Genomic DNA, 54,977 nt, shown 5'->3' with positions numbered 1-54,977 from the left:
CATCGACAACAGCTTTAACAAGCGGTACATATTATGCAGCAATCAGTGATCCGGCTACAGGCTGTGAAAGTAACACAAGATTATCAGTATCAGTTAACGTAACAGATCCGGTTACGCCAACAACTAGTAATGCTTCTCAAACTTTCTGTTCTGGAACTACAACAACTGTTGCTAGTATTCAGGTAAACGAAGCCAATGTAATTTGGTTCAGCACTCCAACAGGAGGAACACCAATTGCTTCTACAACAGCATTAGCAAGCGGTACTTATTATGGCGCAATATTAGATCCAGCAACAGGATGTTCAAGCAGCGTGAGATTACCAATCGCAGTTGCAATTGGAAATACAATTAATCCAACAACAAACAATGCTTCTCAAACTTTCTGTTCAACAGCAGTACCAACAGTTGCTAATATTCAGGTAAATGAAAGCGGCGTAACTTGGTTCAGCAGTGCTGCAGGCGGAACTGCAATTCCAGCAAACACACCTTTAGTATCAGGTCTTTATTACGGAAATATTGTAGATCCGATAACGGGATGCGAAAGCTCAACTCGTCTGGTAGTAACAGTTACAGTATCAAATCCAAGTCCAACACCGACAACAACTGATACAACACAAGATTTCTGTACTTTGAATACACCAACAATTGCCAGTATTCAGGTAAATGAAGCAAATGTAATCTGGTACAGCACAGCAACAGGCGGAACAGCGATTCCATCAACAACAGCTTTAGCAACAGGAACTTATTACGGTGCAGTTGCAAGCACAATAAATTGTGAGAATCCAGTGAGATTAGCCGTTGCCGTTACTGTAAATACTCCGGGTACTGTTACAACGCCTAAAACAACACAAACATTCTGTTTATCAGCACTTCCAACAATTGCAAGTATTTTGGTAAACGAACCAAATGTAGTTTTCTACGCAACAGCGACAGGAGGAACACCATTGGCACCAAATACAGCACTTACAGCAGCTACATATTATGCAGCTTTATTAAGTAATACAACTAATGGCTGCGAAAGTGCCGGAAGATTAGGTATTACAGTAAACTTTGAAAATGATGCTTTAGTGCAGCTTACAACTAATGATGATACTCCATGTGTTTTCAAAGGTGTAACGTATTCAATTGCAAATGGAAAATCAGATTATGTGTGGACAATTACAAACGGAACTATTCTTTCAGGTGGAGGAAATGCAGACGGAACTGTAACAGTTTCATGGTCAGATATTGGTCCGGGAAGAGTTGAGGTTTCTTACATCAACAACTGTAACGAAAACACAACGAAATTCCTAAATGTAAATGTGGCAACTTGTTCTGATATCACAATTACCAATGTAGTAGATAACCCAACTCCTAATTTTGGAGAACATGTAACATTTACTATAACAGTAAATAATGTAGGCGAGGGAAGTTTCATAAACACAATAGTTAGTGAAATACTGCCAAGCGGATACGATTTAGTAAGCTTTAATACAACAGGCGGTACATACGATCCTGCAACACAGCTTTGGACAATACCTGCTTTAGCCTCAGGTCAGAGTCTGGTTCTTACAATAGTTGCAGAAGTATTGCCAAGCGGAAATTATCTAAATGTTGCTGCTATAGAAATTTCAACTCCTTTAGATGTTGATGCGGCAAACAATTCAGCTTCAGCTTCAGTAGAGCCAATCTGTTTAACAGTTTACAACGAGTTTACACCAAACAATGACGGCGCAAATGATCTGTTTAGAATTGATTGTATCGAATCATATCCAAACAATGAATTGAAAGTATTTAATAGATATGGTGCATTAGTTTACAGCAAACAACATTATGAAAACGACTGGGACGGAACAGCAAATGTATCCGGAGTTGTTAATAGAGGAGATATGCTGCCAACAGGTACTTATTTTTATGTGATTACCATTGGAGATGGAACGGTTAAAAAAGGATGGTTATCAATTATGAGATAAGCATTTCAATTAATCATCTAATTAATTAAACTAAATAAGTATCGTTATGAAACTATATATAAAACCATTAGAAACGTATTTCATTTTAATATGTTCTTTTATTACAATATGTGCCAGTGCACAGCAAGATCCCGAGTATACACAATATATGTATAACACAATGGCGGTAAATCCGGCTTATGCCGGGTCTACCGGTACATTAGAAGCAACACTTTTGCACCGTTCACAATGGGTGGGAATTTCAGGAGCTCCAGAAACACAGTCATTCTCTATTCATGGCCCGCTTCGAAACGAAAAAGTGGGTTTAGGATTAAGTATTGTCAATGACAAAATTGGTCCTTCAAACGAATTATACCTTGACGGAAACTTCTCTTATTCATTGCCTCTGGGTTATGAAAAAAGATTAGCATTTGGTCTTAAAGCAGGTATGAGAATGCTGAACATCGATTGGTCTAAAGGAAGATATTATGATAATACAGACGTTCTTTTGAATCAAAATATCGACAATCAGATGAAATTAGCAGTTGGAGCAGGGATTTACTATTATACAGAAAAATGGTATTTAGGATTCTCAATTCCAAGCTTTATAGAAAACAACTATTATGATGATGTTCAGGAATCTATAGATTATGATCGTTTACATTATTATTTAATGGGAGGTTATGTTTTTGATTTGAACCCAAATTTAAAGTTCAAACCAGCATTTTTAGTAAAAGCAGTTAACGGGGCACCGCTTACTGCTGACGTATCGGCGAACTTCATGATTAATGAAAAGTTTGTTATTGGAGGATCATACAGAACAGATGATTCGATCAGTATTTTGGCAGGTTTTCAAATATCACCAAGTTTTTATCTCGGATATGCTTTTGATTACACAGTAGGCGGATTGAATAAATACAACGATGGAACACATGAGTTCATCCTGCGTTATTCGCTTAACAAAAATCAAAGCAAAATCAAGTCTCCTCGATTCTTCTAAAAACAAAACATATGAAAAAATTATATATCCTGAGTTTAGTCTTGAGCATTACGTTTAGTTTTGCTCAAAAGACTAATTTAAAACAAGCCGATGCCTTGTTTAGAAATTATTCATATGCCGATGCTTCAAAAGCCTATGAAGAAATTTTGCAGAACATCAAAAATCCTACGGCTCAAACCTTAAAAAATGCTGCCGATTCGTATTACTTTATTTCAGATGCACGAAATGCACTTAAATGGTATAAAAAACTATATGAAGTTCAGGGAAATAATTTAACCGATATTTACTATCTGCGTTACATTCAATCTATGAAAGCAGTTATGGATTATGATGAAGCTGATAGAGTTACAAAAGAATATCTCGATAAAAAAGGCGATAAAAAAGAGATCAATCGTTATGTTGTCCAAAAGAAACAGCTGGACAGTTTAGCAAAATCAAAATCGCTTTATCAGATTAAAAATCTGGATATTAATACCAGTAAATCTGATTTTGGAGCAACATTTTTTGGAGATAAAATCGTTTTTACATCAGCAAGAGATACTACTAAGTTTAGTGAAAAACTCTATACATGGAACAATCAGCCTTTTTTGAATTTATATGTTTCAGAAAGAAATCCGGCTGATGGAAGTTTGTTTAATGAAAAACTTTTTCTTCCAAATGTCATGAGCAAATATCACGAAGCTACGGCAAGTTTCGATCCAAGCGGGAAAACCATTTATTATTCGACAAACATTGTAAAGAAAAATAAATTGGTAGTCGATGGAGATAAAGTCAACAATTTTCAAATTGTAAAAGGCACAATTGTAGATAATAAGTTAGAAAATCCTCAAAATGTTTTCTTTGACAATGACGATTATTCAGTTGGACATCCTTGTTTAAGCGAAGACGGACAATGGCTTTTCTTTGCATCAGATATGCCGGGAGGTTTTGGTGAAACTGATTTATATGTAGTAAAAATTGCTGCCGATGGAACAATGAGTTCTCCATTAAATTTAGGACCAAATATCAATACAATGGGAAATGAGGTTTTTCCTTATTACAGAAATGGAATGCTTTATTTTTCTTCAGACGGACATTATGGTTTAGGTGATTTAGATGTTTACGAAAGCAAATTTTTATCCGATGGAAATTTTACAACGCCTAGAAATCTTGGCGCACCAATAAACAGTAACAAAGACGATTTTACTTATGTTGTTGATAAAGCAGATACTTATGGTTATGTTTCATCAAATAGAGCAGGAGGAAAAGGTGATGATGATATTTATTCATTTGTAAAAGGTAAACCCGTTTGCAACCAGAGTATTTCAGGGATTGCAGTTGACAGAAAAACGAAACTTCCGTTAACAGATGTTACCATTATGGCTTACAACTCGTTTAAAGAAGTACTTGGAGAAACAAAAACCAATTACGAAGGAAAGTATGCAATTGTTGTTCCATGTAATAAAGTTGTAAATATGATTGCGGCAAAGCCAAATTATAGCAGCGACGAAAAAACAGTAGAAACAACAAAAGAAAACGAAGGTGAAATAAAAGATGTCAACTTCGAACTTAGCAACTACGACGATTTGGTAGTTAAAAAGAGAGGCGTAGAAATGGTAGATGTTCAGCCTATTTATTTTGATTACGACAAATACGATATTACGCCAAAAGCTATTGAAGAATTGACCAAAGTCGTTTTCATCATGCAGAAATTTCCAAACATTAAAATTAAAATAGAATCACATACAGATTCTCGTGGAAAAGATTCCTATAACTTAAAACTTTCAGACAACAGAGCCAAGTCAACAAGAGATTATATTCTCTCACAAGGCATTGATGCTTCAAGAATTGAAAGTGCCATTGGTTACGGTGAAAGCCGATTAATCAATAAATGTAAAAACGGAGTGAAATGTACTGAAGAAGAACATTTATTAAACAGACGCTCTGACTTTATCATTATTCAAAAATAGTACTATATTTGCACTCTAATAATTTGATTATCAGTATAAAAGTATAGAACGTAGAAACCATTTGGAAGTTGGTTTTTTTTAAATTCTTTTTTAAGAATAATGGACAAGGAGAAAATCAGGCCGCATATTTTGCAGCCTGATTTTTGATTTTATAAAACTTTCAAATTTTAATGTTTTTGAATTAAAATAATCCTAATTTTGATATTCAAATTACTTTCAAATCAAATCAGCATTATTTTAATATTATATGAATATTCAGGAAACCATTCAAACATTAAGAGAAGAACTTAATCAGCACAATTACAATTACTATGTGCTGGATAACGCCACAATTTCTGATTACGATTTTGATATCAAATTAAAAGAACTGCAGGATTTAGAAAACAAGCATCCTGAATTTTTTGACGAAGATTCACCAACACAAAGAGTCGGCGGATCAGTAACAAAAAACTTCAAAACAATAGCGCACCAATACAGAATGTATTCGCTTGATAATTCCTATTCTAAAGAAGATCTAATAGATTGGGAAAACAGAATTCAGCGTGTATTAGGAAACGTTAATCTGCAATATACCTGCGAATTAAAATACGACGGAGCCTCAATCAGCATTTCATACCAAAACGGAAAATTAGTTCAGGCACTTACACGCGGCGATGGTTTTCAAGGAGATGAGGTTACCAATAATATCAAAACCATCAAATCTATTCCGTTAAAATTAAAAGGAGATTATCCAGAAAGATTTGATATACGAGGAGAAATAATCCTTCCTTTTGCCGGTTTCGAAAAAATGAATCAGGAACTAATCGAAATTGGAGAAACCCCATATTCAAACCCAAGAAATACAGCTTCCGGAAGTTTAAAATTACAAGACAGTGCAGAAGTGGCAAAACGCCCTTTAGAATGTCTGTTATACTTTGTTACCGGAAACAATCTGCCATTCAAAACCCAGTTTGAAGGATTAGAATCGGCCAGAAAATGGGGATTCAAAGTGCCAAATGAAGCCAAACTGGTAAACAGTATGCAGGAAGTTTTTGATTTTATTGATTATTGGGATGTTCATCGCCATAAATTACCTTATGAGACAGATGGTGTTGTTATAAAAGTAAACAGCATCCATTCGCAGGAAGAACTTGGATATACGGCAAAATCACCACGCTGGGCCATTGCCTACAAATTCAAATCAGAACAGGCTTCAACAAAATTAAAATCAATATCGTATCAGGTTGGGCGTACAGGAGCTATTACTCCAGTTGCGAATCTAGAACCTGTGCAGCTGGCAGGAACTATTGTAAAAAGAGCTTCCCTTCATAACGCAGACCAAATTGAAAAATTAGATATTAGAATAAACGATACCGTTTTTGTTGAAAAAGGAGGAGAGATCATCCCTAAAATTATTGCCGTAGATCTGGAAAAACGTCCAGAAAATTCAGAAGTTACACAATACATAACACATTGTCCTGAGTGCGAGACTGAATTAGTTCGAAACGCAGGAGAAGCCAACCATTACTGCCCGAATTTTTATGGATGTCCGCCGCAGATTATAGGAAGAATCCAACATTATATTTCAAGAAAAGCAATGGATATTGAAGGACTTGGAGGAGAAACAGTTGCTTTATTATTCAAAAACGGCTTAGTTCATAACTATGCAGATTTATATGAATTAAAAGTAGAAGATATTCTTCATTTAGAAAGAATGGCACAAAAATCTGCCGAAAATTTGGTGAACGGTGTAGAAAAATCAAAAGAAATTCCATTTGAAAGCGTTCTTTTTGCGCTTGGAATTCGTTTTGTTGGAGAAACCGTAGCCAAAAAGTTAGCCAAACACTATAAAAACATAGACGCTTTAAGCCAGGCTTCATTAATGGATTTAATTCTGGTTGATGAAATTGGAGAAAGAATTGCCAGAAGCGTTATCGAATTTTTCGAAAACGAAGAAAATAAAATCATAATCGATCGATTAAAAAAATACGGTATTCAGTTTGAAATCGTAGAGAAAGTCAACCCAAATGCTACCGAGAAATTTATTGGAAAAACTTTTGTAGTTTCAGGAGTTTTCAGCCAATTTTCAAGAGATGAATTAAAGAAAGCCATCGAAGACAACGGAGGAAAAGTAGGAAGTTCAATTTCTGCAAAAACCGACTTTGTGGTAGCAGGAGATAATATGGGACCAGCTAAATTAGAAAAAGCAACAAAATTAAATATTCCTATACTATCTGAAGACGAATTTATAACCAAACTTAATGAAAGCGAATAAACCCTCGTTGATTTTATTTTTCTTGTCATTACTGTTTACAATCATATTTGATTGTACTAAACAGGACTTCATGGCTATCTATGCCAAAGCAATAGTATTGCCCGCTATTTTTATTTATTTTTTAATCAGTAATGAATTTAAAATAAAAAAAACAGAAGGTTTAATATTCCTGTTTTGTTTTGTTGGGCAGGTTTTTGATTTGATGGATGTTGAGGTTTCAGAGATTGGCGGTGTAATAAGCTTTCTTGTAGTATATTCATTAATCCTGCTCCTTTTTATCAGAGAACACGAAAGAATAAAACTCGTAAAAAAAGACATACTGCCAATTTCGATAGTAGTCGTATTTATTGTCTATCTGCTTATTTCTGTACTCAGTATGAAATTTGATAATATGCAGAAATTCAATATAATTTATGTATTGTACGGAATTGTGTTAAGCTTAATAAGCTATTTTTCATTTGTAAGCTATATTACCAAAGGGACATTTATTACCTTATTAATGTCCCTAATGGCAGTAAGTTATATATTTTCGGATATATTTTACATCTTCAATGAATACTTTTCCTATTCAGTTGTGCTGGTTTTAATTCGCGATGTAACACAAATTCTCGCCTACTATTTTATGGTAGAATATTTTCTCGAAAAAACTAAAATGAAGCGAAGATCCTTATACAACAATTGATCTCGCCTGGTTGCTGTGCGCTTTATCTTTGTCAAAATAAAAATCGATACGGCCTAGATTAATTCCGTAACAACCAACCTGATTAACCAGTACCTCTTGTCCTGCTTTGTTTTTTACAATTGTAGGTTTGTCAAGAAAAGTATGCGTGTGGCCGCCAATAATCAAATCAATATCCTGTGTAAGTTCAGCAAATTTTAAATCTGAAATCTTATTTTCGTCATCTTTATATTTATATCCAAGGTGCGAAAGGCAGATAACCAAATCACATTTTTCTTCTTTCTTTAATAATTTCGTCATATCCTGAGCAATTTCAACAGGATCATTATAAACAGTTTCCTTGTATAATTGTTTGTCAACTAAACCCTGAAGTTCAATTCCTACACCAAAAACACCAACCTTAATTCCGTTTTTATTAAAGATTTTATACGGTTTAACAAGGCCGTTCATAACCGTATTTTTAAAATCGTAATTAGAATTTATAAATTCAAAAGTCGCATGAGGCATTTGAGCATACAAACCATCAAGACCATTATCAAAATCATGATTTCCAATTGTCGAAGCATCATATTTCATCATACTCATCAGTTTGAACTCAAGTTCACCGCCGTAATAATTAAAATACGGAGTTCCCTGAAAAATATCTCCAGCATCTAATAAAAGCACATTTGGATTTTCCTGACGAATAGTTTCAATAAGTGCAGCACGACGAGAAACACCGCCTTTGTTTGGATTACGAGGATCATCAGCCGGAAAAGGATCAATATGACTGTGAACATCATTAGTATGAAGAACAGTTAAGTGTTTAATATCGTTAGTTTCAAAACTGCTCAAAGACAATCCCAAGCTTAATAAGGCAGTACTTGCAGCTGTTTTTTCGATAAATTCTCTTCTTTTCATCTTGTATATTTTTTGCGTAACGCTTTTTGTTTTTTCTTAATTTGATTTGTTTATTCTTCTGTAATTCTAATATCTTTTGATACCGGGATTGTCTTAACTTGTTTAAAATAATCAATCAGCACATTTCGAAGTTTATAATTCAAATCAAATTTCTGTGTGTTTTTTGCGAAAAAACTCATATTGTCACCACCATTTGCTAAATAATCATTCGTAGCAACATAATATGTTTTGTTTACATCAAAAGGTTTGCCTTGTATCAAAATATTTTTAACAGTTTTATCTTTTGCAATAGTAAAAGTCATACCAGATAAAGGCTGTGCTTTTTGTGTTTTAATAAAATAAGAAGTTATTTCAAGAACTTGCTCTCCTTTTAATGCCAGTACAACTAAATTGTTTTCAAACGGCATAATTTCAAAAGCACTTCTGCTGGTAACATTTCCTTTTGGAAGACCGGCTCTAATACCCCCAAAATTTAAAAGGCAGAAGTCAATGGTTTTATTTTCTCTGGATTTAAAAATAATATCACCGCGCTGTACACAAGCATCAGCAAGCATATTGCCAATAGTAGTCTGCCATTTCCCGGAGTTTTTATCCAAATTTTCAGGGCAGTAGGCAAGAACGCTGTCCAGATCTTTATTAATATGATCACGATAAGGCTTAATAAATTTTTCAATTTCAGGAGTTTCGGTGCCTTTTTCTGTAACCGGAATCTGTTTTCCTTCTATTTTTGTTAAATTATAATTCTTGTTGCTGCAAGAGATTATTGAAAATAGTGTTAAGAATATAACAAAAAGTTTTAAAAATCGGTTATACTTTTTTAGTTTTACCATCTTAAATGCGGCTTAAATAATTAATTTTGTAATTTGTAAAAGTACTATGTTTTTAAATTATATAAAGGAATTTTTTGTAAAAAAATCATTAAAAAATAACTTGAATATTGTCAAAAACGAAGTCTTTACCAGCAATATTCAAACGGTTGGTTTACTAGTAGATGAAACACAATTTCGTTATTCAAAAGAGCTGATAAAAGAACTGGTATTGAATGGAATTGCTGAAGAAAATATAAAAATTGTCGCGTACAGACGTAAGTTCAAAAAGAAAAAAATATATTCGAAACCCACTTTTGGCAGAAAACATATAGACTGGAGAGGGCAGGTAACCGAAGCGTTTTTAAGTGAATTTATAGATACAGAATTTGATCTTTTGATTAGTTATTATGAAGTTGAAACACCTATTTTGATGATGCTCACAAGCAAATCAAAAGCAAAATTTAAAGTAGGATTTTCATCAGTCGATAAAAAACTAAACCGATGGATGATAGAAACGACAACAGCAGAGTATAAACTTTTCATTTCAGAATTGTTTAGATATTTAAAAAGTTTAAAATAAAATTATAAATCAAAATATGCAATCATTAATAGGAACGGGTGTTGCGCTTGTAACTCCATTTAAAAAAGACTTTTCAGTAGATATCGAAGCATTGCAGCGCGTTGTTAATTTTTCGATTGATGGAGGAGTTGAGTATCTTGTTGTTATGGGAACAACTGCAGAAAATGCAACCCTTACAGCAGAAGAGAAAGAGTTGGTTATTAACACCGTAATTGATGTTAATAAAGGAAGACTGCCTTTAGTTCTTGGAGTTGGAGGTAATAATACCATGCAGATTGTAGAGGAATTAAAAACAAGAGATTTTTCTGCTTTTGAAGCTATACTTTCAGTTTCACCATACTATAATAAACCTACACAAGAAGGAATCTATCAGCATTTTAAAGCTATCGCCGAGGCATCTCCGGTTCCTGTAATCTTATATAATGTTCCGGGAAGAACTGCCAGCAATATGCTGCCTTCAACCGTAATTCGTTTAGCTAATGATTTTGATAATGTTGTAGCTATAAAAGAAGCAGCAGGAGATATGGCTCAGGCTTTAAAAATTATTAAAGATGCGCCAAAAGATTTTCTTGTAATTTCTGGAGACGATATGATCGCTCTGCCTATCGTTTTAGCCGGTGGTGCAGGAGTAATTTCTGTAATTGGACAAGGTTATCCTAAAGAATTTTCAGAAATGATTCGTTTAGGATTGAATAAAAAAGCAGTTGAAGCTTTTAAAACGCAATATTTTTTATCAGACTGTATCGACATGATTTTCGAGCAGGGAAATCCAGCCGGAATCAAACAAGTGTTTCAGGCACTTGGTATTACAGAGAACACAGTTCGTCTTCCATTAGTTTCTGTAGATGAATCTTTAGCAGAAAGAATAAATGACTTTGTAAAAAACAGCATTAAATAATTGTTAAAGTGTTAGTATTTTAATATACTAAAAAATTATTTTGCAGTCGCTAAATTAATACCTAAATTTGCCACCGAAACTTCGGTGTGGTTTTGCTTTGGCATAATGTCTAAAGAAATCATAATAAAAGTAAAAAAATGAAAAAAATAGTATCTCTATTAATTGTTGCTGCCCTTTTTTGTTCTTGTAGTGAGTATCAAAAAGCTCTAAAAAATGAAGATGTCGCAGCAAAATTCGAAGTAGCGACAAAAATGTATGATGCTGGTAAATACAATAAGGCGATCCGCCTTTTTGAACAACTGGCACCTACTTATAGAGGTAAGCCTCAGGCGGAAAAGCTTTTTTATATGTTTTCTCAGTCTTATTACAAGACAAAACAATATTATTTAGCAGGTTATCAGTTTGAAAGTTTTGTTTCTGGATATCCGCGAAGCGAAAAAGTACAGGAAGCAGCATTTTTAGGAGCTTACAGCTACTCTAAATTAGCACCTGTTTACAGTTTAGATCAGGCTGATACTGTAAAAGCCTTAGATAAATTACAGGCTTTTATTGATAATTACCCAAACTCAGAATATTTAGCTCAGGCAAATGAGTCTGTTAAGATTTTGAACGGAAAATTAGAGAAAAAAGCATACGAGAATGCTAAAGGATATAACACAATTTCAGATTACAAATCAGCTTTAGTTGCATTTGATAATTTTATTGCTGATTTTCCCGGAACACCTCTAAAAGAAGACGCTTTATTTTATAAATATGATTCAGCATACCAATTAGCCATAAACAGTGTACCATCAAAAATGGAAGAGCGTTTACATGTAGCGCAGACAGCTTATGCTAATTTGATGAAATATAAAAGCGATACTAAGTACAAAGAAAAGGCAGATCAAATGAATGCCAGAGTTGAAACAGATTTACAAAAATTTACTAAATAAATAAAGTCATGGATTTAAAAAAGACGAATGCTCCTGTTAACACAATAACTTACAATAAAACAGTTATTGAAGAGCCAACAGGAAATGTGTATGAGGCAATTACCATTATGGCTAAAAGAGCAAACCAGATTAATTCTGAAATTAAAAAAGAATTAACTGAGAAATTAGAAGAGTTTGCTACTTATAATGACAGTCTTGAAGAAGTTTTTGAAAATAAAGAGCAGATTGAAGTTTCTAAATTTTACGAAAAATTACCAAAACCTCACGCTTTAGCAGTTCAGGAATGGTTAGACGGTAAAACTTACCACAGAAACTCAAACAAATAATATATAGTAATAATGTCAGTTTTAAACGGTAAAAAGATTTTACTGGGAGTTTCTGGTGGAATTGCAGCGTATAAAACAGCCTCATTAGTACGACTTTTTATAAAAGCAGGTGCACATGTCCAAGTGATAATGACACCTGCTTCTAAGGATTTTGTAACCCCGCTTACATTATCTACCCTGTCAAAAAATCCAGTACATTCCAATTTCTTTAATCAGGATGATGAAGATGCTGTATGGAATAATCACGTCGAATTAGGTCTTTGGGCCGATTTGATGCTCATAGCGCCTGCAACAGCAAATACATTATCTAAAATGGCGACAGGCAACAGTGATAATCTTTTAATTGCTGCATACTTATCAGCAAAATGTCCAGTTTATTTTGCTCCGGCAATGGATCTGGATATGTACAAACATCCCTCTACAATTTCTAGTTTTAATACCCTGAAACAGTTTGGTAATATTATGATTCCGGCTGAAAGCGGTGAACTGGCCAGCGGTTTATCAGGAGAAGGCCGTATGGCAGAACCAGAAAATATTATTGCTTTTTTAGAAGCTGATTTAGAGAGTAAATTGCCTTTAAAAGGAAAAAAAATACTAATTACTGCAGGTCCGACATACGAAGCGATAGACCCCGTACGTTTTATAGGAAATCATTCTTCAGGAAAAATGGGATTTGATATCGCTAATGAAGCGGCTAATCTTGGAGCAGATGTTGTTTTGGTTTCAGGACCAACACATTACAAAGCTAAGAATGCATCAATTAAAGTTGTAAATGTAATTTCTGCGCAAGATATGTATGAAGCTTGTCATGAATATTTTAATGACGTTGATGCAGCAATCGCCGCCGCCGCAGTTGCAGATTACAGGCCGAAAGAAGTCGCTTTGCAGAAAATTAAAAAAAATGCAGCCGAATTTTCTATTGAGCTGGAAAAGACAAAAGATATTTTATCTTCATTAGGAGCGATCAAAAAAAATCAATTTTTAGTTGGTTTTGCTTTAGAAACTGAAAATGAAATTGAAAATGCTAAGTTGAAAATTCAGAAAAAAAACTTAGATTTGATAGTTCTAAATTCTTTGCAGGATGAAGGCGCAGGTTTTAAAAAAGAAACCAATAAAGTTACTTTTATTGATAAAGATTTTAAAATTGAGCCAATGGAGTTAAAGGCAAAAGAATTTGTAGCTCAAGATATTTTGAATAAAGTAATTTTACATTTTTCAAAATTGTAATGTTTAAAATGTAGTCTAAAAGCAAAAAATAGGAACACTATTTATGCTATTAAAAATAATATTTTATTTGTATGAACAGGATACTTACTTTCTTAGTTTTTTTGACTTTTGGCTTAACTCAGGCACAGCAGCTAAATTGTACTGTTACTGTAAACACAGAAAGACTTCCTAATGCAAATCAGCAGGTGTTTAAAACCCTGCAGACTTCTTTATCTGAGTTTGTTAATAAAACGGACTGGACGGGAACTGTATTGAAGCAAAACGAAAGAATTAACTGTTCAATGTATATTACATTGTCGTCTTACAGCTCAGATCAATTTTCGGGAACAATACAAATACAATCCTCACGATTAATTTTTAATTCGACATATTCATCTCCGGTTTTTAATTTTAACGATAAAGATTTTAATTTTAAATATACAGAGTACGAACCTTTATTGTTTAATCCTTCTGTTTACGAATCAAATTTAGTATCTGTAATTTCATTTTACAGCTATGTAATTTTAGGAATGGATGTTGATACTTTTCAATCAGGAGCAGGAAATCAATACTTTGAAACCGCTCAAAACATTGCAAACGTAGCGCAGCAGGGAGGTTTTAAAGGATGGACTCAAACTGATGGACTTCAGAATCGTTATTATTTAATAAACGATATGCTTTCTCCAATGTTTGCAGATTTGCGTCAAACAAGTTTCTTATACCATACAGGTTTAGATACCATGAGCGATGATTTAAAAGGAGCAAAAGAAAAAATAAAATCTTCTGTGGTGCTTATTGGTAAATTAAATTCAGTTAGACCAAATGCCTTTTTGACAAGAGTATTTTTTGATGCCAAATCAGATGAAATAGTTTCTATATTTTCAGGAGGCCCAAGTATTCCGGTTACAGATCTTACCGATGTTTTAAATAGAGTTTCTCCATTAAATTCAACCAAATGGTCTCAAATTAAGTTTTAAAAACTTAATTTTTTTTACTTTCTTCGTATCACTTTTATTTTATATTTTTTCCTCTATGATTACTTCACTGTCAATTAAAAATTATGCGCTGATTGAAAAACTTTCTATCGATTTTTCAAAAGGATTTTCTATAATTACAGGTGAAACAGGAGCGGGGAAATCTATTATTTTAGGTGCAATCGGGCTTGTTTTAGGAAAAAGAGCCGATCTGACTTCGTTAAAAAATAAAGAAGAAAAATGCGTTATCGAAGCGCAGTTTGAAATCTCAAAATACAATTTAAAAGAGTTTTTTGAAGCAAATGACCTCGATTATGAAGACGAAACCATAATCAGACGTGAAATTCTGCCTTCAGGAAAATCTCGTGCCTTTATAAACGACAGCCCTGTTAATCTTCAGGAGCTGCAGGATTTAAGCTTGTTTTTAATCGATATTCATTCGCAGCAGCAAACACAGGAATTATCAGACGAAACAGTTCAGTTTAAGATAATTGATGCTATTGCAAATAATAACGATATCATCTTGTCTTATCAGGATTTATTAAAAAGCTATAAATCAGAAAAATCAAAACTGAATGCTTTGTTGAAAAAACAAAGTGATTCAGGGAAAGAGCAGGAGTACAATACATTTTTATTAAATGAATTGGTTTCGGCTAAATTAAAATCTGGAGAACAGGCAGAATTAGAAGCTGATTTTGAAAAACTAAATAATGTCGAAATCATTAAAGAATCAATTGATAAATCGCTTGTAATTGCAAACGAAGAGCAGTTTGGAGTATTTCATAATTTAAATGAAATTAAAACGGCTTTGCAAAAGATTGCGCCATTTTCTACTGAATATCAAAGTTTATTTGATAGAATAACCAGTATATCAATAGAATTTGATGATGTTTCAAAAGAACTGCAAAATGCTTCAGAAAAGCTGCTAAACGATCCAGAGCAATTGCAATTAGTAAGTCAAAAACTGCAGTTGATTTTCAATTTACAGAAAAAACACCACGCTGGATCTGTAGAAGAACTGCTTCAAATTCAGGCAGATTTAGGAAACACACTTCTTGAATTAGATAATATCGAGGAAGAAATTGAAACATTATCAAAAGCAATCGAAGAAAAAGCGAGTGAATTAGATGCTTTTGCGGCTAAAATTCATCAAAATAGAATAAATGCCATTCCGGTTTTATCAAATCAGTTAATTTCGATTTTAGAAACCTTAGGAATGCCAAACGTTCGTTTTAATATCGAACTTATACCATCTGAAACCTATTTCCAAAATGGAAAAGATGAATTACAATTCTTGTTTTCGGCTAATAAAGGAACTGATTTTGGTCTGCTGAAAAAAGTAGCATCAGGAGGAGAGATGTCTCGTATTATGCTGGCTGTAAAAGCGATTTTAGCTCAATATTCAAAACTGCCTACTTTAATTTTTGATGAAATTGATACAGGAGTTTCTGGAGAAATTGCCATAAGAATGGGAGAGATTATGAAAGAGATGAGTGCTAAAATGCAGATTTTTGCCATCACACACTTACCGCAAATTGCAGCAAAAGGCGATTCGCATTTCAAAGTTTCAAAAGCAACCATAGATGATGATACACAGTCAGAATTGAAGCTGTTGTCTCAGGATGAAAGAGTTATAGAAATTGCTCAAATGTTATCCGGAGCAGTCGTTTCTGATTCGGCTTTAAATCACGCTAAAGCCTTGTTGAACTAAAGAAATACTTTATATTTGTCATCGAAAAATAAGTAAACAAACGGTAATAAGCCCTCATTTATCTAATAAATAGCTTATTAACGAATAAATAAAACAAGTATGATCATAGAACCTAGAATGAGAGGATTTATTTGTTTGACAGCCCACCCAGCGGGATGCGAACAAAATGTTAAAAATCAAATTGAATATATCAAATCAAAAGGTGCGATTGCAGGAGCAAAAAAAGTATTAGTTATTGGTGCTTCTACTGGTTTCGGATTAGCTTCAAGAATTACAAGTGCTTTCGGGTCAGATGCTGCTACAATTGGAGTGTTTTTTGAAAAACCGCCGGTTGAAGGAAAAACAGCTTCACCAGGTTGGTATAATTCTGCTGCATTTGAAAAAGAAGCTCATAAAGCAGGTTTATATGCAAAAAGTATCAATGGAGATGCTTTTTCAAACGAAATTAAAAGAGAGACTTTAGATTTAATCAAAGCTGATTTAGGTCAGGTAGATTTAGTTATTTACAGTTTAGCTTCTCCGGTACGTACAAATCCTAATACAGGAGTTACGCATCGTTCAGTTCTAAAACCAATTGGACAGACTTTTACAAATAAAACAGTTGATTTCCATACAGGAAACGTATCTGAGGTTTCTATTGCTCCGGCAAACGAAGAAGATATTGAAAATACAGTGGCTGTAATGGGCGGTGAAGACTGGGCAATGTGGATTGATGCTTTAAAAAATGAAAATTTATTAGCAGAAGGCGCAACAACAATCGCTTATTCATACATTGGGCCAGAATTAACTGAAGCGGTTTATCGTAAAGGTACAATTGGCCGTGCAAAAGATCACTTAGAAGCTACGGCTTTTACAATTACAGATGCTTTAAAATCTCTTGGAGGAAAAGCCTATGTTTCTGTAAATAAAGCTTTGGTTACACAGGCAAGTTCTGCGATTCCGGTTATTCCGTTATACATTTCTCTTTTATACAAAATCATGAAAGAAGAAGGTATTCATGAAGGATGTATCGAGCAGATTCAGCGTTTATTCCAGGACAGATTATACAATGGTTCTGAAGTTCCTGTTGATGAAAAAGGAAGAATTAGAATTGACGACTGGGAAATGCGCGAAGATGTTCAGGCAAAAGTTGCTGCGCTTTGGAAAGAAGCTACTACAGAAACACTTCCATCTATTGGAGACTTAGCAGGTTACAGAAACGATTTCTTGAATTTATTCGGATTTGAATTCGCTGGAGTAGACTACAAAGCAGATACTAATGAAGTAGTTAATATCGAAAGTATCAAATAAAAAATACATATAAAACAAGAAGAAACCATCAACCAAAAGTTGGTGGTTTTTTTATGAATATAACTTATCTTTGTTAAAATTTTATAAAGTTTAAAACAGACCACTTAAAACCGCATTCCCGCTATGATTTTTTCTTTAATTATACCAGTGTATAATCGTCCAGATGAAGTTGATGAACTTTTAGAGAGCCTTACAAAATCTGATTACAACGAACCTTTTGAAATCGTTCTTGTTGAAGATGGTTCTTCTATTCCTTGTAAAGATGTAGTGATGACGTATCAAGGGAAATTGAATATTTCGTATTACTTTAAACCAAATTCAGGTCCGGGTGATTCAAGAAATTTTGGAATGCAGAAAGCTAGAGGTGATTATTTTATCATTTTTGATTCAGATTGTATTATTCCTCCAAATTATTTAACTGAAGTCCGTAAAGCTTTAGATGAAAAATATGTTGATTGTTTTGGGGGTCCTGATAAAGCTCTTAAAAGCTTTTCAAACATTCAAAAAGCAATCAATTTTGCTATGACCTCATTCTTGACAACAGGTGGAATTCGAGGCGGTTCTGAGAAGATAAATAAATTTCAGCCCCGAAGCTTTAATATGGGAATTTCTAAAAAAGCTTTTGAAGCGTCAAAAGGTTTTGGAAACATACATCCAGGTGAAGATCCGGATTTATCTATCCGTTTATGGAACTTAGGATTCGAAACAAGGCTGTTTTCTGAGGCTTTTGTGTATCATAAACGCAGAATTGACTGGGAAAAATTCTCTATTCAGGTTAAGAAATTTGGTATTGCAAGGCCTATTTTAAACAGCTGGTATCCAGAACATAATAAACTCACTTTTTTCTTTCCTACGGTTTTTATTCTGGGGTTATTATTAGCTTTTTTATTGTTAATTTTCAATATTGATATTTTATTACAATTATATTTTGTATATTTCGTTATAATTTTTCTTACAGCGAGTGTTCAGAATAAAAGTATCAAAATTGGATATTTATCAGTAATTGCTGTCTGGAAACAATTTTATGGTTACGGAACAGGATTTTTGGAATCTTTTGTAAAAGTCATTTTATTAAAGAAAAAACCACAAGAAGCTTTTCCACGTATGTTTTTTAAAATATAATATGACAAAAATAATTGGCCTGACTGGTGGAATAGGAAGCGGTAAAACAACAATTGCCAGTTTTTTTAAAGAAGAAGGTGTTCCTGTTTATATTGCTGATGATGAAGCTAAAAAGGTAATGCAGTCATCAGAAATTATAAATCAAATAAAAACTTCTTTTGGAGAGTCGCTCTTTGATAATAATGTTTTAAACCGGTCAAAATTAGCCGAAATAGTATTTAACAATAAAGAAGAATTAGAAAAGTTAAATGCAATTGTTCATCCTGCTGTAAAAAAAGATTTTCAATCCTGGCTTTTACAAAATAAAGGAATGGATTTTGTGGTGTATGAAGCAGCTATTTTGTTTGAAAGCGGCAAGTATAAAGAATTTGATTATATAGTTACCGTTACAGCACCTGAAGACGTAAGAATTGAAAGAGTAATGAAACGCGACAATTCTACAAGAGAACAGGTTTTAAGCAGAATGAAAATGCAGTGGAATGACGAAAAACGAATTTCTTTAAGCAATTTTGTAATTAATAACAGTAATCTTAAAATTGCGCGAGAAGAAGTTGGTCAAATTCTTAAAATTTTGAAAATAAAACAAAAACAGTCTTAAATGTTAATATTTGGTTAATGTATTATTTAGTATATTGTTAAAATATTAATTTTGTTTCGATGAATAAATTATTTTTTAGAATACTTGTTTTATTGATGAGTTTGTCCTTAATAGGGATAATTCTGGTACAGGTATTTTGGTTCAATTCTTCATTTAAAAATAATGAAGAGCAGTTTAAATACCACGTTACACAAGTAATTGGAAATGTTGCAGATAAACTTGAGCAGCAAGAAGAATACAGTTTTTACGACAAATACAACCGTATAAAAGACAGTACCGGTAAAATTCCACAAAAGGAAGACTTACTTGAAGTATTGTATGTACAAAGAAACACAAAAACAAATAAAACAATTGTTTATTCTAATACTCTAAGCTCTGAAGATTACGATATAGACGGATCTCTTTTTAATAAAAAATTCAGCAGCGAAAGATTTAAAAATTTCAGCTCTAAAAGAGTAACAGAAGTTTATAATAATAACAACGGAATTGATAATAATAGTTTAGGTCAAAGTATTATTCCGGATCTTAAAATTGAAAAATCCGGAAGTTTAGATATTTTAAATAAAGTTCAGCAGCAGATTCAGTATAAAGACATTGCTTCATTAACCCCCATTGAAGGTCGAATTACAAAAGATAAACTGCATAAACTATTAAAAAAGGAATTAGAAGAATACGGTGTTAAAACCAAATTCGAATACGGAATTTACAGCAGCGGTGTTCCAACCAAAATTAAATCGGATGGATTTCACTATGACAAAGAAGCAACATATAATATTCCGATATATACTGATAACGAAGGAAACAGCCGATATGAATTATCAGTTACCTTCCCAAATAAAAAGAAATTTTTATTATCTGAGTTATTAAGTATTACTATTTTATCGATAGTATTTACATTAATTATAATAGTTGCTTACACAAGTGCATTAAATCAATTACTGCGTCAAAAACATATTTCTGAAATCAAAACCGATTTTATTAATAATATGACGCACGAGTTTAAAACACCAATTGCAACGATTAACTTAGCGTTAGATGCTATTAGGAGCCCTAAAGTAATTGAAGATAAAGAAAAGGTCTATCGATATCTTCAAATGATAAGGGATGAAAATAAAAGAATGCATGCCCAGGTTGAAAATGTACTCCGTATTTCTAAATTAGAAAAAAGAGAACTTGATATTACAAAAGAACCAACTGTAGTAACTGATATTATTGACGATGCAATCGAGCATGTAAATCTAATATTAGAAGACAGAGAAGGTACGGTTGTAAAACACTATAATGCTGCAAGAACAACGTGTTTGATTAATGAAGTGCATTTTACAAACGTATTAGTTAATATTTTAGAGAATGCTATAAAGTATTCGCCGGGAACTCCCGAAATTGAAATATTTACAGAAAATGTAAAAGATATGATCCTGATAAAAGTAAGAGATCATGGATTAGGAATGAGTAAGATAGCTCAAAAACGAGTATTTGAGAAATTTTATAGAGAACATACAGGAGACCTTCATAATGTAAAAGGACACGGTTTAGGTCTTGCTTATGTAAAAAGAATTGTCGAGGATCACAATGGACAAGTATATGTTGAAAGCGAAAAAGGAAAAGGTAGCACCTTTATAATAAAAATACCATTAATAAATTAAAATATGGAAAATACTAACAAAAGAATACTTTTAGTAGAAGATGACCTAAATTTTGGGGCGGTTCTTAAAGATTATCTAATGTTAAATGACTTTGAAGTTACTTTAGCTAAAAACGGTATGGAAGGTTTCGAGAAATTCAAGAAAGATGTGTATGATTTATGTATTCTTGATGTAATGATGCCTTATAAAGATGGTTATACTTTGGCTAAAGAAATTAGAGAAAAAAATAGTGAAGTGCCTATTATATTTTTAACAGCAAAATCTATGAAAGAAGATGTGTTAAAAGGATACAAAGCAGGTGCTGATGATTATTTAAATAAACCTTTTGACTCAGAGGTTTTATTAATGAAAATTAAAGCAATCATTCAAAGAAAATCTGCTGATACAAAAGCAGAACAAGTACAATTTGAATTTAACATTGGTAAATTTCACTTAAATTCAAAATTAAGATTCTTGACTTTCCAGGATGAAGAGCCAATAAAATTATCTCCAAAAGAAAATGAATTGCTTAAAATGCTTATTCTTCATGAAAATGATTTAATGCCAAGAGAATTAGCTTTAACCAAAATTTGGAGAGATGACAACTACTTTACTTCAAGAAGTATGGACGTTTACATCGCTAAACTTAGAAAATATCTAAAATCTGACGAAGATGTTGAAATCTTAAACATTCATGGAGAAGGTTTCAGATTAGTTGTAAAGAGCAAAGTTTCTGAATAATTAATTCACCTAAAAAATATAAGCCCTGAGAAATCAGGGCTTTTTTTTATGCCTAAAAAGTAAAAAGAAATTCAGCATAATCTTGTTTCGACTAAAAAGTATACACCCTGAGAAAACAAATTAAATTTGAATTTTTCATTTCAATTTTAATTAGGAGCAATTTCCTGCTATCCGCTTGTATCTTTTTCTTGCTAAAGAAGCAAGAAAAAGGATACCGCTTCTATCAGGGCTAGAGTTTTGGTTTTTAAGTAGATACTGTGTTTTTAATGAGTTGTAAAAAAGCATTAATTTATTTTTTGAAGAATTTTCTTTAAAATAAATTTGGAAAATCAAAAAACAATTCTGAATATTTGCACACGAAAAAAATAATAACCCTTTTAAAAACGAAGAAAATGTTTGTACTTACATCGACATCACAAAGCTTTACACCAAACAGATTTGGTGCAGCTATTCTTCGTGGCTTATTTCAATCTTAGAAATACATTTTTAGATATATAAAAAAGCCCGAAGACATTTAGTTTCGGGCTTTTTTTATTCTAGACACTTCAAATTTTCCCGAAAACCGATTTTATTATTTATCCGAAAGGATAAAATGTTAAGCCTTTATGGCTTGTAATTTAATGAACTGTAATTTTTTTAATGGAAAATTATACGGTAGATGAGTATGCTTTATGTACTCGTTTTAAAAGTAAAAGAAGGAAAGAAAGATTAGCAAAGGAAGATTTTGAAAAACATTTAATTCAGTTAAGAAAACGGGAAAAAGAACTTTGGAAAAAAAGAAAAGACTTACCATTGATTCCGCTAGAAAATCCTTATCAAAAAGGATGGCAGCGCAGTTTTGTACTGAGAGAAGATGTAGCAAGATCTAGTGAAGCTGAATTTTACAGAACATTATTGGAAAAAATAAATACATGGCAGTTTTCTTCTGAAAAATCTTTTAAAAGAAAGAAAAAGAGAAAAAGAAGGAACGTATATGTTGAAAAGATTCAAACTGTAAAAGAATTCTCTGAATGGGAATGGAAAAGTCAAAAATTAGAATTGACAGAAAAAGAAAAAGCACATTTTTATAAGCGGGAACGCTGGTGCAGCAATTTCAAGCGATATAAAATTCATTATGTGTTTAATGAGCCTTGGCGTTATGTACTTCGCGTTAGCCCATACATGATAACGCATACAAAAATGGTCGATTCAGATTTGGAAAGTGAAATTCAGCTTCTTGACAATTACATAGTTAATCTTAATTTAAGAAATAAAATAAACAGATTAATACACGGCAGTTCTCTGAAATGGAGTTATTATGAAAAAGAAAACCCAAAAGAGACAAGCCCAATTAAAAATAAAAGTCTAAACACTTTGTATCAGCAATATTTAGACGAAATGATATAAATAATGGGAAATAAACTAACTGGAAAAGACCTGATTAAATTAGGTTTTCCAAAGAACAATTCAATAAATATCGCTTTAGGGCAGATAAACAGATATAGAAAAAGAGAAAAAAAGGAATCTATTCTAACAGAAGCAAAAGATGTTTTGCTAAATCCTGAAAAGTACGAAGGAAATGGAACCTGGGGAAAAGTAGCTGAAGGTTTAATTAAACCCGTTCAGGTAAGAATGCATCAGCTTAATAATACAAGAGCCCCTTTTACCATTTTTGGTGAAAATGAAATTGATCAGCAAGCAAAATTCCAATTGTATGATTCATTGAAACTGCCAGTTTCGGTAGCTGGAGCTTTAATGCCAGATGCACATTCAGGCTATGGACTGCCAATTGGCGGCGTTTTAGCAACAGATAATGCTGTAATTCCATACGGAGTTGGTGTTGATATTGGATGCCGAATGAGCCTTTCAATTTTTGATTTGCCAGCTTCTCATTTTAAAGGAAAAGAACATCAGTTAGAGGCAATTTTAAAAGACAATACAAAATTTGGAATGTATGAAACGCATGTGTCAAGAGTCGATCATGAAGTTTTTCATAAAAGCGAGTTTCAGGACATTCCATTGCTGAAAAATCTTTTACCAAAGGCCTACAAACAATTAGGGACTTCTGGAGGAGGAAACCATTTTGTGGAATTTGGAATTGCTAAAATTGAGAATCCAGAGAACGAATGGAAATTGGAAAAAGGTGAATATTTTGCTGTTCTTTCGCATAGCGGTTCGCGTGGTTTGGGTGCAAACATTGCAAAGCATTACACGTATTTGGCCACAAAACAATGTCCGTTACCAAAAAACGTACAGCATTTGGCTTGGTTAGATTTGAATACGCATGACGGTCAGGAATATTGGCTGGCAATGAATTTAGCCGGAGAATATGCAAAAGCCTGCCATGACGATATTCACAGACGAATTGCCAAAGCAATTGGAAAAAGGGTAGTGGTAACAATTGAAAACCATCACAATTTTGCCTGGAAAGAAATGGTAAATGGTCAGGAATGTATTGTACACAGAAAAGGTGCAACGCCTGCAGGTGAAGGACAATTGGGAATTATTCCCGGTTCTATGACAGCACCAGGTTACATTGTAAAAGGTAAAGGAAATGCTGATAGTTTAAATTCAGCTTCGCATGGTGCGGGACGTTTGTTTTCGCGCGCAAAATGTAAAAGCACTTTTACGCAAAGCGAAATTAAAAAGGTTTTAAAAGCCAATGATGTAACCTTGATTGGCGGCAATATTGATGAAGCGCCAATGGCATACAAAGACATTGAGAAAGTAATGGCGAATCAAACGGATTTAGTTGAAGTTTTGGGAATATTTACACCGAAGATTGTTAGAATGGACCGCTAAAAATTAAAAATTATGGAAAGATTTCAAGATGAAAATAAATGGCTGGGAAGTTTTTATAATGAGATTTTGGTTAAATGTCCAAAATGCGAATCAAAAGCAGTTGTAAAAGAAGAATTAAAGGAAAAATGTGAATGTGGAAGATGTCACAATATGGTTTTTGAATGCAAAAATTGTTTCTATAAAATGAAGGAACCAGTGTATCGATACATTGCTTTTGGAAAAGAATTTTGCAATAATTGCTTTGAAAAATTTGAATATCAATCTCAGCCGCTTAAACAGAAACCTTTAATGTATAAAACGGAATGTCCTCATTGCAATTTTCAGGAGGAATGGAAAACAAAATCGTATAGGGTTAAAGAAGAATCGAAAGTAGATAACGGTTTAGCAAAAGAAATGTGGTATGATTTGCCTCTTTGGTTTCAAAAAGAAGTTAATGGAAATCTTTTCTGGGCTTATAATCTTAATCATATCGATTATCTCGAAAGATACATAAAAGCAGATTTACGAGAAAGAAACAATGATGGGAGTGGTAATGGAACTATGGTTTCGAGACTCCCACAATTTGTAAAAGCAGCCAAAAACAGAGAAAAGCTGCTCAAAATTTTAAAGAAATGGAAAGAATAATTCAGATAACAGCGGGTCGCGGACCTGCAGAATGCACTTGGGTTGTCGCTCAAGTGCTTAAAAAAGTTTTGGAAGAAGCACAAGATCAGAATTTAGATGTGGTTTTACTGCAAAGAGAGAAAGGAGAAGAGAACGGAACAATTGAAACCGCATCAATTTCTGTAAAGGGAAAAAATGCAGATCAATTTGTGAAATCTTGGATAGGAACGATTCAATGGATTGGGCAGAGTCAGTTTAGGAAAATGCATAAACGCAAAAACTGGTTTATTGGGATTTTTGAAATCGAACCGCAAAAAAATGCATCAGTTTCAGAAAACGACATTCAATATCAGGCGATGCGAAGTTCCGGCGCCGGCGGTCAGCATGTAAACAAAGTGAGTTCAGCAATTCGTGCGACACATATTCCAACAGGAATTGCTGTTGTGGCAATGGACAGCCGTTTGCAGCACCAAAACAAAAAACTGGCAACAGAGAGATTATTAAAAAAATTAGAAGACGAGAAACTAGTTCAGCTTAAAAATCACGTAGGAAAGCAATGGGAAAATCAGCTTAATGTAGAGCGTGGAAATCCAATTAGAGTTTTTACCGGAAGTGATTTTAAAAAGAATAAAGTTGAGAAAAGCTACAAAGGAACTCGTCAGAAATTAAAAAACGATTTACGAAATGAAAACAACTGATAAATACCTTTTTCAAGCTTTGGATAATTATCCGTTTTGGCTTGAAGGAACAATAGAATCTTTAGATTATGCTTTTTCTTATGACGATAAAAACACAATGGTTTTGTGTTTGTACGGAAGGATACAGGCAGAACAATTAATGAATTATGAAGAAGCGAAATCGTATTTTCAACAGGCTTTATCGATTAATATTCATGCACTTGAAGTATATCCGTATTATTTAAAAACATTGATCTTAAATGAAGATTACGAAGAAGCACAGAAATTAATAGATTTTGCTTTAAAGGTTAAAGGAATCAATAAATCAGAGATTTACATCAAAAAAGCAATTCTGTTAGAAGTACAGCATAAATTCAAAGATGCCTTAAAAGAAATTAAGCAGGCAAAATTATATTCTATTCTACATGACTATGATTCAGGAATTAGTGAAGTTGAAAAAAGAATTAAAGGTAAAATGGATTTGTTTAAAAAGAAGAAAGAGAAGAAATTTAAGAAAGGTTCTAAAAAGAAATCGAAATGATTTTTATGTAAAGAAAAACGATGCAATTTTGCATCGTTTTTTGTTTGCCACGAATTTCACAAATTGTCACGAATTTTAAATTGAAAATCAGTGTTAATCAATTTAATCCGTTAAATCTGTGGTCTATTTTATTTCCAATGCAGCTCCAAAGCAAAACACGTTTTTTCGTCTTTTGTAATGCTGAATGTAGCTGTTGTATGATCGTCGTCTTCGCTTTCGTGAATTACCACATTATCTTGTAACGAAAGCTCTTTCATGAAATTCATTTCAAAGCTTTTTACTTCTTGTTTTATAATTCTTTTTGGATCGACATGATCCAGACACCATTCTAAGTATTTTACGTTATTGACGTGGTTTACAATATCTAAATCGGATAAATAAACTGTTTTTTCGAATACAGCTTCTTTTTCGTGGTTGATATTTATTTTAGAAAAACCTTCTGTTGTTGCTCTTTTTTCCGGGAACAATTCAAAATGTTCAAAAGGTAATGCCAATGCTTCTGGACGACGTGCTTTGGTGTTAAAAACAGCCCAATAGGTTTCGCTTCCAACAATCTTTTTTCCGTTTATGTACATTTCCAATGCACGAACAGAACGTGAATTTTCTAAACTGTTAATCCATGTTTTTACAGTTACAACATCCTGCCATTTTGGTAATGCTGTAATTTCGACACGCATTCGGCTTAAAACCCATGCCTGATCAAATTCCTGCATATCGGTAAAGCTGATTCCGCCAACTTCAGAATGTGCTGCGGCGGTTAATTGTAAAAGATTGCACAAATCAGTATATTTTAAGTAGCCGTTTGGTGTGCACTGTGTGAAATTAATTTCCCAGTCTTTGCTTAAAACTGATGTAAAATTGGGAGATATTGGCATTGTTAATTTTAGATTTTTAGATTGTTTTTAGAGTATAGAAAAAAGACTTTTGATTTTACTTTAGAAGATTTTCTATGTAATCTATAATCTGTTTTCTATCTGTTGCGTAATCAAACCATTTGGTGTTCTCGTTTCGTTTGAACCACGTTAATTGTCTTTTGGAGAATCTTCTTGTGTTTTTTTTGATTTCTTCTATTGCAAAAGGCAAGGTGAATTCTCCATCAAAATAACTAAATAATTCTCTATAACCGACAGTTTGGAGTGCATTTAACGCTTTGTTGGGATAAAGCGTTTCGGCTTCTTTTAATAATCCTTCATTCATCATGATATCAACACGCTGGTTGATTCGGCTGTAAATTATTTCTCTGCCGGCATCTAAACCAATTAGAATAGGAGTGAAGTTTCGGTTATTTTTCTTTAGGTTTAAAAACGAAGAATATGGTTTTTGAGATCCAATGCAGACTTCTACAAAGCGCATCATTCGCTGTGGATTTTGTAAAGTCTGCGGATTTTCTACAGTTATTTTTTGATAATATTCTGGATCTAGGTTTTTTAATTGTTCTTGAAGATATTCGATTCCAAGTTTTTCATAATTTGTATTTACTTCGGCGCGAACATTTGGATCTATTTCTGGAAATTCATCAAAACCTTTTAGAATGGCATCAACATACAATCCTGAACCGCCAATAAGAATAACAAAATCATTGGTTTGAAATAATTCTTCAATTTTGGCTAAAGCTTCTTTTTCGTAATCGCCAACGGTATAATTTTCGAAAATAGATTTATTTTGAATGAAATGATGCTTGGCAGAATTGAGTTCTTCCTGACTTGGAACTGCGGTTCCAATGGTCATTTCTTTGAAAAACTGACGACTGTCGCAAGAAACAATTTCGCATTTAAAATGCTGTGCCAAAGCAATACTTAAGGCTGTTTTGCCTATAGCTGTTGGTCCGACAATGGTGATTAGGTATTTCATATTTTTTAGCCCAGATGGAAATGGAAACCCCGGACTTATATTTGTTGAATTTTTTTGGTGTAAAAGAGCGACCAGCGGAAGCTCCTTTTGTGCCTTAAAAAATTACAAATATAAGGAGGAGTTGTAATGTACAGCTGGATTAGCTTCTAAAATTAATTATTAGGTAATTCGGTTCCGCATTCGTAGCAATATTTTGCATTGTCGAAATGAACTTGAGACTGGCATTTTCTGCATGTTTTTTTACCGCTTACAGAATTGTTTCTTAAACTGCTTTTGGCAAATTCGGCAGTAACGATTCCTGTTGGGACGGCGATGATTCCGTAACCTAAAATCATTACAAACGCTGCTATAAATTGTCCGAGTGGCGTTTGAGGTGAAATATCTCCGTAACCAACTGTTGTAAGAGTTACGATTGTCCAGTAAATTCCCATTGGAATGCTGGTAAATCCTGATTCTCTGCCTTCAACCAAATACATAACTGTACCAATGATTACGGTGCTGATTAAAACAAAATAAATGAATACCAGGATTTTTTCTTTGCTGGCTTCTATAGCTTCTTTTAATTGCAGGGATTGATGGTTGATTTGCGGAATATGCAAAATTTTGAATAATCGAAGAAAACGTAATGCTCTTACGATTGATAAAATACTTGCGCCAGGGAAAAAGATGGATAAATACATGGGCAAAACAGCCAATAAATCGATGATTCCGTAAAAGCTGAAAACGTATTTAACGGGTTTTTGTATTGAAATAATTCGCAATATATATTCTATTGTAAAAAATACCGTAATTACCCATTCGCATATCAACAATTGCTGGTGATATTTAGAACTGATACCTTGAACGGTATCCAGCATTATCAATAGAACGCTTAGTAAAATTAAACCCAGCAATACTAAATCGAACATTCGGCCTAATATGGTGTTGGTGCCATATAGAACAATTTTGACTTTTTCTCTAAAGATTTCGTATTGTGATTTTGTATTTTTCATATCCTTAAAGATAATGAAGGTTTCGATTTGTTAAAATTGAAGTATTTTTATTGATTTGCTTTTGCGGATATAACTCTGAATGATATTTTTTACATCTCGGTTATGCTGCATTGGAACCAGAATATTTTTTAAGATGTCGATATTCGTAATTTGATAATTAAGATCGTAATAGGCGTAACCTTTGTATATTCCGTTTTCAATTAGAATTGCACTTCGTTCATTTATATTTCTACCTCTGTCTATCAATACCATGCTTTTGTTTTCAAAGCTGTTTTCTGAAATGAATTGCTGTACTCTTAAATTGTAAACTTCTGGCGTAACTTCGCCAATGCAGGCGCCGTCACATTCTTTGATTTTATATTGAAAACACTCTTTTTTGGTTTGATATAAACCTGTAAGTTTTTGGCACAAATGGTATTTTGACGTAAATCTGAAAAGTGCATTTTTTCCTTCTTGTAAGGAAGCAAAAGAGGTAATTTCTTTTTTACGTCCGTCAGCTTTTTCCAGTCTTAAGTTGATATAACCGTTTGAATCTTTTTCGGCATATAAAGCTACAGGAAATACAGATTTTTTCTGTGAGCGATTGTATCGCGGACGATTAACTTTTACTTCCTGGCTTTCTTTTAAAAGCGCGATTAATTCGCTTCCGGTTTCGTCATACGTTATGGTAAAAACTTCTGCCTGGATTCTTTTGCTTTTGGTTGTAATTCCGGTAAAATGCTGATTGACTCTTTTTTTGATATTTTGGCTTTTGCCAATGTAAATTAAAGTGCCGTCTTCTTTATAGATATAGTAAACCCCTGTTTTAGCCGGCATTTGATTTACAATATCCAAGAATTTTGGAGAAATTCCTTTTTCTACTTCCAGCTTTATAAAATCTTTTACGATGGTTTTTTCGACATCTTTTTCTAAAAGCATTTTAAACAGCTTTGTGGTTGCCATAGCATCACCGCTTGCACGGTGTCTGTCGGCCATAGGGATTCCAAGTGCGCGAACTAGTTTTCCTAAGCTGTAAGAAGGCTGTTCTGGAATTAGTTTTTTTGCTAATTCTACTGTGCAAAGCGTTTTGGCTTCGAAATCATAACCCAAACGACGAAATTCGGTTCTAAGGATTCTATAGTCGAAAGAAGCATTATGAGCTACAATAACGCAATCCGTAGTGATTTCTATAATTCGTTTAGCAACTTCGTAGAATTTTGGTGCAGAACGTAACATAGCATTATTAATTCCGGTCAGTTTTACTACGAAAGGCTGAATGGGAATTTCAGGATTGACAAGGCTGATGAATTGATCAACTACTTCATGCCCATCAAATTTGTAGATAGCGATTTCAGTAATTCCCTCTTCATTAAATTGTCCCCCAGTGGTTTCTATGTCTAGTATTGCGTACATATTCAATGTCAATGTCAAAAATCAATGGCAATTACAATATCAAAACTCAATATCAATTTTGAAAATTGTTATTGTAATTGCCATTGTCATTGGTATTGAAAATTATCTTTTGTTTATTATCATTTTTGATGAAATTGCAATTAATTGCTCTACTTCAATCAGAAGTTTGCTTCTTTTGCTGTCATCTCCTTCTTTAATGTAATCTAGAATTTTTAATGAGTTTCTGGATTCTTTCAACTCTTTTACTACTAACGAAACTTTAAAATAAAATCTTTATCTGTGACTGTTCCTTGTGCTTCTCCAAAATTTAAAGATGCACTTCCAGATGATCTAATTAATTGATTTTTATAATATTCGTTTTCAAATAGTCTTTCTAATTGTCTTGTAAAGAAAATACATTCTCCAGCAAAACGAACTAATCGATCTTCAAAATTGAATATTTTTTCCATTTAAAACTTTTCCACTTTTAAAATTGACATTGATTTTTGTAATTTTAATTGATATTGAAAAATTATCTGCCTCCAAAAATGCTGCTTCCAATGCGTACCATTGTGCTTCCGCATTCTATTGCCAATTGATAATCTCCAGACATTCCCATCGATATGGTGTTCAGGCTGCAGTTTTCAGTTTTCAGATTTTTTATCGAATCAAAAATGGATTTTAAATGGGTAAATTCTTTTTTTATCTGGTTTTGATCTTCTGTGAATGTTGCCATTCCCATTAAACCTAAGATACGAATATTTTTTAACTCTTTAAACTCCACAGAAGTTAAAAGTTCATTTAATTCGTTTTCGTCTAGACCAAATTTAGATTCTTCTTCAGCAATATATATTTGAAGAAGACAATCTATTGTTCTGCTGTTTTTTAAAGCTTGTTTATTGATTTCCTGTAATAATTTCAAACTGTCAACACCATGAATCAAAGTTACATACGGAGCCATAAATTTGACCTTATTCGACTGAACATGACCAATCATATGCCATTGAATGTCTTTTGGCATTTGTTCCCATTTCTCAGTCATTTCCTGTATTTTGTTTTCTCCAAAAATACGCTGTCTAGCTTCATAAGCCTGCATCAAATCAGATACTGGTTTTGTTTTTGAAACAGCAACCAGAGTTACATGTTCAGGTAAAGTTGCTTTAATTGTATTTAAATTCGATTGAATCGACATGATATTTCTTTTTTATAAAAACTGTTTCGAGATTTTCTCAGCTTTTTTGCTTTCGCTGTAATCGTAAAAACCTTCACCGGATTTAACCCCAAGTTTACCAGCTCTTACCATATTTACTAAAAGCGGGCAAGGAGCATATTTAGGATTTTTGAATCCGTCGTACATTACATTTAGAATTGCAAGACAAACATCAAGTCCAATAAAATCGGCCAATTGAAGTGGTCCCATTGGGTGTCCCATTCCTAATTTCATTACCGTATCTATTTCGTAAACTCCGGCAACTTTATTGTATAACGTTTCGATGGCTTCGTTTAGCATTGGCATTAAAATTCTGTTTGCTACAAAACCTGGATAATCGTTTACTTCTACAGGAACTTTACCTAATTTTTCAGATAAAGTCATGATGATTTTAGTTACTTCATCGCTGGTATTATATCCGCGGATGATTTCAACCAATTTCATAATTGGCACAGGATTCATAAAGTGCATTCCGATAACACGTTCAGGATGTGCCACAACAGCTCCGATTTGTGTAATTGAAATAGAAGAAGTATTGGTTGCTAAAATGGTATTGTGCGAGCAATATTCGTTTAATTGCTTAAAGATGTTTAGTTTTAATTCAACGTTTTCAGTTGCTGCTTCTACTACTAAATCAACTCCAACAACACCGTCTTTTAAATCTGTATAAGTGATGATATTGGTAATAGTTTTGGCAACATCTTCCTGAGTAATCGTTCCTTTAGATAACATACGGTCTAAGTTGGCAGCAATTGTTGCCATTCCTTTATCTAATGATTTTTCAGAAACATCGATTAATTTTACGGTAAATCCGCTTTGTGCAAAAGTGTGGGCAATTCCGTTACCCATTGTTCCTGCTCCAATTACAGCTATTGTTTTCATTTTTTGCTAGATATTTTTTTATGATTTAGCCACGAATTCACCAAATAATTCGTGAATTCGTGGCTAATTTATTTTGATTTTTTTTAAACTATTTATCGAAACAATCAATAATTTGATAAGCAACACGCAATGCATCTGTTGCCTGTTCAAGTGTTACAACTGGAGTTGTATTATTGTTAATTGCATCTGCAAATGAATTTAATTCATCTAAGATCGCATTGTTTTGTTCAACATCTGGATTAGTAAAATAAATTTGTTTTTTTACACCTTCTGCATTCTGTAAAATCATATCAAAATCTCCAGGGACTTCTGGTGCATCTTTCATGCGAACTACTTCGCATTTTTTCTCTAAAAAGTCAACAGAAATGTAAGCATCTTTTTGAAAGAAACGTGATTTACGCATGTTTTTCAATGAAATTCGGCTTGCTGTTAAGTTGGCAACGCAGCCATTTTCAAATTCGATTCTTGCGTTGGCAATATCCGGAGTTTCACTGATAACTGAAACACCGCTTGCATTGATGCTTTTTACTTTAGATTTTACAACGCTCAAAATAGCGTCGATATCATGTATCATTAAATCTAAAACCACAGGAACATCGGTACCTCGCGGATTAAATTCTGCCAAACGATGTGTTTCTATAAACATCGGATTTTCGATCATTTCTTTTGTAGCGATAAAAGCAGGATTAAAACGCTCAACATGACCTACTTGTCCTTTTACGTTGTGTTCTTTGGCTAAAGCAATAATTTCTTCAGCTTCTTCAACTGTATTGGCAATTGGTTTTTCTATAAAGATATGTTTTCCTGATTTTATGGCAACTTTTGCACATTTGTAATGTGAAAGTGTAGGAGTAACAATGTCAATCACGTCGACAGCGTGAATAAGTTTGGCAATTGTGCTGAAATTTTTATAGCCAAACTCTTTTGAGATTCTTTCGGCATTTTCTTGATTTTCGTCGTAAAATCCAACTAATTCGTATTTGTCAGATTGTTGTAATAAGCGTAAATGTATTTTACCAAGATGACCAGCACCTAAAACTCCTACTTTTAACATGAGAATGTATTTTAAACAAAAATATAATTTATTTGTTTAACGTGAAAATGAATTCATCTAATTGTGAGTTATGAATTGTGAATTGTAAATTATTTGCTGTCACTTTTGACTTTCGATATTTAACTTTCGACTGTATTAATTTATTATTTAAAAATCAATATTTGAAATCCTGTTTTGTTTCTTATTTTTGCGAAAATAAAACCTACCCATTTTGAAAGACACTGCCAAACATCAAGGACTTCGTAATCAATTAGTAACCACTTTAGAGCAAAAAGGTATTACTGACAGAGCTGTTTTAGATGCGATAAAAAAAATCCCAAGACACCTTTTTTTGAATTCTAGTTTTGAAGATTTTGCTTATCAGGACAAAGCGTTTCCTATTGGTGCCGGGCAGACTATTTCTCAGCCTTACACGGTTGCTTTTCAGTCACAATTACTTGAAGTTAAGAAGGATCACAAAGTTCTGGAAATAGGAACGGGTTCTGGTTATCAAACTGCCGTTTTATTTATGCTTGGTGCTAAAGTGTATACGGTTGAGAGACAAAGTGAACTATTTAAAACAACATCTAATTTATTTCCGAAATTAAATATCCGCCCCAAACACGTTACGTTTGGAGATGGTTATAAAGGATTACCAAATTTTGCACCATTTGACAGTATTATAGTTACAGCGGGTGCGCCATTTATTCCGCAGCCATTAATGGCACAATTAAAAATAGGAGGAAGGCTTGTTATTCCGTTAGGAGAAGATGTTCAGATTATGACTTTATTGATTAGAAAGAATGAAACACAATTTGAAAAACATGAGTTTGGAGAATTTAGATTTGTTCCTTTATTAGAAGATAAAAATTAATAGAAAGCCCGGTTTTTAACTGGGCTTTTTTATTTTTCGACTAATTCTATCGCTCTTTTTAGATTTTCTTTTTCAATTCTAGTGATATAATTAATAAAAATTGATGTATCATTCTGGGTTTGACTTTTCTCCAAAATAGAAAAATATTCATCGATACTCTTTTGGTCTTCTTCTATTGTGGTGTATGTGTAATTGTATTGCATTAAAATCCAGTTTAATGCTAGGTTAGCCATTTGTAAATTTCCATTCGCAAAAGGCTTAATTTCAAGTATTTTTAAATGCGCTTCAGAGGCAAGAATTATTGGGTGAAGATTGTTTTTTTGTGATTCATGCCAATTGAAAAATAAATTCATTTCGCGTGTAATAACTGGATCATTTATATATTTTCCAGAATTTTCAGATTCAAATCCTTTGAAAATTAAATTATGAAGTAAAAGAAAATCTTTTTCATTTAAAGATGTTTTCTTTTGAGTTAAATCTTTAATGTAAAACACTGCTTCTTGAAAATTAATGGCTTCAAGATGACTTTGCATGCTTTTTCCGGAAATAGTTAGTCCATCATTTATAACCAATTTGGTTTCTTCTAGTGTTAGTGGATTTTTATTTAAATGAATACTTTTAAAAACAAACTCTAATTCTAAAGTTTTTGAAATCTGACGGAGCTCAAAATGATTAAAGGAATGGATTTTATTTTTTAAGATTTCAATTTCATCTAAAATATTTTGAATAGAAGATATTATAGCAGAATTGATTTCTTTTTTGTTGTTTTGAATTTCTTGTTCAGCTAAAATTAAAGCTTTCAGTGCAAATTCTTCATCACCAATTTCATAAAGTATCTTTTCTTTAAGCCAGGTAATCATTAAAGTTTCATAATCAATTTCTAAAAGCTGAGATAATTTAATAACCTGATCTTTGGTTGGTTTTCGTGTTCCAGATTCAAATTTACTGATCAATGCCTGATCGATTCCGGCAAGCTGAGCCAATTCTCTCGTTTTTAGCCCTTTTTGTTCTCTTGCATTTTTTAAAAGTGATTTCATTTTTGATGAAATTTAAAGTCTTGACAAAAATAGTCATTTGTTTAGTCATAAAAAAAGCAGCATTTAAGCTGCTTTTTGTTTCTCTTATTTTGGAGGTAATGAGCCGTCTTTTCTCATTTCTTTTACAACTGCCTGCATTATAGCATCTACAGTTTGTCCTACATCTGTTACGTAATCAGATCTTGTGGTTCCGGTCCAGATTAATTTGTTTTCTTTTAGCGAAAAAATATTGGTTTCTACCATGTAATAAGTTGTTTCCTGATAATATCCCGGATCGTAGAAAGCCGGTGAATACATTCCGTACCAGTTTCCAAAACCGTATCCGTACATTCCGGAATATAAACCATCAAAGCCTCCGTAATACATTCCTGTATAACTTCCAGGAACGTAAGTAGTTTCTTTTTCAGTACTTACTAAACGCATCGTGACAACCCCGTCAAAATTTTCATCTTGAAGGATTTTTAATTTTTGTTCCTGCGTAAGGTGTTTGGTAGTTTCGTTTAGATATTGATAGGAAGTTTTAAAAATAGGATTGCTTGCAGCGATTCTGTTTTCGGCAATTCTTCTTGAAGCTTCGTCTTTAACGAGGGCAACTACTAAGACTTTTTTAAAATGTTCCTGAGCAACTGTTATTTTTGGATCTCTCCAGCTGTTTACAATAGTTGTATTACTGCCGCAGCTTGAAAGTGACAGAATTACAATGAGTAGAATTAAGTACTTTTTCATATTTTACAGTTATATGTTTGTAGTAAAAATAACTATAAAATTTTGATAAACACAGATTTAAGTAATTAAATCCGTGTTTAGTTATATGCTTTTTTAATTCTGTCTAAGTCGCGTTTTGTATCCTGCTCTTTTAGAGATTCACGTTTGTCGTAGTTTTTCTTTCCTTTACAAAGACCAATCTGCAGTTTTGCAAGACCTTTTTCATTGGTAAACAATTTTAAAGGCACAATAGTAAGACCTTTTGCCTGAACACTTTTATGAAGGTTTTTTAATTCTTTTTTATTCAAAAGCAATTTTCGTTCACTTCTTGATTTATGGTTGAATTGATTCCCAAATGAATATTCCTCTATATAAGTATTGATTGCAAAAAGTTCCATCCCGCTGAATTCGCAGAAGCTTTCTGTAATATTCGCTTTTCCTAAACGTATCGATTTAATTTCGGTTCCTGCCAAAACAATTCCGGCAGTATAGGTGTCGATTATTTCGTAATCAAACCGGGCTCTTTTATTAAGTATATTGACTGATTTTAACATGGGTACAAAAGTAAGAAAATTGCAGGAATATAAACTGCTCAAATATAATTAAAGATTTTTTTTAATCTATGATTTTAATCATCCTTCTCAAAAATGCTTACAAGTAAGTTTGTCCTGTAATTCAAAAACAAATTTATAATGAAAAAAATTGTAACATTAGTCAGTATTGTGTTAATGGGCTTAACCGCTAAGGCTCAGGATTCAGCTCAAGGACTAAAAGGAGCTTGGTTTGCAACCTCTCAATTCGGTTATCAGCAGACAAAAACTGCAGACGAAAAAAATACGAGTTTATCTGTACTTCCAATCGTGGGTACATTTGTAACTCCATCTGTAGCCGTTGGAGCAGGATTCGGATTAATTAACATTAAAGCCGAGTCAAATGCAGGCACAGCTGCAAAAACAGATTTAATTGTTATTCAGCCTTTAGTTAGAAAATATTGGAATGTAGCTGGTTCATTGTACTTCTTCGGACAGGCAGCGATACCAGTTATTACCGGAAAAGAAAAAGAAAGCGAGTTAAAAGTTAATCAGGTAGGATTATCAGTATCAGGAGGTTTTGATTATTTCATTACAAAAAACTTCTCTGTAGAGTTCTCTTACGATTTGGCTAATTTTACTTCTACAACTCTAGAGCCTAAAAATGGAGAAAAAACGACTGTTACAAATTTTGGATTGGCGCATGTTGCAAATGTTGACCCATTTTACAATACAGCTTTAGCAGGAAGTAATCCAAATTTAACTTCTCCGCTTTCTTTTGGATTTAAATTCATATTCTAATTTAGCGGATTGTTTTAGGTCAATTCCGTAATTTTGCAAAAAAGACCGTGCTTTTTTAAGTACGGTCTTTTAGTATTATTTAATATATAAATTAAAATGGAAAGCAAATCTAAAGATCCGCTTCACGGAATTACACTTCAAAAAATTGTTGAAACTCTTGTAGATTATTATGGTTTTGATACTTTAGGAGAATTAATTCCAATTAAGTGTTTTATATCAAATCCAAGCTTGAAATCGAGTCTTACTTTTTTAAGAAAAACAGATTGGGCAAGAAAGAAAGTGGAAGATTTGTATATAAAATCACTTCCTAAATTCAGCTGATTTACAATTTATAAGAAATCATCACACCGCCGCGGTACGGAAGCCATTCGCCGCTTTTATTGTAGTTAGGGGCTTTTTCATATCTTCCGGGAGTACCATCATTATAATATCCATGATAAAAACCTTGGTGCCAGCCGCCGCCAACAAAAATATCAAGTAAAAATTTATCGCTGAGTTTTACATTATAACCAACTGTAGCACCTAGTCTATAACCAAAACCATCTTCATATTTGTTACTGTCCCAGTAATTCCATTTTTGAAGTTCATATTTATCAGCACCTACATGACCTCCGACATAAAAACCATTGTATTTTTCTTTAAAATGGTAACGGATTTCTGGAGTTGCCGTATAAAATTTCATAGGAGAATGACCGTCAAATGATTCCCAAAAAGAAGCCATAACGTCAAAACTAAAAGTTGTTTTTTCGCCAATACTGGTTTCAACTCCAATATTTGGTACGCCAACTAAAGCTGTTACACCATTAAATTTGATAAAAGTCTGACTTTGTAATTGAATAGATATAAGAAGAACGGTAAGGGCGAATATTTTTTTCATGGTATTTTAAATCGCAGGGAATAATTTATTTTGGGGCAAATATAACTCAACTAAAACCTTAGTATTAAAGATTAACGGACTTTTAACAGGATTATTTTGGTCAGAAATAATTATATTTTTCTAATTATTTAGTAATGAGTAAATTACTTTATCGAGGAATTTTCCTTCCCAAAATTCGGCTTCTCTTAAATGAGCTTCTTTAACAAAACCGCATTTTTGTAAGACTTTTTCTGATGCGTAATTTTCAGGATCAATCACAGCTTCAATAGAATGTAATTTTAAATTTTCAAAACCATATTTTAGCAATACGTTTACTGCTTCGGGAATAATTCCTTTTCCGTGAAAATCTGGAGACAGCATATAGCCAATTTCGGCGCGGTAATTTTCAGGCTGCATTCTGTAATAGCCAATTATTCCTAAAAGTTTAGGATTGCCTTTTAAAGTTATTGCCCAATTGATTCCAATATTTGTTTCAATTTTTTCTTCGATCATCGCAATGTGCAGTAAGGCGTCTTCATTGTCTTTAACTAATGGCCTTGGGATGAATTTCATAGTTTCAGGATTCGATCTCAATTCGAATACTTCGTTAACGTCATCATTTGTAATTCTTCTTAAAAGTAAACGCTCGGTTTCGATTACAGGAAATGGATTAAAATTGAATTCTAACATTATGATATTATTTTAATACTAAATTGAGAATGGAAAGATTGATCGATTTCTAAAACCAAAATACCTTCTTTTTTAAATAAATCACCTGAATTATCTGCAGTGTCTGAGTAGCCAAACCATGGTTCTATACAAACAAATGGCGCCTGGTCTTTTGTCCAGATTCCTAAGCTTGGAAAATCTTCAAAATCAACCTGAACGTAAGGTTTTTTATTTTCAAGTATAGTTAATGAATTTGATTCTAGTGTTTTAAAAACTAAAGCATCATTTTCAAAAAGTTTATAAGTTAACGGAACGACATTTTCTGTAGTTTTTAGAGTTTCAGTTTTATTTGAAATTAGATCATTCTCTAAAAGATTATACTTTAAAGGTTCTTGTTTTTCAAATTTAAAAGAATAGTTCTCGAAATTTTCAGGAAGCGCAATTGCAGGATGTGCTCCAATAGAAAATGGCATTTTAGTTTCACCTTTATTAATTACGATATATTCTATGTTTAAAGAAGTGTTTTCAAGCGTATAAATAAGCTGTAATTCAAATTCGAAAGGGTATTTTTTTAAAGTTTCGGCATTTGATTCTAACGAAAAAACAGCACTATTTCCTGTTTTCTCAATCAATTTAAATTCCATATCTCTTGCAAAACCATGTCTTGACAGTTGATATTCTTTTTTATCAATAGTATAAGTATTGTTCTTTAATGTACCTACAATTGGAAACAAAACAGGTGAGTGTTTACCCCAAAAATCAGGATTTCCTTCCCAGATATATTCTTTGTTTTGATTGTCTTTTAAAGAAAATAATTCTGCTCCTGCATGTTTGATAGAAGCTTTAAGTATTGAGTTTGATATTGTTGTATCCAAAATAATAGAATTGAAATAGAATTAAGTTTTAAATCGTGATGTAAATATATTTTATAAATTTTGTTTTTTAGGAAAAATACTCTGAATTATTTTTTTGATAAAATTTTGCTAAAATTAAATTTAAGCTTAACTATTCCTCTGCAAATAGCTTTTTTTTTCATTAATTTGCTACATAAACAGCTAAAAAATATGAAAAAGCAATCTGCAAAAGCCATACTAACCGCGGCTTTATTTTTTGGGATTTCTTCAGTCTGGGCGCAGCAAACGTCTCCGGCGGCGACAGCAAATCCGGTAAACAATTATAATTATCACGATGCCTTTGGTCCGCATTTTTATACAAAAAATGGAACAACGACCCGTACAGCAAGCGGTCAGCCGGGAGCAGAATACTGGCAGAACAGAGCCGATTATCAAATCACAGCAAAATTAAATGGTACTACAAATGAAATTGTAGGTACAGATGAAATTACATATACTAATAATAGTCCTGATAAATTAGGTTTTCTTTGGTTGAATTTAGATCAGAATTTATTTAAAGAAGATTCTAGAGGAAACGCTGTTGTGCCATTGACAGGAAGCCGTAACGGAGCTCAAGGGCAGGTTTTTGACGGAGGAAACAAAATTAAATCTGTAAAAGTGATTTCCGGAGGGAAAAACAAAACAGAAGTTGCAGCAAAATATATCGTTACAGATACTAGAATGCAGATATTTCTTCCACAGGAATTAGCAGCAAAAGGAGGTTCTGTAAAAATTAAAATCGAATTTTCATTCATTGCGCCATTTGAAGGTTCTGACAGAATGGGGGTTTTGGAAACTAAAAACGGAAAAATCTTTACAATTGCACAATGGTACCCTCGTATGTGTGTATACGATGATGTACGCGGATGGAACACAGCTCCTTATTTAGGCGCTTCAGAGTTTTACTTAGAATATGGTGATTTTGATGTAAAATTGACAGTTCCGGGGAATCACTTTGTAGTTGCTTCTGGTGAATTAATAAATGGTCAGGAAGTGTTTTCTGCAGATCATTTCAAAAAATATAAGGATGCTGCAAACAGCGATAAAACGGTAACAATTCGTTCTGAACAAGAAGCAAATTCAGCTTCAAATGCAAATGCAGGAACAGAGAAAACATGGCATTATAAAATTAAAAATGCACGTGATTTTTCTTGGGCATCATCTCCGGCTTTTATCTTAGATGGAGCAAAAATTAATCTTCCAAGCGGAAAAAAATCTTTAGCATTATCTGCCTATCCTGTTGAAAGTGCCGGACAAGGTGCTTACGGACGTTCTACTGAATATGTAAAAGCATCAATCGAACATTATTCTAAACAATGGTTCGAATATCCTTATCCCGCTGCTACAAACGTTGCTGGAAATGAAGGAGGAATGGAATATCCAGGAATTGTTTTCTGCGGATGGAAATCTAAAGGGCAAGATTTATGGGGAGTTACAGACCACGAATTTGGCCACATTTGGTTCCCAATGATTGTAGGTTCAAACGAAAGATTATTCGGCTGGATGGATGAAGGATTTAATACTTTTATTAACTCATTAAGTACAGCTGCTTTTAATAATGGAGAATACAAAGAACCTGCAACAGATTTACACGAGCAGGCTGAGCCTTTTACAAGACCTGATTTAGAAACCATTATGAGTTCTCCTGATAATATGAAGGAAGGAAATATAGGTATGTTATGTTACTTTAAACCAAGTGCAGGTCTGGTAATCTTAAGAGAACAAATTTTAGGGAAAGAACGTTTCGATACAGCTTTTAGAACTTATATTGAGCGTTGGGCTTACAAACACCCACAGCCGGATGATTTCTTCAGATCTATGGAAAATGTAGCAGGAGAAGACTTAAGCTGGTTCTGGAGAAGCTGGTTCGTAAATAACTGGCGTTTTGATCAGGGAATCAATTCGATTAAATATGTAAAAAATGATCCTGCAAAAGGAGTTATTATTACTGTTGAGAATTTTGATAAAATGCCAATGCCGATTGTTTTAGATGTTAAAACAAAAAGCGGTAAAGTAAGCAGAGTAAATCTTCCTGTAGAAATTTGGCAGCGTAATAACAGCTGGTCTTTCAAGCACAATTCTACAGAAGAAATTGAAAGCATCACTTTAGATCCAGATCACGCTTTTCCAGATAATAATACATCAAACAATGTTTGGACAGCTGGAAAAGGTAAAGTAGAAAAAGACATAATTTTAGATCCATATTTAGGAATGTTTTCGACTTCAAGAGCACCTCTTAAAATTGAAGTTACAGAGAAAAACAGCACAATGTATTTTGAAATTACAGATTTTCCGAAGTTTTCAGTTAAACCAGTAGAAAACGAAAAAGACACATTTGAATCTAAAGGAGCTGGTTTAAAATTCAAATACAATGAAGCAAAAACAGGTTTTGATATGATTGTTACAGGCAGCGGGCAAGTGATTCCGTTTACAAAAAGCTAAATACAAAACTCCAAATAATGTAAACCCGATGGTATTTTTACTATCGGGTTTTTCTTTTGTTTAAACTTTTCAGAGTTTCAAGTTTATTTAGTCAAGTTAGAAAAAAAAGAAAACCTCAGAACCTTAGTGACTTAGAATCTTAGTATCTCTAAAAATAACTTTTCATTAAAAAAATGTTAGAATTTTAATTTTTTGTTTTGTAAATAAAAAAAAGATGTACTTTTGCACCGATGAATAAAATAAGTTTACATATAACTTCTTTGTCACGGACAAACTCACCGATTACTTCTCCCGAAGTACGGACACTATCTCTATAGTGTTCACTGAGTTTTATAGCCGTATATTTATTCATATCCATTTTTCATTTTGAAATCACATAATTTGTCCATTGGACAAACATATCCTAAAAGTATTTATTATTTTGTAAATTTTCTTAGTCAAGTTTTTGATTTAGAGAGTGTTACTTTTGTTTTGCTTAATTTTATTGGATTCAATTCTGGATTTCAAACTAAACAACATGCTTTAATTTTTAACTCTAACTTCAATTATTGAAATGAAGATCTCTATTGTTGTTACCCAGGAAGAACACTTCAAATTCGCACAAGAAATCTGCGATACGATAGAATCATCTGCCTTGTTAAGAGGTACGGGGATTGCTAAAAGAACTCCTGAGTACATTCAGAAAAAAATGTCGAATGGTGATGCGATGATTGCTCTGGCTGATGGAAAATTTGCAGGTTTTTGTTACATCGAAAGCTGGGAACACGGAAAGTTCGTGGCACATTCCGGCTTAATTGTACACCCTGACTATAGAAGTTTAGGATTGGCAAAAAAGATAAAATCAAAAGTATTTGATTATTCTTTGCAGCGATATCCAGATGCTAAAATATTTGGAATTACAACCGGTTTGGCAGTAATGAAAATTAACTCTGATTTAGGCTATAAACCAGTTCCGTTCTCAGAATTAACAACCGATCCAAGTTTCTGGGCAGGCTGTAAAACCTGTACTAACTTCCCAATTTTACAGAGCAAAGAAAACAAAATGTGTCTTTGCACCGGAATGTTATACGACCCAAAAGAAAAACAAAAAACACCGCCGAGACACCCTTTTAATGAGGCTGTTTTAAGCAGACTTAAAAAAATCAAACAGGCTTTATTCTTAAACAAAATATTGTCATTTATTTTTTTATTCAAAATTTAATCAAAAAGAAATCTCAAACTGCTATATACGAAAGTATTAGCCTAAATTATAAAAAATGAAAAAAGTAGTATTAGCTTATAGCGGAGGATTAGATACCTCGTATTGTTTGAAATATTTAAAAAATGAAAAAGGATACGAAGTTCACACTGTTCTTGTAGACACAGGAGGATTTTCTGCTGAAGAATTAACAGCTATTGAAAAAAGAGCATATGAGTTAGGAAGTGCGCAGCATGCCAACTTAACAATTTTAGACAAATATTACGATAAAGCTATAAAATACCTGATTTTTGGAAATGTATTAAAAAATAATACATACCCATTATCAGTAAGTGCAGAGCGTGTTTTTCAAGCAATTGAAGCTATAAAATATGCAAAAAAAGTTGGAGCGACTGCAATCGCTCACGGAAGTACAGGTGCTGGAAACGACCAAATTCGTTTTGATTTGATTTTCCAGACCATTGCTCCAGAAATCGAAATTATTACTCCAATTAGAGATTTAAAATTATCAAGACAAGAAGAAGTTGATTATTTGGCTCAAAACGGAGTTCACTACTCTTGGGAAAAAGCACAATATTCTATCAATAAAGGACTTTGGGGAACAAGCGTTGGAGGAAAAGAAACTTTAACTTCTAGTCAGCCATTGCCAAGTGAAGCATATCCTTCTCAATTGCAAAAAGAAGGTGAAGAGAAAGTGACACTTCATTTTGAGCAAGGAGAGTTAGTTGGTTTAAACGGAAAAACTGATAAACCTTCAAATAATATTGTGGCTCTTGAAAAATTGGCAAGTGCTTATGCGATTGGTAGAGATATTCACGTTGGAGATACGATTATTGGAATTAAAGGAAGAGTTGGTTTTGAAGCAGCAGCTCCGTTAATTATCATCAAAGCGCACCATTTATTGGAGAAACACACTCTTGGAAAATGGCAGCAATATTGGAAAGAACAATTAGGAAACTGGTACGGAATGTTATTCCACGAAGGTCAGTTTTTAGATCCAGTGATGAGAAACATTGAAACTTTCTTGCAAGACACTCAAAAAACAGTAAACGGAACGGTGACAGTTTCATTAAAACCATACCATTTCTCACTTGACGGAATCGAATCTGAAAACGATTTAATGAACACAGGTTTTGGTCAATACGGGGAAATGAACAATGCCTGGACATCTGACGATGCAAAAGGATTTATCAAGATTTTAGGAAATGCACAAAACATATTCTCATCTGTAAACAAATTAGATCATGATTAATGTCGGAATTATTGGTGGTTCGGGCTACACAGCCGGAGAACTCATCAGAATTTTAATGTATCACCCAAAAGTAAACATCGATTTTGTTTACAGTACAACAAATGCTGGAAAACCGCTTTCTGTAGCGCACCACGATTTGATGGGTGATATCGAAATGAATTTTACAGATGAAATTAATCCAAATGTGAATGTTGTTTTCTTGTGTTTAGGTCACGGAAAATCGATTTCATTTTTGAAAGAAAATCAGTTTGCAAGCCATACTAAAATCATCGATTTAGGAAATGATTTCAGATTGAATAAAGACGCTCATTTCGAAGGAAAAGATTTCGTTTACGGATTGCCAGAGATCAATAAAGCGGAAATCAAAAAGACAAATTATATCGCCAATCCAGGCTGTTTTGCAACTGCTATTCAGTTGGCTTTATTACCTTTAGCAAAACACAATTTGTTGAATAATGATGTTCATATTAATGCTACAACCGGAAGTACAGGAGCAGGAGTAAGTCTTTCAGAAACTTCTCATTTCAGTTGGAGAAACAACAATATGTCGCATTACAAAGCTTTTGAACATCAGCATTTAGGTGAAATCGGAGAAAGTTTAGTTCAGTTGCAGGATGATTTTGACAGCGAATTGCTTTTTATTCCAAACAGAGGAGATTTTCCAAGAGGAATTTTTGCAACCTTATATACATTGTGCGATGATAGTTTGGAACAATTAGTAGCGAAATACGAAGAGTTTTACAAAAATGAGCCTTTTGTAACCGTTACCACAACAAACATCAACATGAAACAAGTGGTGCAAACGAATAAATGTATTATTAGTTTATTGAAAAAAGGAAACCGGGTTCTCATAACATCAATTATCGATAACTTAACCAAAGGTGCTTCAGGACAAGCGATTCAAAACATGAATTTAATGTTCGGTTTAGAAGAAACCACAGGTTTACATTTGAAACCAAGCGGATTTTAATATAAAAGTTGATGGTTGTTGGTTTATAGTTTATGGAAACATCACATAAGACCATCAACCAACAACAATCAACCAACAACTAAAAAGAAAAAATGAACTTATTCAACGTTTACCCATTATACGACATAACTCCAGTAAAAGCAGTAGATTGTACAATTATTGATGACAAAGGAGTAGAATATTTAGATTTATACAGCGGACATGGTGTGATTTCTATCGGACACACACAACCGGATTATGTAGCAAAACTAAAGAATCAATTAGACCATTTAGGTTTTTATTCGAATGCAATTCAAAATCCTTTACAGGTGGAATTGGCTCAGAAGTTAGGAAAGCTTTCTGGTTTAGAAGATTACGAATTGTTTTTATGCAGTTCGGGTGCCGAAGCCAACGAGAATGCTCTAAAATTAGCTTCTTTCCACAATGGAAAATCAAGAGTTGTGGCTTTTGATAATTCTTTCCACGGAAGAACTTCTGCAGCGGTTGCGGTTACTGATAACAAAAAAATTGTTGCGCCAATAAATGCACAGCAGGAAGTAACCTTTTTGCCTTTAAACCAAATCGAATTAGTTGAAGCTGAATTGGCTAAAGGAGATGTTACGGCTGTAATTATCGAAGGGATTCAAGGAGTTGGAGGTTTAGATCAAGGAACAACTGAGTTTTTCCAGGCTTTAGAAAAAGCATGTAAAAAACATGATGTTGTTTTAATTTTAGATGAAGTGCAGTCAGGATACGGAAGAAGTGGAAAATTCTTCGCTTTCCAGCATCACGGAATCAACGCTGATATTATTTCAGTTGCGAAAGGAATGGGGAATGGTTTCCCAGTTGGAGCGATTTTGATTTCTCCAAAATTTGAAGCAAGTTTCGGATTGTTAGGCACAACTTTCGGCGGAAGCCATTTATCTTGTGCAGCAGGAATTGCAGTTTTGGATGTAATTGAAAAACTGGATTTACAAAAAAATGTAAACGAAGTTTATGAATATTTCTTAGAGAAAATCAAAGAAGTAGAAGGAATCAAACAAGTAAAAGGAAAAGGATTAATGCTTGGAGTAGAGTTTGATTTTGATGTTGCAGCTTTAAGAAAGAAATTAATCATCGAAAAACACATTTTTACAGGAAGTGCCAACAATAAAAATCTATTAAGAATTTTACCGCCTCTAACTGTCAAAAAAGCAGATATCGATACGTTTGTAAAAGCTTTAAAAGAAAGTTTAGAAGAACTTAAAAACTAAGTTTGCCGATAACTGTTAATTCGTTTAATCGTTTAATTGGTTAATCGATTAAACGAATTAACGATTAACCAATTAAACCAAAATAAAATGAAACCATTATCAATTGAAATACGCAATGTGGTTTTGCGGACTATGGCAAAGCTGGTCGAGCAGGAGCGGAATGAGATAATCCTAACTAATCAGGAAGATCTTGCCGATTATGACGGCTCAGATTTAGCGATGGAAGAACGCTTAAAAGTAGATGATAAAAAAGTCGACGAGATGATTTTATCATTAAACCAACTAGCTTCTCAGGAAGATCCTGTTGGCGTTGAGCGTTTTCATTTTACTCATGATAATGGAATAAAAGTGGTCAATAAAACTGCTGCTTTTGGAACGATTTTAATTATTTACGAATCTCGTCCGGATGTTACCATAGAAGCGGGAGGAATTGCCTTTAAATCCGGAAATAAGATCTTATTAAAAGGAGGAAAAGAATCTTTAAAATCAAACTTAAAAATCGTAAGTCTTTGGCACAAAGCTTTAGAAGAAAATGGAGTTTCAAAAGACTGGGTAGAGTATCTGAATTACAACCGAACTGAAACTCAGGCTTTTTTAGAAAAACCAACTCAAAAAGTCGATTTAATAGTTCCAAGAGGCGGAGAAAAACTTATTGAATTTGTAAAAGCACACGCGACTTGCCCAGTAATAGTAAGCGGACGAGGGAATAATTTCGTTTACGTTCATGAAGATGCAGATACTGATTTAGCTTTAAAAGTAATTTTGAATGCTAAAACTGCTAAAATTTCGGCTTGCAATGCTTTAGATAAAGTTTTGATAAGTTCTAAACTTCCAAATTTTGAAGGTTTCGCAGCAATGTTAATTGAAGCTTTAATCGAATCAAAAGTAGAAGTTATTGTAGATAAATCGTTAGAGAATTTCGAAAATACCAAAACTATCATAAACGAAGACATTTGGTACGAAGAATTTCTGGATTATAAAATCGTAATAGGAACCATCGATTCTCAGGATCATGCTATTGATATGATTAATAAATACTGCGGAGGACATTCTGCAGCAATTATTACGAGAGATAATGAAGCAGCACAGCAGTTTATGGAATCAATAGACGCTGCAGCAGTTTACCAAAATGCTTCAACCCGTTTTACAGACGGCGGACAATTTGGTCTTGGCGGAGAATTAGCAATAAGTACTGATAAATTGCATCAACGAGGTCCAATCGGTCTTCAACATCTCGTGACCAATAAATGGTACGTTTACGGAGAAGGACAGATTAGATAATTTTAGATTTTAGAGTTCAGATTTTAGATTGATGATTAACGATTTTAGATTTCAGATTATTGGAATTTGGAATTTAAAAAATTGATATTTATTTAAAGATTTAGCTTTGCGAACTTGGCGTTTATAAACACAAGTAATATCAAAAAAAACTTGCGCACTTTGCGGTAAAAAAAATCGCAGCAAAACAACAACAATGGGTAAGAAACGGATTTTATTAAAAATAGGAAGTAATACTTTAACCAAAGAAACCAATCATATTTCGCGGGGAAAGATTGAAGACCTCGGAATACAGATTGCAGCTTTAAATGACGAATATGAATTTATCATAGTAAGTTCAGGAGCAATTGCAGCAGCAAAGCAGTTTGTGAAACTTGATAATCAGGATAAAGATGTTTTTGTAAAACAGGCTTTGGCTTCAATTGGACAGCCTCATTTAATGCGGATTTACAATGAAAATTTTAAGGATTTAGGATTAAATACTTCTCAGTGTTTGCTTTCTTATTCTGATTTTGAAAAAGAACAGACTAAAAAGAACATTGTAAATACAATTAATGTATTAGTTAAAAACAATTATATTCCGATTATCAATGAAAATGATACCGTTGCCACAGATGAGATTCGGTTTGGAGATAATGATAAATTAGCGGCTTTAACAGCAGTGCTGCTAAATGTTGATATTTTGATAATTGCCACTAATACAAATGGAATTTATACAAAGAATTCAATTCACGATGAAAATCCGGAGACGATAAAATTGGTAAATGATTTAAAAACGCTCGAAAAAGAAATCGGCGAATCAAAATCATCACACGGAACAGGAGGAATGCAGTCTAAAATAGAAGCAGCAGGAATTGCGAAAGCAGCAAATATTGAAACCTGGATCGTAAACGGATTAAATGATAATTTTATTCTGCGGGCATTAAAAGATGAAATTCCTTTTACCAAGATTGTGTAAAAAGGTTTAATTGTTTAATCGTTAATTCGGTTAATCGATTAAAAAAGAACATTAAAAAAACAAAAATGGATAAAAGTTAGATTTGTTTAAGCAGTAAAACGATTAAACAAATCAACGATTAACCGATTAAACAAAAAAACAATGAACTACATCTCAATAAAAGATATCGACTCATTATCAAAATGGGTTAAAAGCGCGATCAAAATCAAAAAAGATCCGCTTAAAAATAAAAAACTAGGTAAAAACAAAACCTTAGGAATGTTATTCTTCAATCCGAGTTTAAGAACGCGTTTGAGTACACAAAAAGCGGCTTTAAACTTAGGAATGAACGTTATGGTGATGAATTTCACCAATGAAGGCTGGACTTTAGAATTTGAAGACGGAGCGGTTATGAATTCTGGTGCTTCAGAACATATTAAAGAAGCTGCAGAAGTAGTTTCTCAATACTGTGATATTATCGCTATCCGTGCTTTTGCTGGTTTGGTTGACAAAGAAAAAGATTATCAGGAAACTGTAATTTCAGGTTTCTTAAAGTATGCTACAGTGCCAATTGTTAATATGGAAAGTGCAGTTCGTCACCCATTGCAGTCTTTAGCAGATGCCATTACTATGGAAGAATACAAAACCAAACACAAACCAAAAGTGGTTCTTTCTTGGGCACCGCATCCAAAAGCTTTGCCACAGGCAGTTGCAAATTCATTTGTAGAAATGATGCAGATGCAAAAAGACATGGATTTTGTAATTACACATCCAGAAGGTTATGAATTAAGTCCAGAAATTACAAAAGACTGCAAAATTGAATACGATCAAAACAAAGCTTTTGAAAATGCCGATTTCGTTTACGTAAAAAACTGGAGTAATTTCAACGATTACGGAAAAGTAACTAACAGCGATCCAAATTGGACTGTTACGGCAGAGAAAATGGCTTTAACCAACAACGGAAAATTCATGCACTGTCTTCCGGTTCGTCGTAACGTAATTGTAAGCGACGAAGTTTTAGATGGAGAAAACTCAATCGTAATCGAACAAGCGAACAATAGAACGTATTCAGCACAATTAGTTTTACAAAAGATTCTTAAGAAAATTTAATTTAAGGTGCAAAGGTTCAAAGTTGCAAAGGTGCAGAGGTTTAAGATCTTGAGAAAAACCTTTGTACCTCTGTACCTCTGTACCTCTGAACCTTAAAGATAATGAATGTATCAGTAATAAAAATAGGTGGAAACATCATTGATAATCCAGCAGAATTAGATCAATTCTTAACTGATTTTTCTAAAATTGAAGGATATAAAGTTTTAGTTCATGGCGGCGGAAAATCAGCTACAAAAATGGCGCAGAGTATTGGATTAGTTCCGCAGATGATTGACGGACGCCGAGTTACAGATGCTCCAATGCTTGATGTTGTGGTCATGATTTACGCCGGACAAATCAACAAACATATTGTTGCTCAATTACAGGCAAAAGACAATAATGCAATTGGTTTTTCTGGTGCTGACGGAAATTTAATTCAGTCAACAAAAAGGAATCACCCAACAATTGATTATGGTTTTGTTGGCGATGTAAAGCAAGTCAACACCAAATTACTGGCAACTTTGTTAGAAGCTGGAGTTGTTCCTGTTTTCTGTGCGATTACACACGACAAAAACGGACAATTGTTAAACACCAATGCTGATACCATTGCAAGCGAATTATCAATTGCATTATCGGAAGTTTTTGACGTTACATTGACATATTGTTTTGAAAAACAAGGTGTTTTACAGGATTCAGAAGACGATTTATCTGTAATTACTGAAATCAACGAAGCATTATACAATAAGCTGAAAGAAGAAAAAGTAATCCATTCTGGAATGATTCCAAAATTGGATAACTGCTTTAATAGTTTATCAAGAGGCGTGCAGAAAATCAAAATTGGGCATCATAAAATGCTTAAAAATCCAGATGTTCTGCATACGACGATTACATTATAAAAATGTTGCCACAAATTGACACTAATTTTGTCTGTTAAAAGAGAAAATAATTTTAAACAGAGACTAAAAAGTTTATTTTGATTTTAAATCTGTGACAAAAAAATAATGTTTGAAAATCCGTGTAATTAGTGGCAAAAAAATAGAGCGCACGAGGTATTTTAAATAAATTTGCGCAAGTAAAAATGGTCAAAGGAAAGCTCAAAAACTTTGTTGCTTTGTCCCTTTGAGCCTTTGAACCTTATTAAAATGAAAAATATAGATACGCTTACCCAGGAAGCAATTAGTTTATTAAAAAGCCTTATCGAAACCCCTTCATTTTCAAGTGAAGAAGATCAGACGGCTCTTTTAATCGAAAATTGGTTCAATCAAAATGAAATTCCATTCAAGAGAGAAAACAACAATGTGTGGGCTTTCAACAAATATTTCGACGAAAACAAACCAACACTTTTATTAAACTCACATCACGATACTGTACGACCAAATCAGGCGTATACAAACGATCCGTTTAAAGCAATCGAAAAAGACGGGAAATTATTCGGATTAGGAAGTAATGATGCAGGCGGATGCCTGGTTTCGTTATTAGCAACATTTGTACATTTTTACGAAAATCAAAACCTTTCTCACAATATTGTAATTGTGGCTTCTGCTGAAGAAGAAAGCAGTGGAAAAAATGGTTTAAATAGCGTTTTAAAAAGCTTACCAGAATTAGATTGCGCTATTGTTGGAGAACCAACATTAATGCAATTAGCAGTTGCCGAAAAAGGTTTATTGGTTTTAGACGTAAAAGTAAAAGGAACTGCGAGCCACGCTGCGCATCAAAACGACGATAATGCATTATATAAATCAATTCCGGTAATGGAATGGTTTAAAAACTATAAATTCGACAAAATCTCAGATGTTTTAGGTCCTGTAAAAATGACCGTAACGCAAATTAATGCAGGAAAACAGCATAATGTTGTGCCATCAGAATGTGATTTGGTTGTAGATATTCGTGTAACAGACCAATATACCAATGCTGAAATTCTAGAAGTAGTAAAAGCAAATGTAAATGCCGAAGTAACTCCTAGATCAATGCATTTAAATGCATCGTCTATTCCAGTTTCGCACGGTTTAGTTCAGGCTGGAATCGCATTAGGAAGAACAACGTATGGTTCGCCAACGCTTTCTGACCAATCCGTTTTAAGCTGTCAGTCTTTGAAATTAGGTCCAGGAGAAACGTTGCGTTCGCATTCAGCAGACGAATTTATTTTTGTAAATGAAATTGTAGAAGGAGTCGACTTGTATATTAAAATACTAACTGATTTCTTTAAATTATAATTAAACCCGACAGGTTTTTAAAACCTGTCGGGTTTCTAAAAAATAGTACCTATGAAACTTTGGGAAAAAGGAATACCAACAGATAAACAAATCGAGCAATTTACAGTAGGAAACGATCGTGAATTGGATTTGGTTCTCGCAAAATACGATGCTTTAGGTTCAATCGCACACGCCAAAATGCTGGGTCAGATAGGTTTGTTAACTGAAGAAGAAACAACTTCTTTAGTTGATGTCTTAAATGAAATAATTGCAGATATTGTAGTTGGAAATTTTGAAATCGAAGACAGTTTTGAAGATGTACATTCTAAAATAGAATATCTTCTAACCGTAAAACTAGGCGATGCCGGAAAGAAAATCCACACCGCACGTTCTCGTAACGATCAGGTTTTAGTAGATGTTCATTTGTATTTAAAAGATGAATTAAAAGTAATAAAAGAACAGGTAAAAACTTTGTTTGATTTGTTGATGGAATCGGCAGAAAAACATCAAAATGTTTTATTGCCAGGATATACACATTTGCAAATCGCAATGCCATCGTCTTTTGGAATGTGGTTTTCTGCTTATGCAGAAAGCTTGATTGATGATGTTACAATGTTGAACGCTGCTTCAAAAATTGTAGACCAGAATCCGTTAGGCTCGGCTGCAGGTTATGGAAGTTCGTTTCCAATCAACAGGACCTTTACAACAAAAGAACTAGGCTTTGAAACTTTAAAATACAATGCTGTTGCCGCACAAATGAGCCGTGGAAAAGCAGAAAAAACGGTTGCTTTTGCTATGACAAGTGTTGCAGGAACATTGTCAAAATTTGCAATGGACGTTTGTTTATATATGAGCCAGAACTTTGATTTTATAGGTCTTCCGGCGTATCTTACAACAGGTTCAAGCATTATGCCTCATAAAAAGAATCCGGACGTTTTCGAATTAATCAGAGGAAAATGCAATAAGATTCAGGCACTTCCATACGAAATCACTTTAATTACAAACAATCTTCCAAGCGGTTATCACAGAGATTTACAGCTTTTAAAAGAAGGTTTGTTTCCAGCGATTCAAAACCTGAAAGCTTGCTTGGATATTGCAATTTTCTCAATTAAAGATATTACAGTAAAAGATCATATTTTAGAGGATAAGAAATATGACTACTTGTTTACAGTTGATACTTTAAATGAAATGGTTGTAGAAGGAATGCCGTTTAGAGATGCTTACAAAGCAGTTGCTGAACAATTGGAAGCAGGAACGTACAAATCTCCAAAAGCAACAAAACACACACACGAAGGCAGTATAAATAATTTATGTCTTGACGCAATAAAGGATAAAATGAAAGCAGCTTTTTAAAGCTGTATTATTTAAATAATGAAGCCGGTTTGTTACCAATACAAATCGGTTTTTTTATTTCTTCAAATATCTTTTTTGTACTAAGAAAATTCGGCTTAAATTGGTTAAATTTGAAAATTGATTACTTATATTAAAAATATGACACAATTTGAAGATCAGGCATCTCAGGAACTCTATGAGAAAAATCTAATTACTGAAAGTCAGTTTCAGGAAATAAAAGAGTATCGAAATCTGAATATTTTTTCTCTTAATGTAGAACTAAAACTGCTGCTTTCTATTTCAGTTTTAATGTTTACTTCCGGAATAGGAATTCTTATATACGATAATATCGACAGCATTGGTCACATAGCGTTATTGTCTATTTTGTTTGCTGTTACGTGTGGATGTTTTTATTATTGTTTTAAAAATTCAAAAGGTTTTCAAAAAGATGAAACTACATCAGAAAGTCCGTTTCTTGAATATTTAGTTTTAACAGCAAATGTTTTAACCTGTATTTTTATAGGATACCTTCAGGTTCAATATAAAGCATTTGGAACGCATTATGGTTTGGCAACTTTGGTTCCTACAATTGTCAGCTTTGTTTGTGCTTATTATTTTGATAACAAAAGTGTTTTGACAATTGCAGTTACAGGTTTGGCTGCTTATGTTGGTTTTTCGGTAACACCGCAGGATATTTTTAATGGTAATAATGATTTTTATGCCAATGAAAGTTTAAGTTATTCAGCGATAATTCTTGGTATTTTATTAATATTATGGACAGTTTATAGTTTTAAAATTAAATTAAAAACACATTTTGCGTTAATTTATCTAACGTTTGCTTTACATATTATAAGTGTTGTTTCGATAAGTAATATGCTTCGTGAGGAAATAACATGGTTGCTTTTCTCTTTAATTTTAGCCGGATCATCTTTTTATTTTTATAAAGTAAGTCATGAGCTAAAAGCAATTTCGCTTTATGTTTTCATGATTCTATACGCTTATATTGGTATTAATATTTTATTGTATAAAATTTTGCAGCATGCTGATAATATTCCTGACATATGGGTTTTATTTTTCATGTTATTACCTATGTATTTCATTGGTTCAATAGTATTGTTTATAATGTTGATTAAAAAATTCAATAAAGAAATAGTAAAATGATAAAATACGATAAAAATTTACTGAATAATTTATTTTTGACAGAAGAGGCTGATTCTCTTGAAA

The 54,977-nt window shown here is 33.2% G+C and carries 55 protein-coding genes (1 of these 55 only partly in view); 38 read left to right on the top strand and 17 right to left on the bottom strand.

Annotated features, from left to right (window positions below; translation table 11 throughout):
* The 5 genes from ACTJIW_RS08110 to ACTJIW_RS08090 form a co-directional block, all read left to right on the top strand.
* Positions 1-1,952: gliding motility-associated C-terminal domain-containing protein (locus ACTJIW_RS08110; protein WP_440718446.1), on the top strand; the 1,952-nt coding region annotated here is incomplete at its 5' end.
* 46 nt (positions 1,953-1,998) lie between these two features.
* Positions 1,999-2,931 carry a PorP/SprF family type IX secretion system membrane protein gene (locus ACTJIW_RS08105; protein ID WP_440716020.1) on the top strand — a complete coding sequence of 311 codons (933 nt, stop codon included), beginning with the start codon at positions 1,999-2,001 and terminating at the stop codon, positions 2,929-2,931.
* An 11-nt stretch (positions 2,932-2,942) separates the two neighbouring features.
* Entirely contained in the window at positions 2,943-4,880 is a 1,938-nt protein-coding gene (locus ACTJIW_RS08100; protein WP_440716019.1) for an OmpA family protein, read from the top strand.
* A gap of 247 nt (positions 4,881-5,127) precedes the next feature.
* Positions 5,128-7,134: an NAD-dependent DNA ligase LigA gene (gene ligA, locus ACTJIW_RS08095; protein WP_440716018.1), complete on the top strand. Its 2,007-nt coding sequence runs from the start codon at positions 5,128-5,130 to the stop codon at positions 7,132-7,134.
* 70 nt (positions 7,135-7,204) lie between these two features.
* A complete protein-coding gene (locus tag ACTJIW_RS08090) occupies positions 7,205-7,816 on the top strand; it encodes a lysoplasmalogenase family protein (RefSeq protein WP_083558546.1) in 612 nt (203 codons plus the stop codon).
* On the opposite strand, the gene ACTJIW_RS08085 is transcribed toward ACTJIW_RS08090, so the two are convergent.
* Entirely contained in the window at positions 7,802-8,713 is a 912-nt protein-coding gene (locus ACTJIW_RS08085) for a bifunctional metallophosphatase/5'-nucleotidase (RefSeq protein ID WP_012025456.1), read from the bottom strand. The two genes, ACTJIW_RS08090 and ACTJIW_RS08085, sit on opposite strands and share 15 nt — an antisense overlap.
* A 50-nt stretch (positions 8,714-8,763) precedes the next feature.
* Positions 8,764-9,543 (bottom strand): 5'-nucleotidase C-terminal domain-containing protein, encoded by a 780-nt coding sequence (locus tag ACTJIW_RS08080; RefSeq protein WP_073409205.1) that lies wholly within the window; start codon positions 9,541-9,543, stop codon positions 8,764-8,766.
* 46 nt (positions 9,544-9,589) lie between these two features.
* Between ACTJIW_RS08080 and ACTJIW_RS08075 the strand changes: the two genes are divergently transcribed.
* The 17 genes from ACTJIW_RS08075 to ACTJIW_RS07995 all read left to right on the top strand — a co-directional run bounded on the left by ACTJIW_RS08075 (position 9,590) and on the right by ACTJIW_RS07995 (position 26,127).
* Positions 9,590-10,102 carry a DUF6913 domain-containing protein gene (locus tag ACTJIW_RS08075; RefSeq protein WP_012025454.1) on the top strand — a complete coding sequence of 171 codons (513 nt, stop codon included), beginning with the start codon at positions 9,590-9,592 and terminating at the stop codon, positions 10,100-10,102.
* Between the two features lie 16 nt (positions 10,103-10,118).
* Entirely contained in the window at positions 10,119-11,000 is an 882-nt protein-coding gene (dapA, locus tag ACTJIW_RS08070) for a 4-hydroxy-tetrahydrodipicolinate synthase (protein ID WP_012025453.1), read from the top strand.
* Between the two features lie 137 nt (positions 11,001-11,137).
* Positions 11,138-11,932 (top strand): outer membrane protein assembly factor BamD, encoded by a 795-nt coding sequence (locus ACTJIW_RS08065; protein WP_012025452.1) that lies wholly within the window; start codon positions 11,138-11,140, stop codon positions 11,930-11,932.
* Positions 11,933-11,940: 8 nt separating this feature from the next.
* The gene (locus ACTJIW_RS08060; RefSeq protein ID WP_012025451.1) at positions 11,941-12,258 is read left to right on the top strand and encodes a DNA-directed RNA polymerase subunit omega; all 318 of its coding nucleotides are present in this window, start codon (positions 11,941-11,943) and stop codon (positions 12,256-12,258) included.
* A gap of 12 nt (positions 12,259-12,270) precedes the next feature.
* Positions 12,271-13,485, top strand: a complete 1,215-nt coding sequence (gene coaBC, locus ACTJIW_RS08055; RefSeq protein WP_440716017.1) for a bifunctional phosphopantothenoylcysteine decarboxylase/phosphopantothenate--cysteine ligase CoaBC — start codon at positions 12,271-12,273, stop codon at positions 13,483-13,485.
* A 71-nt stretch (positions 13,486-13,556) separates the two neighbouring features.
* Entirely contained in the window at positions 13,557-14,441 is an 885-nt protein-coding gene (locus ACTJIW_RS08050) for a DUF4835 family protein (RefSeq protein WP_440716016.1), read from the top strand.
* A gap of 55 nt (positions 14,442-14,496) precedes the next feature.
* Positions 14,497-16,149: a DNA repair protein RecN gene (recN, locus tag ACTJIW_RS08045; RefSeq protein WP_440716015.1), complete on the top strand. Its 1,653-nt coding sequence runs from the start codon at positions 14,497-14,499 to the stop codon at positions 16,147-16,149.
* A gap of 99 nt (positions 16,150-16,248) precedes the next feature.
* Complete coding sequence (gene fabV / locus ACTJIW_RS08040; RefSeq protein WP_433810421.1) at positions 16,249-17,439, top strand: enoyl-ACP reductase FabV; 1,191 nt, start codon at positions 16,249-16,251, stop codon at positions 17,437-17,439.
* Positions 17,440-17,562: 123 nt separating this feature from the next.
* Entirely contained in the window at positions 17,563-18,561 is a 999-nt protein-coding gene (locus ACTJIW_RS08035; RefSeq protein WP_012025446.1) for a glycosyltransferase, read from the top strand.
* Between the two features lies 1 nt (position 18,562).
* Positions 18,563-19,159 carry a dephospho-CoA kinase gene (coaE, locus tag ACTJIW_RS08030; protein ID WP_149207703.1) on the top strand — a complete coding sequence of 199 codons (597 nt, stop codon included), beginning with the start codon at positions 18,563-18,565 and terminating at the stop codon, positions 19,157-19,159.
* A gap of 59 nt (positions 19,160-19,218) precedes the next feature.
* Positions 19,219-20,805: a sensor histidine kinase gene (locus ACTJIW_RS08025; RefSeq protein WP_121361593.1), complete on the top strand. Its 1,587-nt coding sequence runs from the start codon at positions 19,219-19,221 to the stop codon at positions 20,803-20,805.
* A 3-nt stretch (positions 20,806-20,808) separates the two neighbouring features.
* Entirely contained in the window at positions 20,809-21,525 is a 717-nt protein-coding gene (locus ACTJIW_RS08020) for a response regulator transcription factor (protein ID WP_012025443.1), read from the top strand.
* A gap of 639 nt (positions 21,526-22,164) precedes the next feature.
* The gene (locus tag ACTJIW_RS08015; RefSeq protein WP_440716014.1) at positions 22,165-22,911 is read left to right on the top strand and encodes a hypothetical protein; all 747 of its coding nucleotides are present in this window, start codon (positions 22,165-22,167) and stop codon (positions 22,909-22,911) included.
* 3 nt (positions 22,912-22,914) lie between these two features.
* A complete protein-coding gene (locus ACTJIW_RS08010; RefSeq protein ID WP_440716013.1) occupies positions 22,915-24,306 on the top strand; it encodes an RtcB family protein in 1,392 nt (463 codons plus the stop codon).
* Positions 24,307-24,318: 12 nt separating this feature from the next.
* Positions 24,319-24,930, top strand: a complete 612-nt coding sequence (locus ACTJIW_RS08005; RefSeq protein WP_440716012.1) for a hypothetical protein — start codon at positions 24,319-24,321, stop codon at positions 24,928-24,930.
* Positions 24,918-25,607, top strand: a complete 690-nt coding sequence (gene prfH / locus ACTJIW_RS08000) for a peptide chain release factor H (RefSeq protein ID WP_440716011.1) — start codon at positions 24,918-24,920, stop codon at positions 25,605-25,607. Before ACTJIW_RS08005 ends, prfH begins: the two co-directional genes overlap by 13 nt.
* Positions 25,594-26,127: a hypothetical protein gene (locus ACTJIW_RS07995; protein WP_440716010.1), complete on the top strand. Its 534-nt coding sequence runs from the start codon at positions 25,594-25,596 to the stop codon at positions 26,125-26,127. Before prfH ends, ACTJIW_RS07995 begins: the two co-directional genes overlap by 14 nt.
* Positions 26,128-26,255: 128 nt before the next feature.
* On the opposite strand, the gene ACTJIW_RS07990 is transcribed toward ACTJIW_RS07995, so the two are convergent.
* From ACTJIW_RS07990 to ACTJIW_RS07955, 8 genes are all read right to left on the bottom strand, one after another.
* Positions 26,256-27,002, bottom strand: a complete 747-nt coding sequence (locus ACTJIW_RS07990; protein ID WP_440716009.1) for an acyl-[acyl-carrier-protein] thioesterase — start codon at positions 27,000-27,002, stop codon at positions 26,256-26,258.
* Positions 27,003-27,057: 55 nt separating this feature from the next.
* Complete coding sequence (gene miaA, locus ACTJIW_RS07985) at positions 27,058-27,978, bottom strand: tRNA (adenosine(37)-N6)-dimethylallyltransferase MiaA (protein ID WP_440716008.1); 921 nt, start codon at positions 27,976-27,978, stop codon at positions 27,058-27,060.
* Positions 27,979-28,130: 152 nt separating this feature from the next.
* Positions 28,131-28,970: an ion transporter gene (locus tag ACTJIW_RS07980; RefSeq protein WP_121361586.1), complete on the bottom strand. Its 840-nt coding sequence runs from the start codon at positions 28,968-28,970 to the stop codon at positions 28,131-28,133.
* A 30-nt stretch (positions 28,971-29,000) separates the two neighbouring features.
* The gene (locus ACTJIW_RS07975; protein WP_440716007.1) at positions 29,001-30,362 is read right to left on the bottom strand and encodes an exonuclease domain-containing protein; all 1,362 of its coding nucleotides are present in this window, start codon (positions 30,360-30,362) and stop codon (positions 29,001-29,003) included.
* A 248-nt stretch (positions 30,363-30,610) separates the two neighbouring features.
* On the bottom strand, positions 30,611-30,811 hold the full coding sequence (locus tag ACTJIW_RS07970; RefSeq protein ID WP_440716006.1) for a four helix bundle protein: 201 nt from the start codon (positions 30,809-30,811) through the stop codon (positions 30,611-30,613).
* A gap of 62 nt (positions 30,812-30,873) precedes the next feature.
* On the bottom strand, positions 30,874-31,533 hold the full coding sequence (locus ACTJIW_RS07965) for a YggS family pyridoxal phosphate-dependent enzyme (protein ID WP_440716005.1): 660 nt from the start codon (positions 31,531-31,533) through the stop codon (positions 30,874-30,876).
* A 12-nt stretch (positions 31,534-31,545) separates the two neighbouring features.
* Positions 31,546-32,433, bottom strand: coding sequence for a 3-hydroxyacyl-CoA dehydrogenase family protein (locus ACTJIW_RS07960; RefSeq protein WP_012025431.1), 888 nt, complete (start codon positions 32,431-32,433; stop codon positions 31,546-31,548).
* An 88-nt stretch (positions 32,434-32,521) separates the two neighbouring features.
* Positions 32,522-33,487 carry a Gfo/Idh/MocA family protein gene (locus ACTJIW_RS07955; protein WP_012025430.1) on the bottom strand — a complete coding sequence of 322 codons (966 nt, stop codon included), beginning with the start codon at positions 33,485-33,487 and terminating at the stop codon, positions 32,522-32,524.
* A gap of 211 nt (positions 33,488-33,698) precedes the next feature.
* On the opposite strand from ACTJIW_RS07955, the gene ACTJIW_RS07950 reads away from it, so the two are divergent.
* Entirely contained in the window at positions 33,699-34,340 is a 642-nt protein-coding gene (locus ACTJIW_RS07950; protein WP_121361581.1) for a protein-L-isoaspartate(D-aspartate) O-methyltransferase, read from the top strand.
* A gap of 29 nt (positions 34,341-34,369) precedes the next feature.
* On the opposite strand, the gene ACTJIW_RS07945 is transcribed toward ACTJIW_RS07950, so the two are convergent.
* From ACTJIW_RS07945 to smpB, 3 genes are all read right to left on the bottom strand, one after another.
* Positions 34,370-35,377, bottom strand: coding sequence for a helix-turn-helix domain-containing protein (locus tag ACTJIW_RS07945; RefSeq protein ID WP_440716004.1), 1,008 nt, complete (start codon positions 35,375-35,377; stop codon positions 34,370-34,372).
* A gap of 84 nt (positions 35,378-35,461) precedes the next feature.
* Complete coding sequence (locus ACTJIW_RS07940; protein WP_440716003.1) at positions 35,462-36,103, bottom strand: hypothetical protein; 642 nt, start codon at positions 36,101-36,103, stop codon at positions 35,462-35,464.
* Between the two features lie 77 nt (positions 36,104-36,180).
* Positions 36,181-36,636 (bottom strand): SsrA-binding protein SmpB, encoded by a 456-nt coding sequence (gene smpB, locus ACTJIW_RS07935; protein ID WP_073409225.1) that lies wholly within the window; start codon positions 36,634-36,636, stop codon positions 36,181-36,183.
* 138 nt (positions 36,637-36,774) lie between these two features.
* Here smpB and ACTJIW_RS07930 point away from each other — a divergent pair, with 138 nt between their 5' ends.
* Both ACTJIW_RS07930 and ACTJIW_RS07925 read left to right on the top strand, forming a co-directional pair.
* Positions 36,775-37,413, top strand: a complete 639-nt coding sequence (locus ACTJIW_RS07930; RefSeq protein WP_149207691.1) for an outer membrane beta-barrel protein — start codon at positions 36,775-36,777, stop codon at positions 37,411-37,413.
* Positions 37,414-37,509: 96 nt separating this feature from the next.
* Positions 37,510-37,734, top strand: a complete 225-nt coding sequence (locus tag ACTJIW_RS07925; RefSeq protein WP_440716002.1) for a VF530 family DNA-binding protein — start codon at positions 37,510-37,512, stop codon at positions 37,732-37,734.
* Position 37,735: 1 nt separating this feature from the next.
* On the opposite strand, the gene ACTJIW_RS07920 is transcribed toward ACTJIW_RS07925, so the two are convergent.
* The 3 genes from ACTJIW_RS07920 to ACTJIW_RS07910 form a co-directional block, all read right to left on the bottom strand.
* The gene (locus ACTJIW_RS07920) at positions 37,736-38,290 is read right to left on the bottom strand and encodes a DUF3575 domain-containing protein (RefSeq protein WP_012025423.1); all 555 of its coding nucleotides are present in this window, start codon (positions 38,288-38,290) and stop codon (positions 37,736-37,738) included.
* Between the two features lie 120 nt (positions 38,291-38,410).
* Positions 38,411-38,959 carry a GNAT family N-acetyltransferase gene (locus tag ACTJIW_RS07915; protein ID WP_012025422.1) on the bottom strand — a complete coding sequence of 183 codons (549 nt, stop codon included), beginning with the start codon at positions 38,957-38,959 and terminating at the stop codon, positions 38,411-38,413.
* Positions 38,959-39,813, bottom strand: coding sequence for an aldose 1-epimerase family protein (locus ACTJIW_RS07910; protein ID WP_121361578.1), 855 nt, complete (start codon positions 39,811-39,813; stop codon positions 38,959-38,961). Before ACTJIW_RS07910 ends, ACTJIW_RS07915 begins: the two co-directional genes overlap by 1 nt.
* A 189-nt stretch (positions 39,814-40,002) precedes the next feature.
* Here ACTJIW_RS07910 and ACTJIW_RS07905 point away from each other — a divergent pair, with 189 nt between their 5' ends.
* A complete protein-coding gene (locus ACTJIW_RS07905; protein WP_440716001.1) occupies positions 40,003-42,273 on the top strand; it encodes a M1 family metallopeptidase in 2,271 nt (756 codons plus the stop codon).
* Between the two features lie 184 nt (positions 42,274-42,457).
* On the opposite strand, the gene ACTJIW_RS07900 is transcribed toward ACTJIW_RS07905, so the two are convergent.
* A complete protein-coding gene (locus tag ACTJIW_RS07900) occupies positions 42,458-42,625 on the bottom strand; it encodes a hypothetical protein (protein ID WP_159436632.1) in 168 nt (55 codons plus the stop codon).
* Between the two features lie 201 nt (positions 42,626-42,826).
* Between ACTJIW_RS07900 and ACTJIW_RS07895 the strand changes: the two genes are divergently transcribed.
* From ACTJIW_RS07895 to ACTJIW_RS07840, 12 genes are all read left to right on the top strand, one after another.
* Positions 42,827-43,474 carry a GNAT family N-acetyltransferase gene (locus ACTJIW_RS07895; protein ID WP_073409231.1) on the top strand — a complete coding sequence of 216 codons (648 nt, stop codon included), beginning with the start codon at positions 42,827-42,829 and terminating at the stop codon, positions 43,472-43,474.
* Positions 43,475-43,529: 55 nt separating this feature from the next.
* Positions 43,530-44,723, top strand: coding sequence for an argininosuccinate synthase (locus ACTJIW_RS07890; RefSeq protein WP_073409232.1), 1,194 nt, complete (start codon positions 43,530-43,532; stop codon positions 44,721-44,723).
* A complete protein-coding gene (gene argC, locus ACTJIW_RS07885) occupies positions 44,716-45,693 on the top strand; it encodes an N-acetyl-gamma-glutamyl-phosphate reductase (RefSeq protein ID WP_440716000.1) in 978 nt (325 codons plus the stop codon). The genes ACTJIW_RS07890 and argC overlap by 8 nt, the downstream gene beginning before the upstream one ends.
* Before the next feature lie 92 nt (positions 45,694-45,785).
* Positions 45,786-46,925, top strand: coding sequence for an aminotransferase class III-fold pyridoxal phosphate-dependent enzyme (locus ACTJIW_RS07880; protein ID WP_121361576.1), 1,140 nt, complete (start codon positions 45,786-45,788; stop codon positions 46,923-46,925).
* An 87-nt stretch (positions 46,926-47,012) separates the two neighbouring features.
* Positions 47,013-48,206 (top strand): glutamate-5-semialdehyde dehydrogenase, encoded by a 1,194-nt coding sequence (locus ACTJIW_RS07875; protein ID WP_440715999.1) that lies wholly within the window; start codon positions 47,013-47,015, stop codon positions 48,204-48,206.
* A gap of 193 nt (positions 48,207-48,399) precedes the next feature.
* Complete coding sequence (gene proB, locus ACTJIW_RS07870; RefSeq protein ID WP_440715998.1) at positions 48,400-49,161, top strand: glutamate 5-kinase; 762 nt, start codon at positions 48,400-48,402, stop codon at positions 49,159-49,161.
* Between the two features lie 141 nt (positions 49,162-49,302).
* Entirely contained in the window at positions 49,303-50,250 is a 948-nt protein-coding gene (locus tag ACTJIW_RS07865; RefSeq protein ID WP_073409546.1) for an N-acetylornithine carbamoyltransferase, read from the top strand.
* A gap of 101 nt (positions 50,251-50,351) precedes the next feature.
* On the top strand, positions 50,352-51,125 hold the full coding sequence (gene argB, locus ACTJIW_RS07860) for an acetylglutamate kinase (protein WP_440715997.1): 774 nt from the start codon (positions 50,352-50,354) through the stop codon (positions 51,123-51,125).
* Between the two features lie 246 nt (positions 51,126-51,371).
* Positions 51,372-52,442, top strand: coding sequence for a M20 family metallo-hydrolase (locus ACTJIW_RS07855; protein WP_440715996.1), 1,071 nt, complete (start codon positions 51,372-51,374; stop codon positions 52,440-52,442).
* A gap of 51 nt (positions 52,443-52,493) precedes the next feature.
* A complete protein-coding gene (gene argH, locus ACTJIW_RS07850; protein ID WP_440715995.1) occupies positions 52,494-53,774 on the top strand; it encodes an argininosuccinate lyase in 1,281 nt (426 codons plus the stop codon).
* A gap of 138 nt (positions 53,775-53,912) precedes the next feature.
* Complete coding sequence (locus ACTJIW_RS07845; RefSeq protein WP_440715994.1) at positions 53,913-54,914, top strand: DUF2157 domain-containing protein; 1,002 nt, start codon at positions 53,913-53,915, stop codon at positions 54,912-54,914.
* A protein-coding gene (locus ACTJIW_RS07840; protein ID WP_440715993.1) for a hypothetical protein crosses the window boundary here: on the top strand, positions 54,911-54,977 show its beginning. It continues 1,103 nt past the right edge of the window; only the first 67 of its 1,170 coding nucleotides appear in the window; it begins with the start codon at positions 54,911-54,913; its stop codon lies beyond the right edge, outside the window. The genes ACTJIW_RS07845 and ACTJIW_RS07840 overlap by 4 nt, the downstream gene beginning before the upstream one ends.

It is taken from the genome of Flavobacterium sp. 22659 (assembly GCF_052044235.1).
Lineage (GTDB): Bacteria > Bacteroidota > Bacteroidia > Flavobacteriales > Flavobacteriaceae > Flavobacterium > Flavobacterium johnsoniae.
This window is presented reverse-complemented; position numbering and strand designations above follow the sequence as displayed.

What these genes read in the sequence shown, in the direction of transcription:
- ACTJIW_RS08105 (WP_440716020.1), top strand. Translation starts at nt 1,999, where the DNA reads ATGAAACTATATATAAAACCATTAGAAACGTATTTCATTTTAATATGT.
- ACTJIW_RS08100 (WP_440716019.1), top strand. Translation starts at nt 2,943, where the DNA reads ATGAAAAAATTATATATCCTGAGTTTAGTCTTGAGCATTACGTTTAGT.
- ligA (WP_440716018.1), top strand. Translation starts at nt 5,128, where the DNA reads ATGAATATTCAGGAAACCATTCAAACATTAAGAGAAGAACTTAATCAG.
- ACTJIW_RS08090 (WP_083558546.1), top strand. Translation starts at nt 7,205, where the DNA reads ATGGCTATCTATGCCAAAGCAATAGTATTGCCCGCTATTTTTATTTAT.
- ACTJIW_RS08085 (WP_012025456.1), bottom strand. Translation starts at nt 8,713, where the DNA reads ATGAAAAGAAGAGAATTTATCGAAAAAACAGCTGCAAGTACTGCCTTA.
- ACTJIW_RS08080 (WP_073409205.1), bottom strand. Translation starts at nt 9,543, where the DNA reads ATGGTAAAACTAAAAAAGTATAACCGATTTTTAAAACTTTTTGTTATA.
- ACTJIW_RS08075 (WP_012025454.1), top strand. Translation starts at nt 9,590, where the DNA reads ATGTTTTTAAATTATATAAAGGAATTTTTTGTAAAAAAATCATTAAAA.
- dapA (WP_012025453.1), top strand. Translation starts at nt 10,119, where the DNA reads ATGCAATCATTAATAGGAACGGGTGTTGCGCTTGTAACTCCATTTAAA.
- ACTJIW_RS08065 (WP_012025452.1), top strand. Translation starts at nt 11,138, where the DNA reads ATGAAAAAAATAGTATCTCTATTAATTGTTGCTGCCCTTTTTTGTTCT.
- ACTJIW_RS08060 (WP_012025451.1), top strand. Translation starts at nt 11,941, where the DNA reads ATGGATTTAAAAAAGACGAATGCTCCTGTTAACACAATAACTTACAAT.
- coaBC (WP_440716017.1), top strand. Translation starts at nt 12,271, where the DNA reads ATGTCAGTTTTAAACGGTAAAAAGATTTTACTGGGAGTTTCTGGTGGA.
- ACTJIW_RS08050 (WP_440716016.1), top strand. Translation starts at nt 13,557, where the DNA reads ATGAACAGGATACTTACTTTCTTAGTTTTTTTGACTTTTGGCTTAACT.
- recN (WP_440716015.1), top strand. Translation starts at nt 14,497, where the DNA reads ATGATTACTTCACTGTCAATTAAAAATTATGCGCTGATTGAAAAACTT.
- fabV (WP_433810421.1), top strand. Translation starts at nt 16,249, where the DNA reads ATGATCATAGAACCTAGAATGAGAGGATTTATTTGTTTGACAGCCCAC.
- ACTJIW_RS08035 (WP_012025446.1), top strand. Translation starts at nt 17,563, where the DNA reads ATGATTTTTTCTTTAATTATACCAGTGTATAATCGTCCAGATGAAGTT.
- coaE (WP_149207703.1), top strand. Translation starts at nt 18,563, where the DNA reads ATGACAAAAATAATTGGCCTGACTGGTGGAATAGGAAGCGGTAAAACA.
- ACTJIW_RS08025 (WP_121361593.1), top strand. Translation starts at nt 19,219, where the DNA reads ATGAATAAATTATTTTTTAGAATACTTGTTTTATTGATGAGTTTGTCC.
- ACTJIW_RS08020 (WP_012025443.1), top strand. Translation starts at nt 20,809, where the DNA reads ATGGAAAATACTAACAAAAGAATACTTTTAGTAGAAGATGACCTAAAT.
- ACTJIW_RS08015 (WP_440716014.1), top strand. Translation starts at nt 22,165, where the DNA reads ATGGAAAATTATACGGTAGATGAGTATGCTTTATGTACTCGTTTTAAA.
- ACTJIW_RS08010 (WP_440716013.1), top strand. Translation starts at nt 22,915, where the DNA reads ATGGGAAATAAACTAACTGGAAAAGACCTGATTAAATTAGGTTTTCCA.
- ACTJIW_RS08005 (WP_440716012.1), top strand. Translation starts at nt 24,319, where the DNA reads ATGGAAAGATTTCAAGATGAAAATAAATGGCTGGGAAGTTTTTATAAT.
- prfH (WP_440716011.1), top strand. Translation starts at nt 24,918, where the DNA reads ATGGAAAGAATAATTCAGATAACAGCGGGTCGCGGACCTGCAGAATGC.
- ACTJIW_RS07995 (WP_440716010.1), top strand. Translation starts at nt 25,594, where the DNA reads ATGAAAACAACTGATAAATACCTTTTTCAAGCTTTGGATAATTATCCG.
- ACTJIW_RS07990 (WP_440716009.1), bottom strand. Translation starts at nt 27,002, where the DNA reads ATGCCAATATCTCCCAATTTTACATCAGTTTTAAGCAAAGACTGGGAA.
- miaA (WP_440716008.1), bottom strand. Translation starts at nt 27,978, where the DNA reads ATGAAATACCTAATCACCATTGTCGGACCAACAGCTATAGGCAAAACA.
- ACTJIW_RS07980 (WP_121361586.1), bottom strand. Translation starts at nt 28,970, where the DNA reads ATGAAAAATACAAAATCACAATACGAAATCTTTAGAGAAAAAGTCAAA.
- ACTJIW_RS07975 (WP_440716007.1), bottom strand. Translation starts at nt 30,362, where the DNA reads ATGTACGCAATACTAGACATAGAAACCACTGGGGGACAATTTAATGAA.
- ACTJIW_RS07970 (WP_440716006.1), bottom strand. Translation starts at nt 30,811, where the DNA reads ATGGAAAAAATATTCAATTTTGAAGATCGATTAGTTCGTTTTGCTGGA.
- ACTJIW_RS07965 (WP_440716005.1), bottom strand. Translation starts at nt 31,533, where the DNA reads ATGTCGATTCAATCGAATTTAAATACAATTAAAGCAACTTTACCTGAA.
- ACTJIW_RS07960 (WP_012025431.1), bottom strand. Translation starts at nt 32,433, where the DNA reads ATGAAAACAATAGCTGTAATTGGAGCAGGAACAATGGGTAACGGAATT.
- ACTJIW_RS07955 (WP_012025430.1), bottom strand. Translation starts at nt 33,487, where the DNA reads ATGTTAAAAGTAGGAGTTTTAGGTGCTGGTCATCTTGGTAAAATACAT.
- ACTJIW_RS07945 (WP_440716004.1), bottom strand. Translation starts at nt 35,377, where the DNA reads ATGAAATCACTTTTAAAAAATGCAAGAGAACAAAAAGGGCTAAAAACG.
- ACTJIW_RS07940 (WP_440716003.1), bottom strand. Translation starts at nt 36,103, where the DNA reads ATGAAAAAGTACTTAATTCTACTCATTGTAATTCTGTCACTTTCAAGC.
- smpB (WP_073409225.1), bottom strand. Translation starts at nt 36,636, where the DNA reads ATGTTAAAATCAGTCAATATACTTAATAAAAGAGCCCGGTTTGATTAC.
- ACTJIW_RS07930 (WP_149207691.1), top strand. Translation starts at nt 36,775, where the DNA reads ATGAAAAAAATTGTAACATTAGTCAGTATTGTGTTAATGGGCTTAACC.
- ACTJIW_RS07925 (WP_440716002.1), top strand. Translation starts at nt 37,510, where the DNA reads ATGGAAAGCAAATCTAAAGATCCGCTTCACGGAATTACACTTCAAAAA.
- ACTJIW_RS07920 (WP_012025423.1), bottom strand. Translation starts at nt 38,290, where the DNA reads ATGAAAAAAATATTCGCCCTTACCGTTCTTCTTATATCTATTCAATTA.
- ACTJIW_RS07915 (WP_012025422.1), bottom strand. Translation starts at nt 38,959, where the DNA reads ATGTTAGAATTCAATTTTAATCCATTTCCTGTAATCGAAACCGAGCGT.
- ACTJIW_RS07905 (WP_440716001.1), top strand. Translation starts at nt 40,003, where the DNA reads ATGAAAAAGCAATCTGCAAAAGCCATACTAACCGCGGCTTTATTTTTT.
- ACTJIW_RS07900 (WP_159436632.1), bottom strand. Translation starts at nt 42,625, where the DNA reads ATGAATAAATATACGGCTATAAAACTCAGTGAACACTATAGAGATAGT.
- ACTJIW_RS07895 (WP_073409231.1), top strand. Translation starts at nt 42,827, where the DNA reads ATGAAGATCTCTATTGTTGTTACCCAGGAAGAACACTTCAAATTCGCA.
- ACTJIW_RS07890 (WP_073409232.1), top strand. Translation starts at nt 43,530, where the DNA reads ATGAAAAAAGTAGTATTAGCTTATAGCGGAGGATTAGATACCTCGTAT.
- argC (WP_440716000.1), top strand. Translation starts at nt 44,716, where the DNA reads ATGATTAATGTCGGAATTATTGGTGGTTCGGGCTACACAGCCGGAGAA.
- ACTJIW_RS07880 (WP_121361576.1), top strand. Translation starts at nt 45,786, where the DNA reads ATGAACTTATTCAACGTTTACCCATTATACGACATAACTCCAGTAAAA.
- ACTJIW_RS07875 (WP_440715999.1), top strand. Translation starts at nt 47,013, where the DNA reads ATGAAACCATTATCAATTGAAATACGCAATGTGGTTTTGCGGACTATG.
- proB (WP_440715998.1), top strand. Translation starts at nt 48,400, where the DNA reads ATGGGTAAGAAACGGATTTTATTAAAAATAGGAAGTAATACTTTAACC.
- ACTJIW_RS07865 (WP_073409546.1), top strand. Translation starts at nt 49,303, where the DNA reads ATGAACTACATCTCAATAAAAGATATCGACTCATTATCAAAATGGGTT.
- argB (WP_440715997.1), top strand. Translation starts at nt 50,352, where the DNA reads ATGAATGTATCAGTAATAAAAATAGGTGGAAACATCATTGATAATCCA.
- ACTJIW_RS07855 (WP_440715996.1), top strand. Translation starts at nt 51,372, where the DNA reads ATGAAAAATATAGATACGCTTACCCAGGAAGCAATTAGTTTATTAAAA.
- argH (WP_440715995.1), top strand. Translation starts at nt 52,494, where the DNA reads ATGAAACTTTGGGAAAAAGGAATACCAACAGATAAACAAATCGAGCAA.
- ACTJIW_RS07845 (WP_440715994.1), top strand. Translation starts at nt 53,913, where the DNA reads ATGACACAATTTGAAGATCAGGCATCTCAGGAACTCTATGAGAAAAAT.